At 72.1% G+C, this 57,671-nt stretch carries 38 protein-coding genes and 2 pseudogenes (1 of these 40 running past the window's edge); 24 read left to right on the top strand and 16 right to left on the bottom strand.

What is annotated here, in order from left to right:
- Positions 1–297 precede the first annotated feature (297 nt).
- Positions 298–3,462 carry a Tn3 family transposase gene (locus SM418_RS27860; RefSeq protein WP_371944115.1) on the top strand — a complete coding sequence of 1,055 codons (3,165 nt, stop codon included), beginning with the start codon at positions 298–300 and terminating at the stop codon, positions 3,460–3,462.
- 222 nt (positions 3,463–3,684) lie between these two features.
- Here the strand turns inward: SM418_RS27860 and SM418_RS27865 are convergent, their stop codons facing one another.
- Complete coding sequence (locus tag SM418_RS27865) at positions 3,685–4,377, bottom strand: TetR/AcrR family transcriptional regulator (RefSeq protein ID WP_371944114.1); 693 nt, start codon at positions 4,375–4,377, stop codon at positions 3,685–3,687.
- 78 nt (positions 4,378–4,455) lie between these two features.
- Between SM418_RS27865 and SM418_RS27870 the strand changes: the two genes are divergently transcribed.
- From SM418_RS27870 to SM418_RS27880, 3 genes are read left to right on the top strand one after another with little or no spacing between them, the layout of a single operon-like run.
- A complete protein-coding gene (locus tag SM418_RS27870) occupies positions 4,456–5,892 on the top strand; it encodes a DHA2 family efflux MFS transporter permease subunit (protein ID WP_371944113.1) in 1,437 nt (478 codons plus the stop codon).
- On the top strand, positions 5,889–6,698 hold the full coding sequence (locus SM418_RS27875) for an SDR family NAD(P)-dependent oxidoreductase (RefSeq protein ID WP_371944112.1): 810 nt from the start codon (positions 5,889–5,891) through the stop codon (positions 6,696–6,698). The genes SM418_RS27870 and SM418_RS27875 overlap by 4 nt, the downstream gene beginning before the upstream one ends.
- A gap of 4 nt (positions 6,699–6,702) precedes the next feature.
- On the top strand, positions 6,703–7,848 hold the full coding sequence (locus tag SM418_RS27880; protein ID WP_371944111.1) for a GDSL-type esterase/lipase family protein: 1,146 nt from the start codon (positions 6,703–6,705) through the stop codon (positions 7,846–7,848).
- A 427-nt stretch (positions 7,849–8,275) separates the two neighbouring features.
- On the opposite strand, the gene SM418_RS27885 is transcribed toward SM418_RS27880, so the two are convergent.
- On the bottom strand, positions 8,276–8,878 hold the full coding sequence (locus SM418_RS27885; protein WP_371944110.1) for a recombinase family protein: 603 nt from the start codon (positions 8,876–8,878) through the stop codon (positions 8,276–8,278).
- A 389-nt stretch (positions 8,879–9,267) separates the two neighbouring features.
- Between SM418_RS27885 and SM418_RS27890 the strand changes: the two genes are divergently transcribed.
- The gene (locus SM418_RS27890; RefSeq protein ID WP_371944109.1) at positions 9,268–9,894 is read left to right on the top strand and encodes an HD domain-containing protein; all 627 of its coding nucleotides are present in this window, start codon (positions 9,268–9,270) and stop codon (positions 9,892–9,894) included.
- Positions 9,895–10,331: 437 nt separating this feature from the next.
- Here SM418_RS27890 and SM418_RS27895 read toward each other — a convergent pair whose 3' ends face one another.
- The 6 genes from SM418_RS27895 to SM418_RS27920 are packed head-to-tail and all read right to left on the bottom strand — an operon-like array spanning position 10,332 to position 29,071.
- Positions 10,332–12,200, bottom strand: coding sequence for a hypothetical protein (locus SM418_RS27895; protein ID WP_371944108.1), 1,869 nt, complete (start codon positions 12,198–12,200; stop codon positions 10,332–10,334).
- A gap of 2 nt (positions 12,201–12,202) precedes the next feature.
- Positions 12,203–17,440 carry a hypothetical protein gene (locus SM418_RS27900; RefSeq protein ID WP_371944107.1) on the bottom strand — a complete coding sequence of 1,746 codons (5,238 nt, stop codon included), beginning with the start codon at positions 17,438–17,440 and terminating at the stop codon, positions 12,203–12,205.
- Entirely contained in the window at positions 17,437–20,613 is a 3,177-nt protein-coding gene (locus SM418_RS27905) for a hypothetical protein (RefSeq protein ID WP_371944106.1), read from the bottom strand. The genes SM418_RS27900 and SM418_RS27905 overlap by 4 nt, the downstream gene beginning before the upstream one ends.
- Positions 20,610–21,788, bottom strand: coding sequence for a Kelch repeat-containing protein (locus SM418_RS27910; RefSeq protein WP_371944105.1), 1,179 nt, complete (start codon positions 21,786–21,788; stop codon positions 20,610–20,612). The genes SM418_RS27905 and SM418_RS27910 overlap by 4 nt, the downstream gene beginning before the upstream one ends.
- Before the next feature lie 13 nt (positions 21,789–21,801).
- On the bottom strand, positions 21,802–26,514 hold the full coding sequence (locus SM418_RS27915) for a DUF6603 domain-containing protein (protein ID WP_371944104.1): 4,713 nt from the start codon (positions 26,512–26,514) through the stop codon (positions 21,802–21,804).
- On the bottom strand, positions 26,507–29,071 hold the full coding sequence (locus SM418_RS27920; RefSeq protein WP_371944103.1) for a hypothetical protein: 2,565 nt from the start codon (positions 29,069–29,071) through the stop codon (positions 26,507–26,509). The genes SM418_RS27915 and SM418_RS27920 overlap by 8 nt, the downstream gene beginning before the upstream one ends.
- Positions 29,072–29,524: 453 nt before the next feature.
- Here SM418_RS27920 and SM418_RS27925 point away from each other — a divergent pair, with 453 nt between their 5' ends.
- Complete coding sequence (locus tag SM418_RS27925) at positions 29,525–32,566, top strand: Tn3 family transposase (protein WP_371944102.1); 3,042 nt, start codon at positions 29,525–29,527, stop codon at positions 32,564–32,566.
- Between the two features lie 196 nt (positions 32,567–32,762).
- Entirely contained in the window at positions 32,763–33,707 is a 945-nt protein-coding gene (locus SM418_RS27930) for a tyrosine-type recombinase/integrase (protein WP_371944101.1), read from the top strand.
- 55 nt (positions 33,708–33,762) lie between these two features.
- Here SM418_RS27930 and SM418_RS27935 read toward each other — a convergent pair whose 3' ends face one another.
- Positions 33,763–34,392, bottom strand: coding sequence for a TetR/AcrR family transcriptional regulator (locus tag SM418_RS27935; RefSeq protein ID WP_371944100.1), 630 nt, complete (start codon positions 34,390–34,392; stop codon positions 33,763–33,765).
- Between the two features lie 184 nt (positions 34,393–34,576).
- Here SM418_RS27935 and SM418_RS27940 point away from each other — a divergent pair, with 184 nt between their 5' ends.
- The 3 genes from SM418_RS27940 (at position 34,577) to SM418_RS27950 (ending at position 37,756) form a co-directional block, all read left to right on the top strand.
- The gene (locus tag SM418_RS27940; RefSeq protein WP_371944099.1) at positions 34,577–35,194 is read left to right on the top strand and encodes an NADPH-dependent FMN reductase; all 618 of its coding nucleotides are present in this window, start codon (positions 34,577–34,579) and stop codon (positions 35,192–35,194) included.
- A gap of 6 nt (positions 35,195–35,200) precedes the next feature.
- The gene (locus SM418_RS27945) at positions 35,201–36,661 is read left to right on the top strand and encodes a DHA2 family efflux MFS transporter permease subunit (RefSeq protein WP_371944098.1); all 1,461 of its coding nucleotides are present in this window, start codon (positions 35,201–35,203) and stop codon (positions 36,659–36,661) included.
- Positions 36,662–36,778: 117 nt separating this feature from the next.
- Positions 36,779–37,756 (top strand): zinc-binding dehydrogenase, encoded by a 978-nt coding sequence (locus SM418_RS27950; protein WP_371944097.1) that lies wholly within the window; start codon positions 36,779–36,781, stop codon positions 37,754–37,756.
- A 407-nt stretch (positions 37,757–38,163) separates the two neighbouring features.
- On the opposite strand, the gene SM418_RS27955 is transcribed toward SM418_RS27950, so the two are convergent.
- Positions 38,164–39,366, bottom strand: a complete 1,203-nt coding sequence (locus tag SM418_RS27955) for a hypothetical protein (protein ID WP_371944096.1) — start codon at positions 39,364–39,366, stop codon at positions 38,164–38,166.
- 150 nt (positions 39,367–39,516) lie between these two features.
- On the opposite strand from SM418_RS27955, the gene SM418_RS27960 reads away from it, so the two are divergent.
- From SM418_RS27960 to SM418_RS27965, 3 genes and pseudogenes are all read left to right on the top strand, one after another.
- Positions 39,517–40,782, top strand: coding sequence for a tyrosine-type recombinase/integrase (locus SM418_RS27960; protein WP_371944095.1), 1,266 nt, complete (start codon positions 39,517–39,519; stop codon positions 40,780–40,782).
- Positions 40,783–40,787: 5 nt separating this feature from the next.
- Positions 40,788–41,036, top strand: a pseudogene (locus SM418_RS37985) (transposase); the annotation flags it as partial.
- Between the two features lie 483 nt (positions 41,037–41,519).
- On the top strand, positions 41,520–41,729 hold the full coding sequence (locus tag SM418_RS27965; protein WP_371944094.1) for a PIN domain-containing protein: 210 nt from the start codon (positions 41,520–41,522) through the stop codon (positions 41,727–41,729).
- A gap of 576 nt (positions 41,730–42,305) precedes the next feature.
- Here SM418_RS27965 and SM418_RS27970 read toward each other — a convergent pair.
- The 5 genes and pseudogenes from SM418_RS27970 to SM418_RS27990 all read right to left on the bottom strand — a co-directional run.
- A pseudogene (locus SM418_RS27970) lies at positions 42,306–42,440 on the bottom strand (VOC family protein); the annotation flags it as partial.
- 8 nt (positions 42,441–42,448) lie between these two features.
- Positions 42,449–42,907: a helix-turn-helix transcriptional regulator gene (locus tag SM418_RS27975; RefSeq protein ID WP_443098401.1), complete on the bottom strand. Its 459-nt coding sequence runs from the start codon at positions 42,905–42,907 to the stop codon at positions 42,449–42,451.
- Positions 42,908–42,997: 90 nt separating this feature from the next.
- Positions 42,998–45,388, bottom strand: a complete 2,391-nt coding sequence (locus SM418_RS27980) for an ATP-binding cassette domain-containing protein (RefSeq protein ID WP_371944092.1) — start codon at positions 45,386–45,388, stop codon at positions 42,998–43,000.
- 214 nt (positions 45,389–45,602) lie between these two features.
- Positions 45,603–47,033, bottom strand: a complete 1,431-nt coding sequence (locus SM418_RS27985) for a serine/threonine-protein kinase (protein ID WP_371944091.1) — start codon at positions 47,031–47,033, stop codon at positions 45,603–45,605.
- Between the two features lie 77 nt (positions 47,034–47,110).
- The gene (locus tag SM418_RS27990; RefSeq protein WP_371944090.1) at positions 47,111–47,590 is read right to left on the bottom strand and encodes a DUF6069 family protein; all 480 of its coding nucleotides are present in this window, start codon (positions 47,588–47,590) and stop codon (positions 47,111–47,113) included.
- A gap of 156 nt (positions 47,591–47,746) precedes the next feature.
- On the opposite strand from SM418_RS27990, the gene SM418_RS27995 reads away from it, so the two are divergent.
- From SM418_RS27995 to SM418_RS28035, 9 genes are all read left to right on the top strand, one after another.
- On the top strand, positions 47,747–48,901 hold the full coding sequence (locus SM418_RS27995) for a sensor histidine kinase (RefSeq protein WP_371944089.1): 1,155 nt from the start codon (positions 47,747–47,749) through the stop codon (positions 48,899–48,901).
- Positions 48,889–49,551: a response regulator gene (locus SM418_RS28000; RefSeq protein WP_371944088.1), complete on the top strand. Its 663-nt coding sequence runs from the start codon at positions 48,889–48,891 to the stop codon at positions 49,549–49,551. The genes SM418_RS27995 and SM418_RS28000 overlap by 13 nt, the downstream gene beginning before the upstream one ends.
- 192 nt (positions 49,552–49,743) lie before the next feature.
- Positions 49,744–50,634, top strand: a complete 891-nt coding sequence (locus SM418_RS28005) for a Vgb family protein (protein WP_371944087.1) — start codon at positions 49,744–49,746, stop codon at positions 50,632–50,634.
- A gap of 121 nt (positions 50,635–50,755) precedes the next feature.
- Positions 50,756–51,541 (top strand): RNA ligase family protein, encoded by a 786-nt coding sequence (locus tag SM418_RS28010; protein ID WP_371944086.1) that lies wholly within the window; start codon positions 50,756–50,758, stop codon positions 51,539–51,541.
- Positions 51,528–52,652, top strand: coding sequence for an AAA family ATPase (locus SM418_RS28015; protein WP_371944085.1), 1,125 nt, complete (start codon positions 51,528–51,530; stop codon positions 52,650–52,652). Before SM418_RS28010 ends, SM418_RS28015 begins: the two co-directional genes overlap by 14 nt.
- A gap of 123 nt (positions 52,653–52,775) precedes the next feature.
- Positions 52,776–53,267, top strand: a complete 492-nt coding sequence (locus tag SM418_RS28020; RefSeq protein ID WP_371944084.1) for a phage holin family protein — start codon at positions 52,776–52,778, stop codon at positions 53,265–53,267.
- Entirely contained in the window at positions 53,264–53,647 is a 384-nt protein-coding gene (locus tag SM418_RS28025) for a DUF3618 domain-containing protein (protein ID WP_371944083.1), read from the top strand. Before SM418_RS28020 ends, SM418_RS28025 begins: the two co-directional genes overlap by 4 nt.
- A 9-nt stretch (positions 53,648–53,656) precedes the next feature.
- The gene (locus SM418_RS28030) at positions 53,657–54,682 is read left to right on the top strand and encodes a YihY/virulence factor BrkB family protein (protein WP_371944082.1); all 1,026 of its coding nucleotides are present in this window, start codon (positions 53,657–53,659) and stop codon (positions 54,680–54,682) included.
- Between the two features lie 75 nt (positions 54,683–54,757).
- Positions 54,758–55,324, top strand: a complete 567-nt coding sequence (locus SM418_RS28035) for a GNAT family N-acetyltransferase (protein ID WP_371944081.1) — start codon at positions 54,758–54,760, stop codon at positions 55,322–55,324.
- 61 nt (positions 55,325–55,385) lie between these two features.
- On the opposite strand, the gene SM418_RS28040 is transcribed toward SM418_RS28035, so the two are convergent.
- The gene (locus SM418_RS28040; RefSeq protein WP_371944080.1) at positions 55,386–56,369 is read right to left on the bottom strand and encodes a helix-turn-helix transcriptional regulator; all 984 of its coding nucleotides are present in this window, start codon (positions 56,367–56,369) and stop codon (positions 55,386–55,388) included.
- Positions 56,370–56,452: 83 nt separating this feature from the next.
- Here SM418_RS28040 and SM418_RS28045 point away from each other — a divergent pair, with 83 nt between their 5' ends.
- Complete coding sequence (locus SM418_RS28045) at positions 56,453–57,229, top strand: alpha/beta fold hydrolase (protein ID WP_371944079.1); 777 nt, start codon at positions 56,453–56,455, stop codon at positions 57,227–57,229.
- A gap of 146 nt (positions 57,230–57,375) precedes the next feature.
- Positions 57,376–57,671: the 5' end (the start) of an alpha/beta hydrolase gene (locus tag SM418_RS28050; protein ID WP_371944078.1), read on the top strand. It continues 739 nt past the right edge of the window; the window shows 296 of its 1,035 coding nt (coding positions 1–296); its start codon is at positions 57,376–57,378; its stop codon lies off the right edge, out of view.

Below are 57,671 nucleotides of genomic sequence, written 5' to 3' on the forward strand. Positions count from 1 at the left end.
AACGCTGGATCGCCCGCTGGAAGGCCGCCCTCAACGCCTTCGACATCGCCTTCGAAGGCCGCCTCACCGCCGCCCGCAACTGACCTCAGCAAGATCGAGTTACACCGTTAACTGGACACACCCCAATCGGAACCAGACGCCCTGCCCGTAGACGCAGTGTCACCGGGGTTGAGGAACCTGCGGACAGCCATTAGCGCTGAGAGCGATCTTGAAGCCGTGACCGGTTGGAACGTTCACTTTGTAACGCATTGATTACCGTGAGTTAGTTGCTGGTGTGTTAGCCGTACTTTGCGGGCTATGCCTGCGGAGTTTCTGTCGGATGAGCAGAGGACGGCGTATGCGTCGTTCGTGGAGATGCCGACCCAGTCGGAGCTGGAGAAGTTCTTGATCTTGGACGCGTTCGACCGGGATGTGATCGCGCGGTCGCGGGCTGATTCGCATCGCCTCGGCGCTGCCGTCCAGATCGGGACGGTTCGCTTCAAGGGGCTGTTCCTAGCCGATCCTCTGGACGTGCCGTGGCCTGTGGTGGACTACTTGGCCGAGCAGTTGGAGATCGGTGATCCGTCGCAGGTCAAGAGGTACACGGTGCGGGCGCAGACGGCGTACGAGCACGCGTGGATGATTCGGGACGCCTACGGCTTCCATGTCTTCGATGACCGGGAAGGCTGGGAGGGGCGGCAGCTGTCGAAGCGGTTTCTGGCGTTCCTGCATGGGCGTGCGTGGACGCACGCGGAGGGGCCGACGGCGTTGTTCGATCAGTCGGTGGGGTGGCTGCGTCGGCATCGTGTGTTGTTGCCGGGGGTGACGGTGCTGGAGCGGCTGGTGGGCAGTGTCCGGGACCGTGCGGATGAGCGAGTGTATGCGGCGCTGGCCCGCCAGACCGGCCGGGCCGACGCGGGTTTGCCGCGGGCGTTGGCGGAGTTGCTTGAGGTTCGCGACGGGGCGCGGGTGTCGGAGCTGGAGCGGTTACGTAAGGCGCCCAAGCGCCAGTCGGGGACGGAGATGGTGCGGGCGCTTCGGCGGGTCGATGACCTGGCCAGGTTCGAGCTGGGCCGGGTTCAGGTGGGCAAGGTGCCCGTCCGGCGGATGAAGACCCTCGCGCGGTACGGGGCGGGCAGCAAGGCGCCGGCGCTGGCCCGGCTGGGCGAGCCGCGCAAGACCGCGACCCTGCTGGCGGTGACCCGGAGCCTGGAGGCCGAGGCGATCGATGATGCCCTGGATCTGTTCACGCTGCTGATGGCCACCCGGCTGATCTCCCCGGCGCGCCGCAAGTCCTCGGGCGAGCGGCTGGCGATGCTGCCGAAGCTGGAGCGGGCATCGCGGCTGCTGACCAGGGCCGGTCGGGTGCTGGTGGAGCAACTCGACCTGGTCGCCGAGGTCGGCGCGGACCTGGACGTGGCGGCGTTGTGGGCGGCGGTCACCGACCAGGCCGGCGCCACCCGCCAGCAGGTGGTAGCGGCGTTGGAGTCGGTGGAGGAGCTCGTCCCCGACGATGAGGGCGCCGCGGAGGCGGCGATGCGCGCGGCGCTGGTGGACAAGTACAACACGGTGCGGCCGTTCTTGAAGCTGCTCGGCGAGTCGCAGGCCCTGTCGGCGGCGGCGGGTGGCCGCAAGGTGCTGGCGGCGGTGCGGCGGCTGCCGGAGCTGGCACGCCGGCAGGTGTCGCGCAAGCCGCTGCTGCCCAAGGAGATCGACGCCTCGCTGGTGACGGCGGCGTGGAGACGGCCGGTGTACGCAGGCCCGGAGTTGCCGGCCGGGGCGGTGGACCGCGACGCCTATGTGGTGTGCGTGCTGGAGGCGCTGTTTCGCGCGCTGCAGGTCCGGGACGTGTTCGCGGCACCGTCCAACCGGTGGGCCGACCCGCGCGCGCATCTGCTGGACGGGCGCCAGTGGGATGCGATCAGCGAGGACGTGCTGGCATCCCTGTCCCTCACCGACCCGGTCCAGACGCATCTGGACGGCCGGGTGCTGGCGCTGGACGCGGCCTGGCGGCAGATGGCGACCCGCCTGGAAGAGGCCGGCGATGACGCCCTGGTCCGCGTGGTCGCCCCGCCGGACGGCGCCGGCGGGCACGCCCGGCTGTCGGTGGAGAAGCTCGGCGCGCTCGGCGAGAGCCCGTCGCTGAAGTGGCTGCGCGGCGCCTGCCAGGCGATGCTGCCGCGGGTCGATCTGCCCGAGCTGCTGCTGGAGGTGCACGCCTGGACCGGGTTCCTGGACGCCTACGTCCACCTGGCCGACATCTCCAGCGGCATGAAAGACCTGCCTAGATCGCTGGTGGCGCTGCTGATCGCCGAGGCGTGCAACGTCGGCCTGACCCCGGTGATCAAGGAAGGGGACCAGGCGCTGACCCGCGGCCGGCTCTCCCACGTGGACCAGAACTACGTGCGCGCCGAGACCCACGCGGCCGCCAACGCGATCCTCATCCAAGCGCAGCGGGAGGTCCCGATCGTGGCGCTGTGGGGCGGCGGGCTGCTGGCCTCGGTCGACGGGCTGCGGTTCGTCGTCCCCGTGCAGACCATCAACGCCGGGCCCTCACCCAAGTACTTCGGCTACAAGCGCGGGATCACCCTGCTGAACGCCGTCAACGGCCAGGTGATGGGCATCGGGCAGATGGTCGTGCCCGGCACCCCGCGCGACTCGCTGTTCATCCTGGACACCCTCATCAACATCGACGCCGGCCCCAAACCCGAAGTCGTCACCACCGACCAGGCGTCCGATTCGGACATGGTGTTCGGGATCTTCTCCATGCTCGGCTACCGGTTCGCTCCGCGCTTCGCCGACCTGGGCGACCAGCGGTTCTGGCGCGCCGACCTGCCTGATGGCACCACCCCCGGGTACGGCCCGCTGGAGGCGATCGCCCGTAACAAGATCAACCGGAACAGGATCAACACCCAGTGGGCGGACATGACCCGGGTCGCCGGCTCGCTGGTCACCAACCAGGTTCGCGGCTATGACCTGCTGCGGATGTTCTCCCGAGGCGGCCGCCCTACTCCGCTCGGGCAGGCGTTCGCCGAGTACGGGCGCATCGACAAGACGCTGCACCTGCTGGACATCCTGGACCCGATCGACGATGGTTACCGCCGCACGCTGAACAAGCAGCTCACCGTCCAGGAATCCCGGCACCGCCTGGCCCGCAAGATCTGCCACGCCGGAGGCGGCCAGATCCGTCAGGCATACCGGGAAGGGCAAGAAGATCAACTAGCGGCGCTCGGGCTCGTCGTGAACGCCGTCGCATTGTGGAACTCTCGCTACCTGTCGGCGGCGGTCGACCGGCTGCGGGCCCAAGGAATCCCGGTCAAAGATGAGAACGCCGCCCGGCTCAGCCCTCTCGGCCACGCCCACCTCAACTGCCTGGGCCGCTACTCCATCGCGCCCTCGGCGCCCACCGAAGGGCTGCGCGAGCTCGGAGACATCCCCGCCGTCCCCGACCTCGGTGACCGGGCGGACGAGAAGAAGATGTAGGGCAGCTCAAACGACCGGGCGCTCAGGGTGCGCCTCACAGACACGCACATGCCGGCCCGCGAGGAGGATCGGACCGGATTAGGCCTGTAGTCTCCACGGCAGCTTGATGGGGACGGCTGGCCGTCATCTCGACCACTTGTTCACCGGGATCCGTTGATCGCGTTCGACCGGCCCGAGTCCGACGGGTCCACGCACAGGCCGGGACGGCGTACCCGGCATGCCCTACTCCTCGACGGTGAGGGGGTGGCCGTCCGGATTGGCCACTTTGCGCATGTCGGTTCCCGCTTCGGTGGTTACCTGCGGACCGAAGATCTGCAGGAAGGCGTTGACGGCGGTGCGGGCCAGGTCGCTGAGTGTGGTGTCGTCGATCGGGCGGGTGCCCATCCGGGTGCGCGCTTCGAGCGGGCCGGTGAGCAGGGAGAGGAACTGCTCGGCGGCTAGGTCGGGGTCGGTGATGCGGAGCCGGCCGGCGAGTGCGAGGCGGGCGAGCCGGTCGGCCAGCGCCTGGGTGAGGCGGTGCGGCCCGCTCTCGGTGACGATCTCCAGGATGTCGGGGAAGTGGGTGATCTCCGAGTAGAGCAGGCGCCGCAGCGCGCAGGCGCGCTCGTCGGTGTGCAGCCGCAACAGCCGGTGCCCGACGTCGTGCAGGGTGGCGGGCAGGTCGCCGTCCGCGTCTTTGAGCGGGTCGAGGGCGGCGAGCCGCTCGTCCAGGACGTTCTGCGCCGCTGCCTGCATCGCGTGCCGGAAGAGGGTCGCCTTGTCGTTGAGGTGGTTGTAGACGGTGGGCTTGGCCACGCCCGCCTCGGCGGCCACCTCCTTGACGCAGGCCTGCGCGTAGCCGCGGCGGGCGAACACGGTGAACGCACCCTCGAGGATCGCCTGCCGCCGGTCGCCGCCTCCGCGTGTGGTCGCCATGCCTTGATTGTACCCATGGGTTCAGTTCCATGGACTCGCGGGTTGTGAATGGACTTGTTGGACCATTAACTTGAACCCATGAGTCCAATCAATGCGGATGACCGGCTGGACGCCCGGCTGCTGGCCACGATCGGCGTGGTCCTGCTCGGCGGGCTGCTGGGCATCCTGAACAGCTCCATGGCCGCTGTGGCGACCGGCACCCTGGCCGCCGAGCTCGACGCCTCGCTCAGCACGGTCGGCTGGGCCTCGACCGGATTCCTGCTCGCGGTCACCGCCACGATCCCGTTCACCACCTGGGCGGTCGACCGGTTCGGCGGCCGGCGGCTGTGGCTGCTGGGCCTGACGGTGTTCGCGGCCGGTGCCCTGGCCGCGGGGCTGGCCTGGAATGTCGGCAGTCTGATCGCCTTCCGCACGCTGCAGGGCGTCGGCGCCGGCCTCCTGGATCCGCTGGTGCTGATCCTGCTCGCCCGCGCCGCCGGTCCCGCGCGGGCCGGACGCGTGATGGGGCTGATGGGCGTGGTGCTCTCGCTCGGCCCGGTGCTCGGCCCGATCGCCGGCGGCGCCATCCTGGACGGCCTGTCCTGGCGCTGGATGTTCCTGCTCAGCGTGCCCGTCGGCCTCGCCGCCCTCGTGCTCGCGGTGCGCGTCCTGCCCGCCGAACCCGCGGCCGATGGGCCGCGGGTCCGGCTGGACGTGCTCGGCCTGGCCCTGCTCGCCCCCGGATTCGCCGCCGTCGTCCTGGCGCTGTCGCAGTCGGCCGAGCAGTCGGCCTTCACCGCCTGGCAGGCGCTGCTCCCGCTGGTCGCCGGCGCCGTGCTGCTGGCCTGCTACACCGCGCACGCGCGGCGGGCCGGAACCGTCCCACCTCTGATCGACCTGCGGTTGTTCACCAGCCGCAGCTTCACCGCCAGCGTGGCGATCATGGGGCTCGGCGGGCTGGCCAACTTCGCCGCGCTGTTCGTCCTGCCGCTGTACTACCAGCGGGCGCACGGGCACGGCGTGCTCGCCGCCGCGCTGCTGATGGCGCCGGTGGGGCTGGGCGGCGCGATCTCGATGCCGCTGGCCGGACGGCTGTCGGACCGGATCGGCCCCCGCGGCCTTGCCGTCGGCGGTGCGGCGCTGGCCCTGGCCGCCGCGTTGGCCTTCACCCGCGTCGGCGCCGGTACGGCAGAAGGGTGGCCGGTGGCGATCGCGCTCGCGCTCGGCCTGGGGATGGGGCTGTTCAGCGCCCCCACGATGGGGTCGCTGTACCGCAGCCTGCCCGGTCCGATGGTCGCCCAGGGCAGCTCGGTCCTCTACATGCTCAACCAGCTCGGCGCGGCGCTCGGCGTCGCCGTGGTCACCCTCATCCTGCAGACCTCCGCCGACCCGGTCACCGGGGTGCACGGCGTCTTCTGGCTCACCGCCGGCGTGCTCGCGGTCATCCTGGCCGCCGTTGCGCTGCTGCCCGGGCGCCCGGCCGTGACCGCCGTCGCCCACCACCGGCCCGCCATGTCCGAAAGGACGACCCGATGAACCACTCCACGAACACCTCACCCAAGACGATCGTGATCACCGGCGGCACCGACGGGATGGGCCGCGCACTCGCCCGCACCCACCTGGACCGAGGCGACACCGTCATCGTCGTCGGACGCGACGCCGCCAAGGCCGCCGCCCTCCCCGGCGCCGAGTTCATCGCGGCGGACCTGAGCCTGGTCAGCGAGAACCTCCGGGTCCTGGAGCAGATCAACACCCGGCACCCGGCCGTGGACGCCCTGGTGCTGTGCGCCCGCTACTTCCGCTCGGAGCGCTTCGTCACCACCGAAGGGTTCGAGGGGACCTTCGCGCTGGAGTACCTGAGCCGGTTCCTGCTCAGCCACGGACTCAGCGAGCCCGGCGTCATCGTCAACGTGTCCGGCCCCGGCGTGCCGGTGGGCCGCGTCCACTGGGACGACCTCATGCTCGAACACCACTACGACGGGGTCAACGCGCAGATGCAGGCCGGCCGGGCCAACGACCTGCTCGGCGTCGCCTACGCCGCCCGCCACGCCACCACGCGCACCCGGTACGTGCTCATCAACCCCGGCCCGGTCGCGACCGGCTTCGCCGGCCAGTACGACGCGGCCACCGCAGCCCACGTCGCCGCCCTCAAACGTAACGGCCGACCCGTCCAGGACGGCATCAAGCCGATCGCCGCCCGCATCGACACCCCGCCCGCGGCACCGCTCAGCGCCTTCGTGCGCTTCGACCCGATCAGCCTCGACCACCCCTCCTTCGACCCCGACGCCGCCCACCGCCTCCACGACCTCACCCGCCACCTGCTGCGCCGACTGGAGAACTGACCCCATGACCTCCCACTGGACGGCAGCGTTCCGCTCCGCCCCCGTCAGCCCCCACGAACCGATGCCCCTCATCCACCCACCGCGCGGCTTCCACGACCAGACCCTCCGCCAGGTCGTCCGCCTCAGCGGCACAGGGACCCGGCTGCGGGTCCGGCTCGGCAACCTCTACGGCAAGGACCCGCTCACCATCGCCCGCATCCGGGTGGCGGCACACCGCAGCGCAGCGACGATCGTGCCCGGCACCGACACCGCGGTCACCTTCGGCGGCGCGCACCAGGTAACGATCCCGCCCGGCCAAGAAGCGATCAGCGACCCGGTCGACCTCACCACGACACCCGACACCGACCTGGTCCTCAGCAGCTACCACGCCGCCGCCACCGGACCGGCCGACTACCACCCGTTCGCCCTGCAGACCGGCTACCTCAGCCCCGGCGACGCCGTCTCCCACACCGACCTGCCCCAGCCCGAGCCGGTGGAGTCACGGTTCTTCCTCACCGGCATCGACGTCCTCGGCCCGGCCGACCGGCCGGTGGTGGCCGCCTTCGGCGACTCCATCACCGACGGGGTGGGCACCACGCCCGGGACCCACCGCCGCTATCCCGACCTGCTCGCCCGCCGCCTCCACCCGGCCGGAGCCGCCGTGCTCAACCTCGGCATCGCCGGCAACCGGCTGCTCAGCGACGTCTTCGGCGAACGCGGCACCACCCGGTTCGACCGCGACGTGCTCACCGCCCCCGGGGTGACCCACGTCGTCGTCCAACTCGGCCTCAACGACATCGGCCTGCCCGGCATGCTGGACCAGCCCCCGCTCCGGGCCGCCGACCTCATCGCCGGACTGTCCGCACTCGCCACCCGCGCCCGCCGACACGAGATCAGGCCCATCATCGCGACCGTCACCCCGTTCGCCGGCGCCGCCGCGGCCGGCCCCGGGTTCGACACCCCCCAAGCCCAGCACACACGCCGGCAACTCAACCAGTGGATCCGCGCCAACGACGCCTACGACGCGGTCGCCGACCTCGACCAGGCACTCCGCGATCCCACCGCACCCGCCGCCCTGCACCCCGACTACGACAGCGGCGACCACATCCACCCCAACGACGCCGGAGCACAGGCCATCGCCGACACCGTCGCCGACGCGCTCCCGGCCTGATCACCGCCCCCGAACCGGCGCCGCCGTCCACTCGGCCGGCGGCGCCCCGGCCGGCAGCGTGCCGGTGGTGTGGATCGGCTCTTCCACGGCGACCTGCAGGATCGCCTTCCGCTGAGCCTCGATGCGGATCCACGGAAGCCTGGTCAGCCGCGGGACCAGGCCGCGCTGGTGGCCATCAAAGAGACAGCCCGGCGTGCAACGGCCCCGCCCGACCGGATCGGACTCGCGCAGACCATCCTCGATGCACCAGCCGCTGCCGGATCGTGGCGTTCGACAGGCCTGACCCCGAGTCGATCGACACGACACTGGCGCCGCGGCGGCTCGGCCTTGTGGGAGGGCTGCCGCACGTGACCGGCGATGTGCTCTCGTGTCGCTCCCACCGGGTCGACGCCCTCCCGCTCGCAACGGTCGAGCCGCGCGTCGAGCCTCAACTCTGCCCGGTGGGCGGCCCATGGACGATGCGGTGGATGGTGGAACGGCCGACGCTGTACTCGGTCGCCAGGTCCGCCAGCGACACCTCACCCTCGGCGTAGCGGCGGCGGATGGAGCGGCGCGCGGACTCGGGGAGTTTGGGCTGCTTGCCTTTGAGCTTGCCGTTCCTGTGGGCCAGCGCCATGCCCTCGCGGGTGCGCAGGTGGCCCAGGTTCGCTTCGAATTCGGCGACCATCGCCAGGGTCTGCAGGAACAGCCGGCCGAACGGGTCGTTCCAGTCGTAGACCGATCCGCCCAGCCCGAACAGCAGGCCCCGGTCGGACAGGTCGGTGAGGATGTGGTTGGTCTCGGCCATGTTGCGGGCGAACCGGTCGAACTTGGTCACGGTGAACACGCTGGCCGGCCACACCGCAGCCAGGGCCTGGTCCAGGCCGCCGCGGTTGCGGCGGGTGGTTCCGGAGAAGCCCCGGTCGATGTAGATCCGACCGGCCGGGACGCCGAGCGCGAGCAACTGCTCGGTCTGGACTACGACGTCCTGCTCATAGGTGGAACAGCGGGCGTACCCGACCCGGACGGCACCGGGAGCCGTAGCGTTCACGCCCTCAAGTGTTCCGGATAGGGCCCCTTCACCGGGACAGTTCGCGGAACACCTTTACGGAACACCCCGACCTGGGGCGCCGTCCCGGCCGGTGGGTGTTCCGGTGGGGGATCCCCAAACGGAACACCACCCCAAGATCATTCTCGGCGCTAACGGCTGTCCGCAGGTTCCTCAACCCCGGTCACGGCCAGCGAAGCTAAGTCAACCTCCACGCCGTCCGCACAACGATCTCGCCCGCCGCCCGCGGCCCAAGGCTTGCCCTGCCGCCTCGGCTCGTCGCCACGCAGAGCCATCCATCATCTGGTCGCACGGTCTCGCGGAGGGGCCTCATGGGGTGGTCGAAAGGGGCCCCGGAGTGGGGCGGCACACTCAGCGGCATACTCAGTGGCATGACCGTTCACAGCGCCCGGGGAACCCCGGCCGTACCTGGCGTTCCCAACACGGCCGCCTGCGCCGCCGCCCTCGAAGTCGCCACTGCTTACTGCTCCCCCGCGCTGTTGAACCACTCGGCGCGGTCCTTCGTGTGGGCATCGGCGTATGCCGGGCAGCGCGGCATCGAGTACGACGCCGAACTGCTGTACGTCGCCGCGCTGCTCCACGACATCGGCCTGGTGGCGGAGTTCGACAGCCATACGGTCGCCTTTGACGTGGCGGGCGGCCACGTTGCCTGGGTGTTCGCTGCGGGTGCCGGGTGGCCGACGCAGCGCCGGCAGCGGCTGTCTGAGGTCATCGTCCGGCACGTGTGGGACACGGTGGATGTGCGTGAGGACCCGGAGGGCCATCTGCTGGAGCGAGCCACCGGCGTTGATATCACAGGGCGGAATCTGGACGATTTCACTCCCGAGTTCCAGGCCGAGGTGCTGGCCCGGTATCCGCGCGCGGGACTCTCGGAGGAGTTCCTGGCCTGCTTCCACGACCAGGCCGCCCGCAAGCCGGACAGTTCGCCGGCCGTGTCGGTTCGCGGTGGCCTTGCCGAACGCATCCGGGAGAACCCGCTCGACCGGCCGATCGGCTGACCTACCGGGCGAGACCGGGCGTGGTTTCGTCCGCGTCCAGCGGCAACATTCGCGACCGGCTCGTCGACGAGCTGTGATCTGCGCTTTCCCGGCGGCCTGCCGCCACCCCGCCGTCCGCACACCGCCGCTTTCGCTGCCAATCACCCGCCGCCCCACCTGTCCACGGCGTATCCGCTCCGTCAGGAGCCGGTGATCGCAACCAGTGACCTCCAGCCGGGAGTCCATGTCCAGGCGGAAGCGGCCGTAGGAGGTTGACGTGCGCCCAGAACTGAGGGCTGAGGGCGCCGGTCCCCTGGAGTGGGCTTGCGGGTCCAGGCGGGATCGCGCAGGACGGCTTGGGAGTAGCAGGGTGTTGCTGTAGACCAAGGAGCATTGCAGCAGGTGGGAGGTGACCGCGGCACCCCAGGCCACCGCCGTACTTGCCTGAAACTTCGCAATCAGGCTGGTGGGGCGGTGTCGGCGGGGAGGTCGAAGGCCAGGCCGCTGGAGCCCTCGCCTCGCCCGGCGCCGCGGCGGGCGCTCAGCCAGACGGCGACGCGGCCGTTGGACCAGCGGGTGCGGTTGTAGGCGACGGTGACCTTGGTGCCGGTCTGCGGGACCTCCTCCTCGTTGACGAAGTACGGGCCGGGTTCGGCGGCGTCCAGGCCCTCGCGGAGCAGGGTGGTGCGCGGGCGGACGGGGTTCTGGTCGATCTCGCTGGGCATGGCGGCGCGCTGGAGCTGGATCTTCCGGGTGTCGCCGGGGACGTGGACCGGGATGAACGGGATCCAGTGGCCGGGGACGGAGGTCATGGCCACGTACGCGATGGGGGCCAGGGGCGCGGTCGGGGGGTCCTGCGGGAAGAGGCGCCTGCGGTGGGCGAGGATCTCCGCGGCGACCTCGCTGCCCTTGCGGGGATCGCCGGTGGGGAGGCGTACGGTCTGCTCGATGCCCCAGACCATGTTGGCGTTCTCGTCGCGGATGAGGTCGACCTCCTCCAGCAGGGGCCCGTCGGCGACCTTGGGGACGGTGGGGGCGAGGAACAGGCCGGTGTCGGCGGGCACGCTGTCGGAGCCGATGGTGTCGAGGGTGAACATCGACCAGCGCTGCCAGTCGTCGTCGGCGCCCGCCCCGGCGGGGGTGATCCAGAGGCGCTGGCCGAAGACGTCGGTGACGGCCAGGCCGCGCAGGGTGGCGAGGGTGCCGGTCGGCAGGTCGCACGGCAGCTGGAACCAGTCGTTGCTGTAGACGAGCGCGAACTCCAGCACGACCAGGCGGGCCAGGTCGGTGCGGTCCGGGCGGACGGCGGCGAAGTTGGTCCGGCCGTCCTCGACGGCCCACCAGCGCGGCAGCGGCATGCCGGAGTAGCGGACGGGCGCGGGGAAGACGGTGCGGTTGATGGGGGCGGGCGCGGCCGTGCCGCCGCCGATCTGGGTGCCGGGGTCGATGGAGAAGGCGTGCCAGTCGAGTTCGCCGCCGGGGTACTCCTGCGCGGTCAGGACCTTCTCGGTGCCGTCGGCCTGGCGGGCGGCGACGGAGAAGCGGTGCTCCAGGCGGCGGGGGTCCCAGGTGCTGTCGGTGGCCGGCTGGTCGATCAGGCCGTCGAACCAGCTGACCAGGCGGGTGCCGAGCTGGTTGATGAGGGTGCGGTGGGGCGGGGCGACGTGGTCGAGGCCGTCGGTGGCGTCGTGGCCCTGCTTGATGTGCCGGTACAGCTCGTACCCGTCCATGCGGCGTCCGGCGACGGCCTGGAGCGTGGCCCAGACCTCCGGGTGGGCGACGCGCGGGCTGTCGGCGTCGGCCGTCGGGGACGGCTCGGCGATGGGATACAACTCGACGTACTCGTCGCGATGGTGGCGGATGGGCGGGTGGTTGCTCATCAGCTTGAGCCAGCGGCGGCCGATCGCCAGGCGGAGGTCGTAGGAGATGCGGTCGGGGCCGAGGGTGAAGGGGAGAGCGCGCCGTTCGGCCATGTTCTCCAACGGGCGGTCGGCGGGGAGGTCCTGCGGTTGGCCGCCTGTGGCCGGGCGGAATCGGCTGGGTGTCGCGCTTCCCACGGAGTAGGTGGCGGTCACCGGTGAGCCGGCGTCGGAGCCGCGGAATTCGCCGAGCTGCCATTGGCGGGTGAGCAGCCAGAGGGCGTCTCGAACCTCGACGCGGAGCGCCCTCTCGAAGTCCGCCGTGCGGGGGCGTCCCTCCAGACGGTTCCAGAGTCCGACCGTGGGGTGCTCGCGATCGGCCAGCGCCTTCGGCAGGTCCTCGATGCGAAATGGCGTGCTCAGTGCGGAGGGAGCACCCTCCACACCCCCTGCGGTCGCTTCGCTCATGGTCATTGGGCCTTCCAGCGCAAGTTGTTGGTCGCGAAGTCGGTGCTGATGGTGATGGGCTTGCTGTGGGCCGACACCAACGTGGCGGGCAGCAGGTGCGCGTAGGCGGTGTTGTCGAGGTGTGCGGGCTCGACGGCGCGGGACTGCATCAGCTCGTACGTCTCGTGCAGCGCGGCCACCAGGTCGTCGGGGTTCCAGGCCCCGGTCTGCGTAGGTGGAGTCACCAGGAGCATGGCCTGCGGCGGCTCGGAGTCGGGCCGGTCGTAATGCAGCGCGATCCCGGTCGTCTCCTTCTCGGCCGGTATGACCTCCGTCCATTCATCGAGCAGCAGGCCGCAGAAGCCGTCCGTCGACGGAGTCGGTTTGTCCGCGTAGTGCGCGGTGAACAGCAGCCGGTCCTCGTCCAGCGTCGTGCCCGGCGCGAACTCCATGGCCAGCCAGTGGTCGTCCTTGCGGTAGGGCAGCTGGATCGGTTCGAGCTGAGGCTCCTCGAAACCCGGCAGCTGCCCGAGCAGCCCGCCGTCACCGCGCAGCGCGTCGCTCAGGATGCTGACCTGCTCCCACAGCCGCGGCTTGTCCCTGACCCGTGCGATGCCGTGCAGCCAGTCGTCCACCGGGAAGTCGCGTCCGGCGTCCTCCAGGTGCTCGATCAGCTCGTCGCTGTCGTTGCGGGCCTTCTTCCAGTCCGAGGCGAGCTGCGCGGACGCCGTGTACTCCGGTACGGCGAGGACGTCCTCGCCGAGCATCGCCTTGAGCGTGTCGCGCGCCGCCTCCACCTGATCGGGCCCGGTCACCGCCGCGTCGTACTCCGCGAGCGCGGCATCGGCGGCGGTCAGCCGCTCGGCGATGTCGGCCTGCAGCGCCGTGGCCCGGTCGAGCAGTTCCCGCCCGTACAGGACGATCTTGTCCTCGATCGGGGTGAGCGACAGCCCGCCGGGGTCGAGGCCGGTGAGCGGGAGCAGGTCGCCCACCTCGTCCAGGAGACCGCTCAGGGTCTTCTCGCTGGTGTCGGCGATCTCGCGCAGGTCCCCCAGTTTGTTCTGGAACGTCTGGCGGCGGTTGTTGATGATCGACCGCAGCTGCTGCGGGGTATTCGGGCGCGGGACGGTCGGCTTGGTGGTGAGCAGCCGCTCGATCCGTTCCAGCAGCCGGAACCGTTCGGCCGCCGGAGTCGCGCCGGGCAGCGCGTCGTAGGCGGTGATGAGCGCCGTCGCGTCGGCCAGGGCGCGGGCCATCCGGTCGGCGGTCTCCTCGACGGCGGCCAGCACCTCGAGGTACCGGTCCCGCCGCCAGGCGGCGGCCTCGCCCCAGCCGCTGCGCACCATGCCGAAGCCGCCCGCCGTGGCGATCAGGTCTCCGTACCGGCGCAGGAACGTGTCGATGCCGTCGATCAGGTCGGCCCGCCGGACCGGCGCGGGGGGCGCCGGGAACAGCGGCCCCAGATCGTTCAGGTAACCGGTCACCGAGGTCCGCAGCGCCACCAGCGCGTCCCGCACCGCCGCCAGCCGGTCCCGCGGCACCGTCACGGCGGCGTCGGCGGCCCGGTCGATCGGGGCGTCCCCGGCGGCCGGGGCCAGGTCGGTCGGCCGTACCGGACGGGACGTGGTCAGCAGCGAGCGCAGCGCGGCGATCAGCGGGGACAGCTCGAAGAACGTCACCTTGCCGTCGACGCGCCTGGTGTGCTCGATCACCAGCCGGGCGTCCGGGCGGGGCTGCTCCCGGGTGGCCACGACGCCGATGATCCGGTCGTCGAGGTCGGTCATCGCCGCCTCGCTCGCCGGCCGGACCGCCCACAGCAGGTCGATCGGCCGCAGCTCCAGGTCCCGCTGGGTGACCTCGCTGCTGCGGGCCACCCCGTTGACGGGGTCGGTCCAGGTGACCAGGGCGGCCACGTCGCGCTGGTCGGGCAGCAGTGTGGGCAGCCAGTCGTCCACGGCGGGCTCGGCCAGGGCGCGCGGCCCGTCCCCCTGCGCGGACGGCGCGCTGTGGCCGGGCCGGATGCCGGGCTTCAGCTGCAGGGCCAGCCGGTGCGTCAGCGTGGTGCCGCTGCGCGGGGTGGCGACCACGGCGGGGTCGGGCGCGAGGCCTTCCTTCGCGTACGCGTCGAGCGTCGCCGATGCCCGTTCGGGGTTGCCCGCCAGCGTCTGGTGGGTGCTCTCGGCGACCGCGAGGTCGGCCAGCGCGTCGTGAGTGTCGAGCAGCCGCCGCACCTCCTCGTTGATGGCGTCGCGCTGGGCCTGGGTGGGGTCGGGCAGGCCCGAGGCGCCGAACGGGTAGACGTCGGCTCCCGCCACCCTGGTGACGCGGCGCACGAGTTCGAGGCCGTCGATGACGTTGCGGGCCTCGACCAGTTCCACGGCGGTGCCCGGCGCGGGCTTGGTGTCTTCGATCCGCCCGGCCCGCAGCGGGAACGCACCGCGCAGCGCCGTGATGAACGAGTCCAGTTCGGCGTCCGGGTATCGGTCGTGCAGGGCCCGTTCCAGCCGGTACCCCAGCAGCGCGCCCAGTGACTGGCCCTGGCGCAGGCCGTCCAGGAGGCTCAGCGCCACCCGGACCCGTTCGGAGCTCAGATTGACCGCGAACGTCTCCCGGTCGGCGGGACTGGCATTGGAGATGTATCCCGCCCGCAGCACGGCGGCGGTGGTGGCCTGGGCGGGCGACGGCGCGTGGATGTGGCCGCCGTTGGCCGGGTCGTGCATCAACGGCGCGGCGCCCGGCGGAGTGAACAGCTGCGCGAGGTCTCCGCTCAACTGGACCTGGGTGAGACCCGGCCGCGGCTTGGGCCGGACGTCCTCCAACCATCCGTACGCGCCGAGGTGGACGCCGCGCCGCGCGGGCCCCTCGCCGGTCGGGCCGTACCGCAGCTCGGCGAGCCGCTCGTTGACCAGCCCCAGCCGCCAGGCGTCGAGCCGGTACGTCGCGCAGTCCAGATGCTCGGTCAGCACGCGTTCCAGCCGGGCGGTGGGCAGCCCCGCCAGATGCGTCAGCGCGTCGATCTGCTCGGCGAGTCGCACGGCGGCCGGGTGCTGCCGGATCACGTCCGGGACGAAGTCGACCACCAGCCGGTCCGGGCTGCCGGTGATGCCCTGGTCCGGCGCGTACAGCCGGCGGAACCGGCTCTCGCTCGGCACCGGCGGCGCGCCGGGCCGGTTCGGCCGGACGTGCACGAACAGCGGGTCGCGTGCGGGCGGTACCGGGCTGTCCGCGGCGGCGGCGAGGCGGCGTGCGGTGTCCTCCCAGCCGAGCAGCACCGCGTGCCGGGCGAGCAGGTACAGCAGCGCGGCGGGCGGGCGGTCGCCGGTGAAGCCCAGCTCCAGCCGTATCGTCTCCAGGTCGTGCTCGCCGTGCTGGGCCAGCCAGTGCAGGTAGTTGCCGCCGTCGTCGGTGTACCCGCGGATACGGTCGGTCTCCGACAGCGGCCGGTCGTCCACCAGCGGGCCGAGCAGCGGGAACTGGCCGCCGGCCAGCAGCCGCCGGATCAGGTCGGGGTCGGCGCCGGGCGGGGCGGCGTACCCCAGCCGGGTGAGCAGCGCGCGGATCGGCTGCGGCATGTTGAGCTGGTCGAGGGCGGGCAGCACGCGAGGCCCGCCGCTGTTGAGGTTCTCCCGGTTGAAGATGTCCTCGACGCTGTGCGCGTACCGCTGGTAGAACTCCGCCGACGTGGGATGCAGCGCCAGGATGTCCAGCAGGAGCTGGTGCGGGTCGCCGTCCTTGCCCAGATGGCTGACCTTGGCGGCGGCGGCCCGCCAGTCCTGCGCGGCGGCGCCGAGCAGCTTGTGCAGCGCGCGGCGGTGCGTCGCCGCCTCGGGGAAGGCCAGCTTCGTGAACGCGGTCGTCGGCAGGATCCCGTACGGCTGCCGCCCGATCTTGACCGCCGGGACCGGCCCGCGCCCGGACACGTGCCGCACGAAGAACTCGCGGGTGGCGTCCACCGCCTGCTCGGACAGGATCGGGTGCAGCGTGCCGCGCAGGTACTCGCCCCAGGTGGCGGGCCACAGCGCGATGTTGGCGGCGCGGGCGTCGCGCTGGTCGGTGCCGTCGGCGTTGGGCATGCCGGTCAGCACGGCCGGGTCGATGCCGAGCAGGTCGGCCAGCCACTCCCCGTCGGTCCGGGTCCGCCAGTCCCCCGCCGCATCGGCCGCCGCGGCGAAGCCGAACGCCGTGCGCAGCCCCGCCTCGGCCTCGGCCTGGCGGTCCTGCCCGGCGGGTGTGGTCTGGGTGTTGTTGGTCGGGGTGCCCTGCGGCAGCAGCCCGTACCCCGACGGGCTGCGCAGCTGCCGGGTGATGAGGTCGGCCAGCTCGGTGGCGGCCAGGTCGGGGCCGGACCGCTCGCGCAGCCCGAACACCACCAGCCGGTCGAGCCCGTTCTGGGTCTGCGGGCCGAGCGGGATGCGCAGCCCCATGCCGACCGCCACCGCCTGGTCGAAGTCGGTCAGCCAGCGCAGTTCCTCGGGCACCCGCAGCGCCCCGGTCTGCTCGTCCACCTTGAGCTGCTTGTCGGAGTCCGCGCCCGGATCGGGGCTGACCGCGAGTGTGTCCGGCACCGGCGCGCCGATCGCCGTGAGCACCTTCTCCCCGCCCACGTAGCCGAGCACGGTGAAGCGGTCCGGAAGGAGCTGGGCCGTGGCCGCCTGGGTCCACGACTGGTCGGCGAGCCCCGACGCGGGCGGCGGCGGCAGCACCAGGAACGCCACCAGCACCCCGTCGCCCGGGACGCTCGGCGCGGCCTCGACGCCCGCCGGGCGGCGCGACCGGATCGTGGCCGCGCGGTTCACCCCCACGGCCGCGCGCAGCGCGATGTCGGCGGCGCGCAGCTCGGCCCGGTCGCCGTGCGCCCGCCACACCGAGGTCCAGTACGTGACGGTGGGCTCCCTGTCGGCCGCCGGCACGGGCTGGCCGGTCACCACGACCAGCACGGTGGTCTCGGCGGGCACCGCCGCGGGCCGCTCGCCCGGGTTGGCCGGGGTACGGGTCTGCAGCAGCCAGCTCGCCCGGCCGCCGGGCACCCGCGCGGTCAGCTCCTGCCAGGCCGCCTGCTCGGACGACGGGTCGCCGCCGGTCCGCCACAGCGCCGTCCAGTACGCGTCCACCGCGCTGATCTCGGCGCTGGTCGGCTTGGGCTCGAACTTGTCGACGCACCACTCGTCCGGGAAGATCCGCACCAGCAGCTCGGACGGGGTGAAGCGGGTCTCGACCCGGACCGGGCCGAGCAGCACCGGGAAGTCGTCGCTGAGGCTCACAGCAGCATCTCCTGAGCGTGGACGGCCATCAGCACCGGCGCCTGGAAGAGCATGTAGGCCACGTCGGCCGAGCTCAGCCCGCCGTGCCAGACGGGCAGGAACGCGTCTTCCAGGTGCTGGTCGTTCTTCTCCTGATCGGCGGCCGGGTCGTCGAAGTCCTTGAGCGGGACCTGCACGGTGCCGCCGTCCAGCCGGATGAAGCCGGTCCCGGCAGGGTCCACGTCGGCCCACGACAGGTCGTTCCACACCTCGACCCGGGTGGGCGGCCCCTCGTCCGCGCCGAACCTGGGGTCGCCGGGGCGCTCCTGGATGACGAAGAACCATCCCGCCGCGCCGGTCGCGAAGTTGCCCTTCGCCTCGGCCGCGGTCAGGTCGAACCCGAGCAGGTACAGGTCGGGCTCGACCTTGGCCTCGTACAGCGGGAGCCGGATCTCCTCCAGCGTCGGGTGGGCCGGGTCGGCGAGCGTGACCGGCACCCGTTCCTGCTGCGGATCCGGCGGCCCGGTCTCGGGCTGCCAGCGGGCCCGGTGCGCGTAGATGGCGGCGTTCGGATACTTCTTCAGCAGGTCGCCCCGGATCACGAGCACCAGGTCGTCGGCCTGCTCGCCGGTCTCCCGGTTGTCGTTGTGCCCGAGCAGGGCGGTCTTGGGCCAGGTGTGCAGCGGCCGGATGTCGTACAGCCGCTCGCGGCGCTGCTCGGCGGTCTCCCCGGGCGGCGACGGCGCGGTGCGCACGTCCCAGAACTGGCGGAAGGGCGAGCCGCGCTGGTCGGTCGGGTACTCCCGCCACAGCAGCTCGCGGGCCATCTCGTGGTTCAGCCCGACGAGGAAGGACTCGATGAACTCCTGGTTGGTCTCCAGCAGCGTCACCGTGTTCTGCGGCACGAGCCCGAGGTTGGGGGCGAAGTAGTCCACCGACAAGTCGAGCAGCGCCGCGTACATCGGCAGGTCGATGACGGGATAGGCCATCGCCTCGATGAACCTCTCGGCGAACGGCTGCAGCCGTTCGGGCAGTGAGACGGTGGTCAGCAGGCTCTTGGGCACCGCCTGGTCGGCGCGCAGCCCGGTCAGCATGGCGTCGGTGGAGGCGGGGACGTTGAGCGCTTCGCGGCCCTCGGTCTGGCCGCCCACGGTCGCGGCGTGCCTGCCCCGGTAGATGTCGCGCAGGCCGTCCTTGAAGCGCTGGGCCTCCTCGCTGTCCTCGCCCCCTTCGGACGGTACGAACGTGTCGCCGGGCAGGGTCAGCACGAAGTCGGCGCTGTGCGGCAGCTGGTCCACGGGTGCGGCGGGGTCGTCGTCGCCGGCGGCGAGCCCGATGGGCGGGGGCGCCGGGTGCAGCACGTCGTCCAACTGCTCGGGCGTGACTACGGCGTCCGGCGTCTTCTTGTCCGCCGCCGCGGTCACCTCGTCGTCGGGATCGTCCATGCGCGGGATCAGCGCGTCGGGCGGCTTGGTCTCGGTGAACGGCAGTTCCCGGACGAGCCGTGCCCCCGGCCTGGTCATCCGCCGCATCGGCGGGGACAGCGGTGCCGCCGTCACCCGGCTGCGGGCCACGTGGAAGCCGACCGCGACCCGCTCCGCGCCGGTCGCCGCCGCCAGACCGCGCAGGGTGCGCTCCCCCGTGGTCACCCGGGAGTTGGCCGGGGCGGTGAGGGCCAGGGCCTTGCCGGACGGTACCGGCGCGTCGGCCAGCGTCACCGCGGCGGACGCGGGATCCACGTGCTTGCCCTGCAGGACGAACCCGACCTCGCGGGCGACCTGGGCCGCGCGGATCTTGGCGTTGGCCCGGAGCACGTCGCCGACCTGCGCCCAGGCGGCGACCATGAACTCCTCCTGCCGGTCCTGGACGACCCGGGTGCCGAGGTGGGCCGCGACGCGGAAGCGCGGGTCCAGGTTGAGCCGGTGCACCCAGTTGCGGTCGGGCGTGATCGGGGAGCCGTCGCGCTCGGTGAGCAGCCGGCTCGCCGGTGCGTGCCAGCGCCCGTACAGCGGCGGCGTGATGATCGGGTCGGGCTCGCCCGCCACCTCCTTGACCTCGAGGGCGGCGTTGGCGGCGGCCGGGGTCTGGTCGAGGTAGCCGTCGGCGAGGTTGATCAGCCCGGCGAGCGCCTTCTGGAACGGGTGCGGGTACGGATCGTCCCACTTGTCGTACACATCGCCCTTCGGCCGGTTGGGCGACTGGAGCGCGCCGCCCAGCTTGAGGACGCCGTGCAGCCCCTCCGGGGAGGTGATGCCGGGCAGCCCCGGGCCGGCCGGGTTGTGCACGTCGAGGTCGCGGCGGCCGATGGCGGGGTCGGCGGGCCGCGGCTCCAGCAGCCGGACCAGGTACTCGAAGTCGCCCGCGCTGCCGGTGCCGAAGTACCAGCGGTGGTAGTACGGCAGCGTCCCCGGCTCGGGACGTCCCGGATAGTCGGGTCCCCAGCTCGAATGCAGCGCGCCGGGCGCGGCGGCGGGGTCCAGGCCGAGCCCGGCCAGCCGTCCCGTCTCGAACGCGGGCACCAGGAACGCGTGGTAGCCGCGGTCCGGGTGGAGCCGCCGCGGGCACACCAGCCGCGAGCACGCCAGGTCGGCGTTGGTCCGCAGCACCTCGCTCAGGCCGGCCAGGGCGGCGGCCGGGTCGTCGTTGGCGACCAGCCCGTCCAGCTCGCCGTTGACGTGGACGTGCGCCCACGCGCCGAGCTGATCCGGCGGCGGCAGCGTCCCAGCCGGGTCCTTCACGAGGATCGAGGGCAGCGGCCGCCCCGCGACCACGCCCTCGGTGAACTCCGCCGCCGGATCGCCGCCGGGATCGGCCGTCCCGGCCAGCACAACGAGGGCCAGCCACGGCAGCAGCCGCCTGTTGGCCGCGTCCGGCGGCGCCGGGCTGTAGCGCCAGGGCAGGTCCTCGTCGTAGAACTCGACATGCGCCAGGTAGTTGGGCTCCACGTTGGTGATCCAGGGCCGCGGCTCCACCCGCGAGACCACCCGCGGGTCCAGCCCGACCACGTCGCCCGGCCCGTACAGCTGGACGGTCTTGTCGACGTCGCGGGTGATCGTGCCGCCGGACACGCCGTCCCCGGTGATCCGCAGCTTGACCGGGATCGCGGCGCGTTCGGCGGTGCCCGGGTCGGCGGCGATCCGGGTGGTCAGCCCGGTACGCAGCCAGGGCAGGAACGAGTACGCCGGGCCGGTCACGGCGTCACCGGGCCGGTGCTGAAAATCTCGCTGCTCGCGGTGGCCTCGGCGGCGCCGGGATCGGCGGCGGCGGACCCGGTCCGGGTGAGCCCGCCGGTGACCAGCACGGCTCCGCCGGTCAGCGGCACCGCGGCGAATCCCCACCGGCCGGTCGCCAACCCGCCCGCCGGCGACCAGGCGCGCGGGCCCGCGTCGAAGATCAGCGCGCTGGCGTAGCCGACCCCGTTGTCGGGGCCGTCGGTGCCGCCCACCACCAGCACCTTGCCGCCGCCGAGCGGCACCGCGCGGTGCAGGCCGCGCCCGGCGGGCATGTCCGGTGTCGCGGTCCAGGCGCCGGCGGCCGGGCTGTAGGTCTCGGCGGTGGCCCGGCTGAACGGGTCGAAGGTGCCGTCGCCCGGCGCGCCGGGCGGGCTGCCGCCGCTGGCCAGCACCGACCCGTCCGGCAGCAGGGCGGCCTGGTGCCCGCTGCGCGGCACGCGCATGCTGCCTGTCGGCGTCCACGTGCCCCCGGTGCCCGCCGCCGGGTCGTACAGCTCGCAGAAGGCCAGCGCGGCGTCGGCGTCGCGGGAGACCGGGGCGCTGCCGCCGGCCACCAGCACCTTGCCGCCGGCCAGCACCAGCGCGGGATGGCCGCACCGCGCGTCGGTCATCGCGGTGACCTCGGTCCACTCGCCGGTGGCCGGGTCGTACATCTCGGCCGAGCGCAGCGCCTTGACCGACTGCCCGGACCGGGTGGTGCAGCCGCCGGCGACGAGCACCTTGTCGCCGAGCAGCACCGCGCTGTGGCCCCACCGCCCGGTGTGCAGGCTGCCGGTGGCGGTCCAGGTGCCGGTCGCCGGGTCGAACACCTCGGCCGAGGTCAGCCCGGCGGCCGGGAAGGCGGGCGCCCCGGTGGCGCCGCCGGTGACCAGTACCTTGCCGTCCCCCAGCCGGGTCACCGTATGCAGCCGGCGGGCGGTGTGCAGCGCGGCGGCGGCCGTCCACGTCTTGGCGGCCGGATCGTACAGCGACGTCTGCGCCAGCGCGGTGCCCGTGGCGTCGGCCCCGCCGGCCACCAGCACCTTGCCGCCGGTCAGCACGACCGGGCCGTCGTGCTGACCGGACCAGACGCGCGCGGACGGCAGTGCCCCGGTGCTCGTCCACTGTCCGGTCGCCGCCACGGTGGAACTGGTCATCTGGGTGCCTCCGTCAGGGCGTGAAGATCTCTGCGGTCGGGGTGAGGATGTCGGTGCCGGGATGCGGGGCGGCGGCCGCCGAGCGGGTCTGGCCGCCCGCCACCAGAATCCTGCCGTCGGGCAGGTCGGTCGCCGCGACCGCCCACCGGCCGGTGGCCAGGCCGGGCACGGCGGTCCAGGTGCCCGCGGCCGGGTCGTACAGGACCGCCCCGCGGAACCCGCCGTCGAAGGCGGGCGCGCGGGTGCCGCCCACGACCAGCACCCTGCCGGAGCGCAGCGGCACCGCGCGGTGCCGGGTGCGGCCGCCGGGCATGTCGTGCACCGCCGTCCACACTCCGGCAGCGGTGCCGAATCGTTCGGCGCTGGCGAGGGCGCCGGCGTTGTAGGGGCCGCGCACCGGGCCGGTCACCGGGTCGCCGCCGGTCACCAGCACCGTCCCGTCGGAGAGCAGGCTCGCCTGGTGGCCGGCGCGCGCGGTGGCGAGCGAACCGGTGGGCGTCCACTGCGCCGTCGCGGGATCGTAGATCTCGCAGTAAGCGAGTGCGACGCCGCCGCGGCCGGTCTTGAGGACCCCGCCGGCGACCAGCACCCGCCCGTCGGAGAACCCGACGGCCTGGTGGTCGGAGCGCGGGTCGTTCATCGGTGCGGTGTCGGTCCACTGCCGCTTCACCGGGTCGAACAGCTCGGCGGAGGTCAGCGAGCCGCCGCGGGTGCCGGTGCCGCCGGTGACCAGGACCTTGCCGCCGGGCAGCAGTGTGGCGCTGTGGCCGAGCCTGGCGGTGCGCATCGGCGGGACGTCGGTGGTCCAGGTGCCGGTGAGCGGGTCATAGACGGCGGCGGACGCCAGGGCCGCGTCCTGGGTGACGCCACCGGCGGCTAGGACGCGGCCGTCACCGAGCAGGGTGAGGCTGTGCGCGTCGCGTGCGGCGGGCAGCGGCGCGGTGGCGGCCCAGGTGCCGGCGACCGGATCGAAGAGCGCGGCGGCGGCCAGCGGCGCGCCGGCGGCGTCCCGGCCGCCCGCGACCAGGATCTTCCCGCTGCTCAGCCGTACCGCCACCGGGGCGATCGCGGCGGTCGGCAGGGAACCGGTGGCGGTCCACGTCTGCGGCGGCACGGGCGGCGCCGCAGCCTCGGACTCGGGGATGACGTGCAGCTGGCCGATCAGCGCGGCGTCCTCGGTGACCCATTCGGCGAGGGCGTCCTCGGCCGCGGCCAGGCTGCGGAAGCTCGCCGCCGTGGACCCGTGCGAACTCGGCGGGAAGGCCTGGACGTTGTTGCGGGCGTAGGCGACCACGTACCGCTGGGTCGTGAGCTGCACGGTGTCGGCGGGGGCGAACGGCTGGCGCTGGCCGGCGTCCCGCTGGGACAGGGCCGAACGGCTGGTGCTGCTGCCCTCCAGGAGTTGGGTGAAGACGGCCGGGCTGACGCTGGTCAGCTTCCTGGCCGGCGCGGCCGTGGGAGCGACCTGGCGGACGACACCGTCGGCCCGCATGACGGAACGGGTCGCGGGCCGTACGGTGCCGGGCGGGCGGCGCAGCCTGCTGTCGATGACGATCTGCTCGTAGCGGGCGCTGCGCTTGACGACGCGGGCGGAGGCCAGCGCGCCTTGGGCGGCGACCAGTTCGAGGCCCGCGTCCTGCGCCTCGTACGCCGGCCGCGAGAGCTTGGCCGCGTCGTCCATGTCCTGGAACTGCGCCATGGCGAACTTGTCGTCGGTGATGGAGGCGCGGACAAGGCCGGTCTCTGGAAGCGGCTCGACGTTGAAGCGCTTGCCGTCGCGCGGGCGCTGCGCCCCGACGCGGTCCAGCCGGACGGCCAGCGGGATCGCGCGCTGCCGGATGAACAGCGAGCCGAGCGGGTGCAGGACGAGGTCGTCGGTCGGCGGCAGGGTGCGCAGTGTCACCAGCGGGTTGCCGCCGCCGCTGGGCAGCCGGGTCTGCCATCCCTCCTGCTTGGCCAGCTCCCCCGCCAGGAGCGGGAGCACGTCGACCGGGGGCAGCGTCGTGTCGCGTTCCTCGCCCCAGGTGATGTCGAAGTCGGCGGAGATCTCGAAGAACAGCAGCGAGATCGAGCCGCGGCCGTGCGCCCGCCACGGCGCCGGGCCCTCCAGCTGGAAGTCGAGGTCGATGCCGAACAGGCCGACGCCGAAGGCCTTCAGCGAGACGCCGGCGGAGACGGCGATGACGAAGCGGAACGGGGAGAACTGGAACAGCGCGTCGAAGCTGAGGTGCCCGGAGATGCCGAAGTCGTCGAAGCCCAGCACGAGCTCGGCCCGCGCCCCGAACTGCACGGTGTTGCTGGTGACGGCGAAGTAGCCGGAGACGGTGATCCGGGCGCCCGGACGGTTGAGGACGTCCACCCGGACCCGGGCCGGCACCGGGAACGGCAGCGGCGGCGGCTTGAAGGAGGGGTGGAAGCCGCCGACCGAGATGACCAGGTCGGCGTCGTCGCCCCAGCCGACCAGCAGCCCCATGCCGCCCTCGATGGTCATGAACAGCACGCGCGACTCGAAGAGCTGGGCGAAGAACCACACCCGCTGCTTGTCGAACTCGATGGCGCCGACGAACTGCACCTGCAGCACCAGCAGCGGCAGGTCGGTGCTGGGCAGCACGCAGCGCAGCACGCCCAGGATGGCGATGTTGCCGGGGATCTCGATGATCACCCCGAGCGAGACGCTGATCAGCGTCGGCGTGCCCCAGCCGATCTTGGCCATCGGGCCGATCAGGAAGGTGCCCTGCTCGGGCGGGAAGAAGGCGCGCAGGTCCGACAGGATGCGCGGGGCGTTGGCCACGACGTCGCGGGGGAACATCACCGACTCGATCGAGCCGGTCCGCACCCCCTCCGCCAGGGCCTGCAGGTTCATCCGCCGGTTGAGCCCGATGAGGCCGCCCACCGCGAGCAGGGTGAAGCCGAAGCCGAGCTGGATGCCGGTGCCGAACTCGGCGGTGATGATCAGCAGCAGCGAGAAGCCCGGCGAGCCGTCCGGCATCCGGGTGGTGATGAGCCCGATCGCCTTGACGTCGAACAGCCCGGCGAACTCCAGCTCAAGCGCCCCGGCGTACTCGCCCCTGTCCGGGTCGAAGAACAGGTAGCCGCCGCCGCTCACCACCCCGGCGTCCACCGACAGGCCCGCGCCCTTGGGCGGCTTGAACCCGAGCGAGACGTCCAGCGGGCCGAGGTTGCCGTCGTTGCCGGACCTGACCGCGAACGTCGCCGACAGGCCCAGCTCCTCGACCACCGCCTTGATCGGCCCCAGCTCGGCCTTGAACGTCGCGCCGAGCTTGATGGGCAGGCCGTCGGCCCCGGGGGCCGCCGAGACGGTCAGCGACTGGATGTCGATGGGGCCGAGGTTGAGGTGGACAGGGAGCTGGATCTCCAGGTTGGAGGTGCCGCGGAAGTAGAAGCCGGTGCGGTGCGCGATGCCGAGCGTCAGGTCGGCCCCGAAGCTGAAGCCACCGGCCGGCACGATCTTCGCGATGAACCCGTCGGCCTCGCCGGGGTCGAAGACGAACTCCAGGCCGGCCAGCTCGAACTCGGCGAACAGGTCCACCTTCCCGTCCGCCAGCCGGATGCCGCCGGTCCCGCCGAGCTTGCGGAACTGCAGCCGGGTGGCGCCCGGCGATCCCAGCAGCACGGTCGGGGTCGAATCCGCGTTCCCGCGCTCGGCCTTGACCGACAGCGAGCCGCTGGCGTGGCCGGGCGAGCCGCCGCCCTCGAATCCGACGACGAGCTCGATCCCGCTGCCGGGCCGGATCTGCAGCGCCACCCCGCCCTGCAGGTCAAGGTCGGTGCGGATGGTGACGGAGATGTCGTCGCCGAGGTCCAGCTTGAAGTCCAGCACGCCGTTGTAGGCGGGGAGCAGGACCAGCCCCGGCAAGCCCGTCCCGTCGCCGGGCAGCGGCAGCAGCCGCATCTCGGCGGCCATCCGCTTGCTGGGCTGGAACCGTTCGAAGAAGATCAGGCTGAGGCCCCTGGGCGCGGACTCCGCCAGGTTCGGCGGCGTCCCCTGCACGGCGGTGGCCGTCGCCGTGGGCAGGGTCATGAAGGTGACGTCCACGCCGATGGCCATCAGCAGGTCGTCCACCTGCGAGGCGAACGCGTCGAAGTCGAAGTCGGCCTGGCCCCACCCGAACGCGTTCTTGAGCACCAGCGAAGGGTCGCCCAGCGCCTTGGGCAGGTCGGACAGGTCCAGCGCCAGGTGCACGTAGGGCGGGCGGTTGCCCTCCGGCGGGGCGTAGCGCGACTTGACGACGCCCAGCGATCGCAGCCCGAACGCAACGGACGGGTGGAAGCGCTGCAGGTAGGTGATGACCAGGTGCTCGACGAGCTGGCCGGGGAACTTGGTCTTGAAGCCGTCGGCGCGCAGCGGCGCCGGGATCGCCGAGTCGGGTGCGTTGGCGATCCCCCTGATGCCGTTGACGACGTCCTGCACCGCCCGCAGCGTCCGGGCGACGTCGTCGGGCGAGATGTCGACGCTCGCGCCGCCGTCGCCGATCGATCCGCCCACGTTGACGCCGCCGTCGCCGAGCAGCCTGCGCAGGGTGTCGTACAGGGTCTCCACCCCGGTGCCGAGGTCGCGCAGCGGCTGCGGGATGTCGTCGGCCCGCCACCCCAGCTCCTGCAGGAACGCCACGAACGCCTCGGTCGAGCCCAGGGCCTGGCGCAGCGGCAGCAGCGCCTGCCCGATCTCCGCCACCAGTCTGTCGAACGTCCCCGGCTCAGCCATGCCGCTTCGCCTCCGGATAGAACTTCTCGCTGATGAGGGTGTGCTGGCCGGGATCCACCCGGTTCACGATCAGCCACTTGCAGACGAAGCAGAACTCGCCGTCGTTGTACTTCTCGCCGCTGCTGCGCATCTTGCAGGCGCCCGTCGACCGGTAGTTGGCCCCGGCGAACCGCTCCCCGCCCTCGTAGATGCCGATGAGCTTGGAGCCTTTGCAGGGGCCCTTGAATCCGGAGATCGAGACCGGCCCGTCGGCTTCGTCGTTCGTCTTCACGTGGTTGGTGTCAGAGTTGAGGGGGTCGTGCGTGCCCCCTGTACCGCCGACTCCCTCGATGTGCTCGCGCACCTTGCGTTCGACCAGGGCGTGCGGCTGCCCGTCGTCGCGGAGCAGGGGCACGAACACGCAGGACCCGGCCACGAAGACCGGCGGCGGAAGTCCGAGCGCGGAGCCGCCGAGCACCATCGTGCCCTGCGCCTCGTTGATCGACACGATGTCCAGCGGGTGCGCGTACTCGCCGGCGATGGTGTCGGGCTTGAGCGGGAGCTGCTGGCCGGTCGGGCCGATCCGGAACCGGCGCAGGTGCACCTGCGCGTTCTCCTGCTTGGCCTTGACCCACTTGGCGATCTGCCCGCGGTCGATGCTGACCTGGATGCCTCCCGGCACCGCCGTCGAGTCGACGAGCAGGCGGTCCGACAGCCGCATCCGCAGCAGCTCGAACCACTTGACCTTGGCCGGGTCGACCTTCCTGTTGGCCGCGGGCCCGAAGCTGATGGCGCCGAGCCTGGCGACGTTGTCGTGCGTCAGGTCGTCGGTGAGCGTGGCGTTGCCGTCGTCGCCGTTGAACTCCTCGTACTCGTCCCCGAGGTTGAAGCTGTGCCCAAGCTCGTGGGTGACGGTGTTGACGATTTTGCTCTGGTTGACGGTGATCGATGCGGGCGGATCGCGGCGCATCTCGCGCTTGTCCGCGGGGTTGGCGTACTTGAACGGCAGCGTCAGGGCCTCGTTGCAGGCGAGAGCGGTGAGCGTGTTGTTGTTGACGTTGGCTCCGCCGGAAACGTTGTCGTTGACGACGAGCACGACCAGTCCCCTGCTGCGCTTGAAGTTCTGGTCGTCGGGCTCCCACTGCGGCCCGATCAGCGGGAACGGCGCGAGGGTGAACTCCAGGTTGCGCAGGTAGCTCACGATCGAGCAGTCCGGATCCGTGAACCCCGCGAACAGCTCGGGCGGGTGGCGGCGCGGGTCGAGCGACACCACCCGGGTCGCCTCGGTGTCGTAGAACTCGTACAGCCGCTTCACGAACGCGCTCAATGCCGGTCCGGCCGTGTCCGCGCCGGGTGGGGTGACGGCGGCCGGCCGGGAGAAGCCCGAGTCGCGATCGGCGAGGCGGCTGCCGAAGTGCATGCCGAAGAACGTGTCGCGCGTGTGCAGGATCCCGGTGGAGCGGTGGACCTTCCACGCCTCCAGCAGTTTCGGGTCCACCTTGGTGCGCTCGAAGTTGTCCAGGCTCTGCCCGTTCCAGAGGTCGGGCAGGTTGGGGCGGCTCTCGTTGCGCATCGGCAGCCCGACCTTCAGGACGAGCTCCTCCAGCGTGTAGCTGTCCTTCTTTTCGGGATCGACGTGATACGGCCACGGAATGGGCGAGCCGGCCGTCACGCCTGCCACGTCGGTGTCGGTGACCTGGAACCCGCAGGTGATCCCATGCTCCTGCGATGCCGCGAACGCCTTGAAGACGTTGAACGACCCCTTGAGCGAGGGGTACGGCTCGTGCCGCGCCTTGGTGAACATCAGCTGCTCGGTCTGCGTGACGATCGAGTTGAACTTCGCCTGCTCGGAGGCCCGGAATCCCTCGGCGACGAAGACGATGTTGTGCAGTTCGGCCGCCCGGCCGGGCGCGGGCGTGCGGATCGGCTCCAGTTCGCGGCGGTTCGGCTTGGCGTAGTTCACCACCCGGACGTCCAGGTCGTGGGACTGCCCGAGGAAGGTGCCGGACACCTTCACCGGGGCCGCCGACTCCGCCGCACCTCTCAGCCGCCCGTCCGGCGTCGGCTGGACGGTGCCCGGCGCGGCCGAGGTGAGCGGGAAGTACTGGTGGCCGGTGATGTCGCCGATCAGATCGGTCCCGGTGCCGGCGTCGTCGCTGAACTTGGCGTAGATCGACGGCTGCGCGTGCGCGAACGCCGGGTCGAGCGCGGTGGTGATCGAGTCGTTGCCGAACCACCACGCCAGGATCTGGTTGTGCACCTGCAGCCGTCCTACCTGGTAGAACTGGCCGCGCCGGACCTGGAACAGGTACACCCCTGGCTTCGCCGCGGTGACCCTCCTCGTGGCCCGGTCGAACACCGGCAGGTCGTCGAACCGGTGCCCGGCCACGTTGTGCGGCGCGAAGAAGTCCACCTCGTACGGCACCGTCGGGGCCGGCAGCAGCTCGGTCAGCTTGTAGCGGCGCGCGTTGGCCGGATCGCGGATTCGGTCGAACACCCGCAGGAGCAGTGGCGGAGTACCGGCCAGCGCCATGTGCAGATCACAGTGCGGGAACAGCACAATGCCCGGAATCGTCACAGTGCCCCCAATCCACAATGGATTTCGGACAGCACGAAAAGGCCGCGACCATCGCCGTCCGTGATGCGTACGACACTCAGCGTGCCAGCACGGGTACGCGGAGTCTCGTCAATGGCCGGAATTGGCCTCGCCGGGCCTCGGGTGGTCAAGGGGTCGATGCGAAACCTGAGGTGGAAGGCCCTGCCACCGCTGTCTTGGGCAGCAGCTCAGTCGGTGTGGATGCTGTGGTCGGCGAGCCAGGTGAAGACTCCGCAGTCGCCGGGGCTCTCGCGTCAGCAGGTCGGTGGCCGCTCGTGCAGGCCATGAGGGGGTCCCGGTAGCAATGAAGAAATTTCCAACGGATATAACTCTGACCTGCGGTGATGTGTGAGCTTGCGGTGTTGTGGAGGGTTGGTAATCACTGCCGCTACGTTCTGATCCGGTTTTTCCGGTACGGGACGTTGGGGTGGTGCGTTGTCCGAGAAGATGTTCTCCGAGGAGCAGCTGGAGCAGCTGCGGTCGTTTCCGGAGATCAGCAGGGATGAGTTGATCCGGTTCTTCACGCCGACGTCTGCGGACGTGGCGTTCGTTGATCCGGGTCGTGGGCGGGGCGCGGCGGACCGGCTGGGGATGCTGATCCAGCTGTGTACTTTGCCGTGGCTGGGGTTCGTGCCAGATGAGGTGACGTCGGCACCGCAGGCGGCGGTGGCTCGGCTGGCGGATCGGCTGGGGCTGGATCCGGGGGCATTGTCGTTGTACGGGCAGCGGCCGCAGACGCGCTCGGACCATCTGGTGAAGATCGCCGAGTATCTGGAGTGGAAGACCGCTCCGGCCGGCGGCGAGGCGATGAAGGAGCTCGAGCAGTTCCTCCTCGATCGGGCGATGGAACACGACTCCCCGACGTTGTTGTTCAACCTGGCACGCGAGTACCTCATGTCGGCGAAGGTGATCCGGCCGGGCGCGCTCATCCTGGCGAAGATGATCGGCACGGCCCGCAAGGGCGCCGGCGACCTGACGTCGGAGAAGGTCGCGCATCTGCTGACCGATCAGGTCCGCGCCGATCTGGACCGGATGCTGCTGGTCGATGCCGGGCTGGGGATCACCCGGCTAGAGTGGCTGGTCAACCCGGCCAAGGACGCCTCGGCGTCGTCTGTGAAGACCGGTATCGAGAAGCTGACCTGGCTGCGGAATATGGACGCGGACCGGCTAGACCTGTCGGTCCTGCCGAACGAACGGCGCAGGTTCTTGGCGCAGGTGGCGCGCAGGTCGACCAACCAGGGGCTGGAGCGGCGCGCCGAACGCAAGTACCCGATCCTGCTGGCGTTCGTGGCCCAGGCCGCGGTCGACCAACTGGACGAGGTCGTGGCGTTGTTCGACCAGGCGGTGTCGGCCCGGGAGTCGCGGGCCAAGTCCAAGACCGATGAGGCGCTGGTCGAGCGGGCCAAGAGAGGCGAGGTCCGTCAGCTGCTGATGGACATGATCCTGCCGGTGCTGGCCGACCCCGGCGTCCCAGACGATCAGGTCGGCGGCCTGCTGCGGGAGCGAATCGGAATGCAGCGGCTGCGGGAGATCACCTCCGATACATGGAAGCCGCTGCCCAAGGACCACGGCCGGTTGTCGGAGCTGGACTCCTCCTACTCCTACCTGCGGCAGTTCACCCCGAACGTGCTCGCCACGATCGACTTCCAGGGCGGCCCGGGCACCACGGAGCTGATGAGCGCCGTGGCCATCTTGAAGGAGATGAACCGGCTCGGCGGCCGGAAGGTCCCCGACGGCGCGCCGACCGCGTTCGTGCCGGCCCGGTATGCCGACTACCTGGACAAGGCCCGCAAGTCCGGGGAGGACACCGCGTTCCGGCACTATTGGGAACTTTGTGTGATCTTGTGCCTGCGGGACGGGCTGCGCAGCGGGGACGTGTTCGTGCCCGGATCACGCAGGTACGCCGACCCGTCCACCTACCTCTACACCGAACAGGAATGGGCGCCCAAGCGCGAGGAGTACTGCCGGCTGGTCCGCAAGCCGGTGAACGCCACGAACGCACTCGAGCAGGGCAAGGAGGAACTGCACGCCGCGCTGGCGGAGCTGGAGCAGGCGCTAGCGAACTCCGCACCGGATGAGGCGGGCACGGTCCGCCTGGATGAGGAGGCGCACCTGGTGGTGCCGCCGCTGTCGGCGGAGGACATCCCGGCCGAGGCCAAGACGCTGAAGGACGAGCTGGCCGGGATGCTGCCGTTCGCCCCGATCGCCTCGCTGCTGATCGAACTGGATGCCCGGACGAGCTTCCTGGACTGCTTCACCCACGCCGGCGGCCGCAAGCTCGTCAAGTCCGCCGAGACCAAGCGGAACATCTTGGCGGTGCTGATCGCGATGGCCACCAACCTGGGGCTCGGCCGCATGTCCGAGGCGTGCGGGGTGTCCTATGACGTGCTGGCCTGGACGATGGAGTGGTACGTGCGGGAGGAGACGCTGCGGGAGGCCAACACGGCCATCGTCAACCACCACTACAACCTGGAGCTGGCTGGAGTGTTCGGCGGCGGCACCATGTCCTCCTCCGACGGGCAGCGGTTCCCGGTCCGCGGCAAGACCCTCACCGGCCGGAACATGGTCATCCACGGCGGGCAGGTCCTGTCGACCTACACCCACGTCTCCGACCAGTGGTCGACCTACGGCACGAAGATCATCGTGCCGACGGCGCGGGAAGCGCACTACGTCCTGGACGACTTCCTCGGCAACGCCACCGACCTGCCGATCACCGAGCACGCCACCGACACCCACGGCGCCACCCTGATCAACTTCGCCCTGTTCGACCTGGTCGGCAAGGCCCTAACCCCAAGGATGCGAGACCTGACCCGCGTCACCCTGGTACGCGACGACACCCCCACCGAGATCAGCAAGCTCTACCCGAACGCCGGACCGCTGCTCGGCGCACGCTGGAACGAGGCCCTGATCGGCGACTGCTGGCCCGACCTGGTGCGGATGGCCGGGTCACTGAAGTACGGGCAGGCGACCGCCTCCCTGATCGTCGGGAAGTGGTCGGCGGCCTCCCGCCAGAACACCCTGGCGGCCGCGCTGAAGGAATGGGGAATGCTGCGAAGGACGATCCACCTGGCGAAATACCTTTCGGACCCGGTGTTCCGCAGGAAGATCTCCCGGCAGCTGAACAAGGGCGAGTCCTTGCACGCGCTACGCCGGGACCTGCATTACGCCCAGCAGGGCACCATCACCCGCCCGCACCTGCTTGAGCAGGCCGAACAAGCCTGGTGCCTGACGGTGCTGACCAATGCCGTGGTGGCCTGGACGACCGAGTACTACTCCCGGGCCGTCCTGGAGCTGCGGTCCCAGGGCCGCGACGTGCCGGATGAGATCCTCTCCCACATCTCGCCCGGCCACAGCGACAACATCAACTTCTTCGGGGTCATCAACGTCGACGTCGAAGCCGAGCTCGCCAAACTCGACACCGCCGGGTGGCGGCCGCTGCGCCCCGCCCAGCTCCGCGAACTCGGCCTGACCCCCTGAGGCCAAATGCCGTCCCGTGGGCCGCGCCCCTCTCCTAGCCCGCCGGCACACGGGACGGCCCGCAAGATGTGACAGGGAATTCAAATTACCTGTCACATAGACTGCCCTCTGCGCGCGTCCGCCCAGCTCGGCCTCCGCCGAACCGGGGCCGACTCGGCAACGTTATGTGTCACATCACCTTCGCGAAGGGCTCGCCGTGTCCGTTGTCGCGTTCCCCGGCTCGGCCTCCGGCCCCTCGGCCGTGGCGGCCGCCGTCGACTGCTACCTCGAATCCGTCCAGGCCGCGACGACCCGCGCCAGCTATGCCGAGACGCTCGCGCACCTGGTCGCCATCGCCGGGGCCAACCGACCCGCCGACGCTCTGACGCCGGAGGACTACGCCACAGTGATGCGGCGGTGGGACGGCGCGGCGGCTGCCACCTGGAACCGGCACCTGTCCGCGCTGGCCTCCTTCACCACCTGGGCCCAGCGCCAAGAACTCCTGGCGACCAATCCGGCCTGGCGGCTGGAACGCCGCAAGCCCGCCCGCCGCGGCGACCGCTCCATCCCCCGCGCCCGCTTGGAGGCGCTGTTCACCGACAACCGGCATGCCCTGCGGGAACGGGTGCTGTGGAGGCTCCTGTACGAGACCGCTGGGCGCGCCGAGGAGATCCTGTCCCTCAACGTCGAGGACCTGGACACCGAGTTCCGCCGCGCCCGGGTGGTCTCCAAAGGCGGCGCGATCGAGTACGTGCACTGGCAGACTGGCACCGCCCGCCTGCTGCCGCGCCTGTTGGCCGGCCGCACCAGCGGGCCGGTGTTCCGCGCCGATCGGCGCGCCCCCACCTCCGGACCCCGCGCGCCCGCGGCCGCCGACATCGACCTGGGTACCGGACGGGGCCGGCTGTCCTACCCACGCGCCGAATACCTGTTCAAGACCGCCACCGCCCGCATCGACCCGCACGGCCGCGGGTGGACACTGCACCAGCTGCGTCACTCGGCGCTACAGCATCTGGCCCAGGCCGGGCGCACCGCACCGGAGCTGCAGGCCAAAAGCCGCCATCAGCATCTGGCCAGCCTCGGGCACTACGTACGCCTCGGCGAGGAGACCTCCGCCCGCATCACCGCCGAGCACGACCCCGCCGCCCGCCGCCGACGCTGAGGAGGACCGCGGGCCGGGGACCGAGTCTCAACCGAGGTTCGCGTGCGGCTCCAACTCAGCCCGCAGAGCCGTATGCCCGCAGGAACGCCCTTACCCCGGCTGCGGTCAGCCGGTCGGCTTCCTCCTGCGGGAGCGGGCTGACACCCCAGTAGGACCGTTGGTTGATCTCGGTTGAGATCAACGCCATGAAGTGGACGGCGGCCTGGGCAGGGCTGCCGTGGACGTCGATCAGGCCACGGTCGTCCAACGCGGCCATGGCGGAGGTCACCTCGCGGCCGACCGCACGCGGTCCGGCCTCTTGCCAGGCATCCAAGACCTCGGCCGGGATGTGCCCGGCTTCGGCGTAGATGTGCCGCACAAGTGAGAAGTGGTCGCGGAAGTCCGTCATCAGGCCGATCCAGGCGCGGGCCAGGGCGAGCAGGTCACGTTCGAGGTCGTCAGGATGCGGCGGAAGCTCCGGATCCAGGTACCTCCGCAGCTGTGCGAGCTGCTCGTCCCTGACCCGCTGTGAGCTCCACTGCATGACGGAGCGGAACAACTCCTCCTTCCCGCCTGGGAAGTGGTTGTAGATGGTGCGAGTCGAGGCGCCGGCCTCGGCGGCGATCGTGTCGATGCTGGCCCGGGAGTAGCCGTCCCGTCCGAAGACCTCGCACGCGGCCTGCACGATCGCTGTCGCCTTGTCCACCCGGCCCCGCCGCGGCCGGGTAGTTCTTGTCTCACCCATGGACCCCGTGCCGGTCATCGCTTCATCTCCCACATGTCGATCAACGCCGATTACAACGATCGTTTTAACTTTTGCAATGCTCGTTGTATGTTAACTGACGTGCCGCGGATCGTGGCAATGAAACGAGAGAACCAGGGAGGCCGCGATGCCTGACTTCGCACCTTCGGACGACTCCGCGCTCCGGGTCGCCGTCATCATCGGAAGTGCTCGTAGCGGCCGCGCTGGCCTGTCGGTCGCCGAGTGGTTCACCGGCCATGTGGGCCGCCGTACCGACATCGATCTGGACGTTGTCGATGTCGCCGGCCTGGATCTTCCCGTGTCCATGCCCGGGTGGGACGGCCTTCCCGCCCCCGCCCCGCAGACCCAGGCCGCTCTCGCCGACGTCAGCCCACGGCTGGCCGCCGCCGAGGCGTTCGTCGTCGTCACGCCCGAGTACAACCACAGCTTTCCGGCCTCGTTGAAGAACCTCATCGACTGGCACTACACCCAGTGGCAGGCCAAGCCGATCGGCTTCGTCTCCTACGGCGGGCTGGGCGGCGGGCTTCGCGCCGTCGAGCAGCTTCGTCAGGTCTTCGCCGAGCTGCACGCCATGACTGTGCGCGACTCCGTCAGCCTGCACGGGCCCTGGTCCGGGCTGGGCGAGGGCGGCCGACCGCTGGATGCGGCGGTCTGCGAGAGCGCCGCCAAGAACATGGTCGACCAGCTGTTGTGGTGGGGCCGCGCGCTGCGCACCGCTCGCGCCGAGCACCCGTACGGTAATTGACGGGCGATGAGCACCGTCACCGGACCTACACGAACCGCCGAATCCGCCGCCACTCTCGCCCGTACCCTCGTGGTCGTCATCATCGGCTCGATCATGGCCGTGCTCGACGTGACCATCGTCAACGTCGCCATGCATCCGCTGGCGGCGGCGTTCGACGCCCCACTCGCCACCGTGCAGTGGGTCGCCACCGGCTACACGCTCGCTCTTTGCGCCGTGATCCCGCTGGCCGCCTGGGCCATGGGCCGCTTCGGCGCCAAGCGCACCTACCTCACCGCCCTAGCCCTGTTCACCGGCGGCTCCGCAGTGGCCTCGCTGTCATGGAACATCGAGACACTAGTGCTGTTGCGGGTGGTGCAAGGGCTCGGCGGCGGCCTGCTGGTGCCGGTCGGCATGGCGATGGTCATCCGTGCCGCAAACCGAGAGCACATGGGCAGGGCAATGGCCATGCTCGGCATCCCGGTCCTGATCGGTCCGGTGAGCGGGCCAATCCTGGGCGGCTGGCTGATCGACACCGCTTCCTGGCACTGGATCTTCCTGGTCAACCTGCCTGTCGGCGCGGTGGCGCTCCTACTCGCGGCACGGCTACTGCGAAGCGACGAAACGCGGTCGGTGCGTCGGCTGGATGTGCCGGGTCTGCTGATGCTGTCGCCGGGCCTGGCCCTGCTGATCTACGGCCTGTCCACCGGCGGCGCGCGCGGTGACTTCACGATGCCGGGCGCGCTGCTGCCCGCCGTCGCGGGACTGCTGTTGGTCGCCGGCTTCGTCGCCCGCGGCCTGACCGCCCGTCACCCGCTCCTGCAGCTGCGCCTGTTCCACGACCGTACCTTCGCCGCCGGCATTGCCACGATGGTGCTGTTCCCTGCTGGCTACTTCGGCTCCATGCTGCTGACGCCGATGTACTACCAGACGACACGAGGGCTCACCGCGACCGAGTCGGGCCTGCTGGGCGCTCCGCTGGCCGTCGCCGTCGGTACCTCGATGCAGATCGCCACGCGGCGGATCGACAAGGCGTCCCCGCGGCTGATGGTCATCTCCGGCATCTTTGTCGCCGCACTCGGGCTGTCCCTGTTCGGCCTTCAGCTCGGACCCGACACACCGTACTGGCGGTTGTGCGCGGCGATGCTGGTCATGGGCGCCGGCGTCGGCATGGTGATGATGCCGGTCAACACGACGGCGACCCGCACGCTGGCCCCCGATGACATTCCCTCCGGAAGCACCACAATCAACATCGTCTCCCAGATCGGCACATCGATCGGAACCGCGCTGATGTCGGTGGTCCTGGCCTCGAACATGACCGGTACTACGAGTCAGAGGCAGCAGGCCGCCGCGTTCCAGCACACCTACTGGTGGGCCGTGACGCTGCTGATCCTGGCAGGCGTACCCGCGCTGCTGCTGCCGCGTCGGCGGCGTTCCCCTGACTCATCGACCTCGGCGCCGGTGACCCCAACCTCGATCCGCACCCGTTGATCCCGAGTAAACACAGCGCCGGCTGAAGGCCAGTGACCAGCCAGCACACTCCGGGACCGGCATTCGTACGGCGAATCCAGATTCGCCGTCCACAGTTTCCAGAAAGGCGCATCATCCATGTACGCAGTCAGGCTTCACGAGTTCGGGGCTGCGGAAAACCTTCAGTACGAGCAGATCGCTTCACCGGTACCACGCGAGGGACAGGTTCGAATCGACGTGCAAGCCAGCGGCGTCCACTTCATCGAGACGACGTTGCGGTCCGGACGCGGAGTGGGACCTCATGCTGCTCCCGAACTACCCGTCGTTCTGGGAGGTGAGGTCGCGGGTGTCGTGAGCGCGCTGGGCCCGGACGTCGACAAGAGCTGGCTGGGCCGCCGAGTGGTCAGCGCGCTTGAATCTTACGGCGGTTACGCCGAACAGGCGGTGACGGCGATCGACACCCTTCACGACATTCCCGACCATCTGACCGCGGACACTGCGGTAGCGATGATTACCACGGGCTCGACCGCGCTCGGGATCCTCGACAGTTCAAACGCCAAGCCCGGAGACGTGGCGCTGGTCACCTCGGCAGCCGGTGGCATCGGCGCCCTGCTCGTGCAGGCTCTACACCACCGGGGCGTCATCGTCATCGGCGTGGCCAGCGGGCCGGAAAAGGTTCAGCGAGCCACGTCCCTGGGCGCCGACATCGCCGTTGACTACCGCGACCACCACTGGCCGGACACGGTGCGCGGCGCCCTTGGCCGCAGAGAAGTCGGCATCGTGTTCGACGGCGTCGGAGGAACCGCGGGCGGCCAAGCATTCGACCTGCTCGCCCCTGGCGGGAGATTCCTCCTACACGGCTGGTCATCGGGGACCGCCACCCGCATCACCACCGACGACATCATCAAGCACGCCAGCACCGTTATATGGGCGATCGGCCCACAGATGCTGGAACATGCCGGCACCATCCATGAACTACAAGACCGCGCGATCCGAGCAGCCGCCGATGGCGTACTCGAACCACTGATCACCCGCTATCCCCTCAGCCGCGCCAGCGACGCACACGCCGACCTGGAAAACCGCCGCACGGCGGGCAAGATCGTCCTTATCCCTTAAACCCGGTCGAAAATCCCGCCCGCAGCCAACTGAGGCCCCCAGACCGTCCATGGGGAGAACAGAGCGCCGGGCTTAAGGTGACTCGACCGCGCGCCCTGCCGCGGCCGGATCGCCGAGACGGTGCGGTCGCTGAACTCCCGCCGCCCCGCCTTGCGCAGCGCGCCGCGGATCGCCTTGGCAGCCCTTGCCGTACCCGAATTCCAGCTCCTCCTCGCTCATGGCCGACACCGTAAGCGATCTCACACCCCAATCGCCGGGCTCTGCATCACCACAGGTCAGTGGTATATCCGTTGGAAATTTCTTCATTGCTACCGGGACCCCATGAGGCACCGTGGTGCGGATGCGGCGGCCGCACCGGGCGCCCTGCATGCCTAGCGGCGCGTTCACCAGACTTCCTGCGCGCACGGTCACATCGGGTGAGGCCCGCTGGCAGGCTCATTCGGCACCCGGATGGCCTGTTCGGCCCGCACGGCCCGTTCGCGCTGCTCGGTCTCTGCGGCCCGGGCGGCGTCCCGTTCGCGCTGCACCGCCTCCAGTTCGGCACGGTGGGCGGCCTGCACGGCGATCAGGTCGGTGCGCGCCTGGTCACGTTCACCACGCATGTGCTCGGCGGCCTCGACGGCGCTCTGCCGTTGCGCGTCGGCGCGCCCGACGTCCTGCTCAGCGGCGGCGCGGACCGCGCGCACGTCCTCGGCCGCGCGGGAGCGGACCGCCTCGGTCTCCTGCTCAGCGCGCTCCACCCGCGCGGTGAGTTCGCCGATCGCCGCGTCCTTCTCGGTGAGGGTGTGGCGGGCGTCGGCCAGCTCGCGGGTGGCGATGTCCAGCCGCCCGGCCAGGGTGTCGGCCTGGACGCGTAGTGCGGCCAGTCCCTGCTCCAGTTCGATGAGCCGCCCGCGGGCTGCGTCGCGTTCGGTGCGCGCCTCCTTACCCGCCTGGATGGCCACCTCGGTCTCCTGCTCGGCCTTGTTCCGGGCGATCCGGTGGGCGTCGGCGGCGTTCTCGGCCTGGCGGGCCAGCTCGGCGGCGCCGGTAGCACGCTCGGTGGCCCGCTCGGCGGCGGCGCGGGCGGCGGCGGCCTCGGCCAGGGCGGTCTGCTCGCGCCGTTCGGCGGCCTCGCGGGCGGCGGCGGCCTCGGTCGCGGCGGTCTTGGCCTGCGCGGCCTGGGCCTCCAGTTCGGTGTTGCGCTCCAGCACGGCAGTGCGCAGGTCGGCCAGCTCGGCGGCGAGCCGGTCGTCGCGGGCGGCGGCCGCGCGCAGCAGTTCGGCGTGGGAGCGGCGGCCGGTCTCCTCTCTGTCGGCCCAAGTGACGAGGGCCTGCAGCGGCTGCTCGACCGCGGCGCCGACGGCGGATTCGCGGGCTCGCCGGGCCGCCTCCCGGCAGTCCTGGCCGTCCGGGCCCTCTCCGCTGTGGTGGTACTCGCGGCGGCGGCCGGTGGCCGCGCGCGGGGGCAGCGGCTCCCGGCAGTGCTTGCACCGGCCGTGCGGCGCCGCGTCCGCCGTCTCCTTCCTCGGGCTTTCGGGCGCGGAGGAAGGGGGCGCGGCCTCGGCGGGGTCCGGAGCGGGCTGCGCATCGCGGTCGGCGCGGGGCGCCGAGGCTTCAAGATCGGCCATGTCTTCATCATGGCAGGTTTCGCGGGCAGATTTCGCGAAACCGCGATTACGTTTCAAGGTTCCTAGAAACAATCTGAGATCAAGAATATGGCTGGGGTTAAGGGATACTTAACCCTGACAAGGCGAGCCAGAGCCGCCTATGATCACCTGGTGACCACCGAGCAGCCCGCCGCCCACGGTGCGGACACCGGCGCCGCCCCCTCTCCGCTCCGGCGCCCATCAGTGGACGGGTCCGACCGCGGAGACAACAGCACCGCGGCGCTGGTTCTCCCCCGCGCCGACCAGCCTGCCGCCCCGGCACTCAGGCCAGAGACCGTTCAGCCCGCGCTCACCGGGCCGCCGGCCCCGTCGGGCGAAGCCGCAGCTGCAGCAGACCGGGCCCTGTCCCCCGAGGCCGCTGCGATGGTGACCGCCGGGCTCGCCGACAACACCACCCGCGCCTACACCCGGCACTGGGCCACCTTCACCCGCTGGTGCGAGCTGACCGGCCGGACCCCACTGCCGGCCACTCGGGAGACACTCGCCGAGTACGTCCACCACCTGACCGGCACCACCACCCAGTACGGCAAGCCCCCTGCACCGGGCAGCATCGACGCGATGCTCAGCTGCGTGCAGTCCGCGCACAAACTCGCCGGGCTCGGCTGCGACCCCCGCCTGGCCCGGATGGCGCTGCGCGCCTACCGCAAACAACGCGCCACCCACCCCGACCCCGCGCTGCGCCATCGGGTCAGGCGCGCCCCCGAGATCGACGTCACCGCGCTCCGCGCCATGATCACCGCGATCGGGGACGCCGCAGACGCCGGGCGGATCCACCCGCTGCGCGCCGAACGCGACCAGCTCGTCCTGGTGCTCGGCTTCGCCATGATGGGCCGCCGCTCCGAGGTCGCCGCGCTCGACATCGAGGACCTGACCTTCACCACCCGCGGGCTGGTCATCAAAGTGCGCAAGTCCAAGACCGATCAGGACGCGGTCGGAAACGAGGTCATCATCAAGCACGGCAGGCGCCCGCAGACCGACCCGGTCGCGCTGGTGCGCGACTGGGTGTCGCGCCTGGCCGAGCCGACACAGACCAAACCGGCCATCACCAGCGGACCACTGCTGCGCGGCATCGACAAGCACGGCCGCCTGGGCGGCACCCCCGGATACGCCGCCCCCGGCCCGAACACCGGCCGCATCGACGACGAGACCCTCAACGACATCGTGCGCGACGCCGCCATCCGCGCCGACCTCGACAACGCCGCCGCGTACACCTTCCACGGCCTACGTGCCGGAGCCGCCACCTCCGCAGCCGAGGCTGGCGCCGCCCCCTCCACCATTCAGGAACACGGACGATGGACAAGCCTGGCCATGGTGTTCCGCTACTGGCGCCGCGGCTCGGCCTGGGCCAACAACGCCCTGGACGACGTAGGCCTCTAAATTGCCTGCACCTGGTCCGCTCGTCACTGCGGTATGCCCCCGAGAGCCACTGGAGCCGGCTCACCCGCGATCTGCGGCAGATCTACACTGCCCGACCGAGGCCGCCGCCCAACAGCGGTTCACCGAGTTCGAGGCCGAGTGGAGCGACCGCTACCCGGCGATCGTCTTGTTGCGGCGGGACGCCTGGCCGACGTCTGAACGCCCGGTTCCGCCAGGCCACCCGCCGACGCGGGCACTTCCCCACCGAGCAGGCCGAAGACCTGGCGTGCGCGGGCCCTGCGGCTGGCGCGGACCGCGTTCCGCGTGATGGCGCAGGCGCTCTATCTCCTCACGGCCCTCGCAGTGCTCGTAGTGCTCTTCGACTGGCAGCAACGCCTCACTAGCGGGCGCGGAGCTACACCGCGAGGCTGCGCAAGGAGCACACCACCACCTGGACGCTCACCGCGAACACGCCGGGCGGGCGGGGCGGATTCGCGCGCGGCGGTACGGCCAAGGAACTGCCATGGAACCGGCCGGAGCTCGTCGGGCAGTTCCAGCGGTTCCTGAAGGACGTCGCGGAGGCCGAGGCGGCGCGAGGGCGGCGGGTTCTGGTTGCGATCGACGAGGTGGACCGGATCGGGTCGATCGCGCAGGCCGAACGGTTCGTCAGCGAGGTCAAGGCGGTGTTCGGGATCCCGCACTGCTTCTGACTTGTTCAATCGAGCTCAGGCGCGCGGTCTGCAGCCGTAGCGTCCAGGGTGCCGGTCGCCACGGGCCCGCAGTGCTTCTTGCCGCCCCAGCAGGGCAACCGGCGGGGCTGGCTCGCTGATAGCGTGCCGCCGCCGACCGGCACCCGCGCCTCGTACACGGAGTTGTCGGCAGCGCGCCGGGAACTGAGCATCTCCCCGCAGAGCGCCCGCGCGGCCCTCACCCGCTTCCGCCGCGCCATCACCGAGGCCACGCCCTGACCTTGAACTCCTGACGGACTTTCGCTCCAACCGGTAGAGATCGTCAGCACGTCTACACCTGGGACGTTGCCCCCGAGATAGCCTCCGACGCCTACGGCGCCTGCCCCGGCCTCGCACGCGTGCGTTTATGGGTGCCGTTAACGCACGCGTCACCCCATGTCCAGACCTGCCCGAGGGTCGTCGGCGACCAACTCGGGGCGGACCCGCGGCGGGTGGGTGGCCTGGCGGCGCGGTCCCCGGTCTGTCCGGCTGCGGCCAGCAGCCGATACATAGTGCTGATGCTGCAGGTAGACACCCTCGTCCAGCAGCGTCGCCCACACCTGCGCCGGTGTCTTCTCCAAGAACCGCTGCGAGTTGAGCACCTCCAGTTGTCACCCCCCGCTGCTGGGCGGGGTGACCACTGCGCTGGATGCGCTATCGGTCCGCGAGGGCCGAGCACCTGTTCAAGACCGCCACCGCGGCTTGGGCCCGCACGCCCGCGGCTGGATGCTCCACCAGCTCCGCCACTGCGCCGGCAACACCTGGCGGCCGCACCGCCGCCGAACTTCTCTTCGGGGGCGACCACTGGGTTTCCAGGTTGCCTTCGGGGGCGGCCAGACAGTGCCAGGGCTCCTCGCCGGTCTGGCCGACGTCGGCCGGGCGCGCCCCGAGTTTCAGGAGGCGTTGGAGTTCGGCGCCCTGATCCCGGTCGGTGGCGTTGACGTCGATGCCCATGCCGGTCACGCCGGCTGCGGCTCACCGGCCGGCGCTTCCCGGTTCCTGATCGGTCTGGTCACCTGCTTGGCCACGCACGACGGCATCCCCGCCGTCGCGTCCGCCGCCCGGTGCCGGTAGACGCTGGGCGGCTCGCCGACGAGTTCGGTGAAGCGGGTGCTGAAGGTGCCGAGGGACGAGCAGCCGACCGCGAAGCACACCTCGGTGACGCTGAGGTCGCCGCGGCGCAGCAGCGCCATCGCGCGCTCGATGCGCCGCGTCATCAGGTAGCCGTACGGCGATTCGCCGTAGGCGAGCCGGAACTGGCGGCTGAGGTGACCCGCCGACATGTGGGCGCCGCGGGCCAGGGCCTCGACGTCCAGCGGCTGCGCGTACTCCCGGTCGATCCGGTCGCGGACGCGGCGCAGCCGCGCGAGATCGCGCAGGCGCTGCACCGCGTCGGGACTACTGCTCACCTGTGAAATCCTGCCACACGACTCTGACCGGCGGCGCGGGCCGGGCCCCGCCGGACGCGCCGCCGGACGCGCCGCCGCCGGCGAGCCGGGAGGCCCTGTTCAGGCGCCGACGTAGGACGCGAGGTGCTCGCCGGTGAGGGTGGAGCGGCCGGCGACGAGGTCGGCGGGAGTGCCCTGGAAGACGATCCGGCCGCCGTCGTGGCCGGCGCCGGGGCCAAGGTCGATGATCCAGTCGGCGTGCGCCATGACCGCCTGGTGGTGCTCGATGACGATCACCGACTTGCCGGACTCGACGAGCCGGTCCAGGAGGCCGAGCAGCTGCTCGACGTCGGCGAGGTGCAGGCCGGTGGTCGGCTCGTCGAGGACGTAGACGCCGCCCTTCTCCCCCATGTGGGTGGCCAGCTTGAGCCGCTGCCGCTCGCCGCCGGACAGGGTGGTGAGCGGCTGGCCGAGCGTCAGGTAGCCGAGCCCGACGTCGGCCATCCGCTGCAGGATCTTGTGCGCGGCCGGGATCCGCGCCTCGCCCGCGCCGAAGAACTCCTCCGCCTCGGTGACGGGCATCGCGAGCACCTGGCTGATGTCGCGGCCGCCGAGGCGGTGCTCCAGCACCGCCGCCTGGAACCGCTTGCCCTCGCACTCCTCGCAGGTGGTGGCGACGCCGGCCATCATCGCGAGGTCGGTGTAGATGACGCCGGCGCCCTTGCAGACGGGGCAGGCGCCCTCGGAGTTGGCGCTGAACAGCGCCGGCTTCACGCCGTTGGCCTTCGCGAAGGCCTTGCGTATCGGGTCGAGCAGCCCGGTGTAGGTCGCGGGGTTGCTGCGGCGCGAGCCCCTGATCGCGGTCTGGTCGACCGCCACCACCCCGTCCCTGCCCGACACCGAGCCGTGGATCAGCGAGCTCTTCCCCGATCCCGCCACGCCGGTGACGACGACCAGCACGCCGAGCGGGACGTCGACGTCGACGTCCTGCAGGTTGTGGGTGCCGGCTCCGCGCACCTCCAGCGTCCCGGACGGCTCGCGGACCGACGGCTTCAGGCAGGCGCGGTCGTCCAGGTGCTTGCCGGTGAGGGTGGCGGAGGCGCGCAGCTCCTCGACGGTCCCCTCGAAGACGACCTCGCCGCCGGCGGTGCCTGCGCGCGGGCCGAGGTCGACGACGTGGTCGGCGATCGCGATGGCCTCCGGCTTGTGCTCGACGACCAGGACGGTGTTGCCCTTGTCCCGCAGTTGCAGCAGCAGGTTGTTCATCCGCTGGATGTCGTGGGGGTGCAGCCCGATCGTGGGCTCGTCGAAGACGTAGGTGACGTCGGTGAGGGAGGACCCGAGGTGGCGGATCATCTTGGTGCGCTGTGCCTCGCCGCCCGACAGGGTGCCGGACGGGCGGTCGAGGCTGAGGTAGCCGAGCCCGATCTCGGTGAACGAGTCGAGGGTGTGCCGCAGCGTCGCCAGCAGCGGAGCGACGGACGGCTCGTCCAGGCCGCCCACCCACTCGGCGAGGTCGCTGATCTGCATCGCACAGGCGTCGGCGATGCTGATCCCGGCGATCTTGGAGGACCGGGCCGCTTCGCTGAGCCGGGTGCCGCCGCAGTCGGGGCAGGTGGTGAACGTCACGGCGCGGTCGACGAACGCGCGGATGTGCGGCTGCATCGACGCGCGGTCCTTGGCCAGGAACGACTTCTGGATCTTGGGGATGAGCCCCTCGTAGGTCAGGTTGATGCCCTCGACCTTGATCTTGGTTGGCTCCTTGTGGAGCAGGTCGTGCAGCTCGGTGTCGGTGAACTCGCGGATCGGCTTGTCGGCGTCGAAGAGGCCGCAGCCGCGGAAGATGCGGCCGTACCAGCCGTCCATGCTGTAGCCGGGGATCGTGAGCGCGCCCTCGTTGAGCGACAGGCCGTCGTCGTACAGCGCGGTCAGGTCGAAGTCGGTGACCGAGCCGGTGCCCTCGCAGCGCGGGCACATGCCGCCGGTGATGTTGAAGCTGCGCCGCTCCTTCACGGTCTTGCCGCCGCGCTCGAACGAGACCGCGCCCGCGCCGCTGAGGGAGGCGACGTTGAAGGAGAACGCCTGGGCCGAGCCGATGTGCGGCTGCCCGAGCCGGCTGAACAGGATGCGCAGCATCGCGTTGGCGTCGGTGGCGGTGCCGACCGTGGAGCGGGGGTCGGCGCCCATCCGCTGCTGGTCGACGATGATCGCGGTCGTCAGCCCTTCGAGGACGTCGACGTCGGGCCGCGCCAGCGTGGGCATGAAGCCCTGCACGAACGTGCTGTAGGTCTCGTTGATCATCCGCTGGGACTCGGCGGCGATCGTGTTGAACACCAGCGAGCTCTTGCCCGAGCCGGAGACGCCGGTGAACACCGTCAGGCGGCGTTTGGGGATCTCGACGCTGACGTCCTTGAGGTTGTTCTCGCGCGCGCCGTGGACGCGGATCAGATCGTGGCTGTCGGCGGCGTGCCGCGCAGGAGCCTGCGCGTCCGTACTCGTGGCCTTGCTCATCGTTCTCCTTCACCCCGCGCGGTCACGGCAGGGGTCACTGTCTACCTGATCGGCGGTTCCGGGCGGACCCGCGCGCCCCGGTGGGGGCGTCCCACCGGCCGATGGCCGTCGCGCGTCGGCCCGCCACGCTGATCACGCTAGCCGCTGCCCGCCGGCCGGCGCTTCTCGATTCCTGACCGGTCACCTGGCCGGGGGCGGCCGCGGCCCGCCCTCTCTAGCTCCGGCGGCGGCCCGGGCGGCCGGTGGACGGGAGCACGGCCACGAGCGCGGCGGCGGCCGCCGCCGCGGCGGTGAGGGTGAGCAGGCCCGCCGCGCTCTGCGAGATCACCGTGCGGAACGACACGAGGGCGTACACCGCCTGGAGGGTCACTGCGGCGCTGCCCGCCGCGATGAGGCGGCGTCCGGCCGCCTTCCGCAGGAACAGCAGCAGGAACGCGCCGGTGGCGAGCACGAGCGCCTGGACCACGCACAGCGCCACGTGCACCCGCGCGGATCCGGCCGACAGGGCGCCGGCGTCGAAGGCCTGGACGGCCGCGAAGGGGATGACCAGCTCCGTCAGCAGGCACAGCATCGCCATCGCGGCGCTCGCGGTCCGGGCGGCGGGCCGCTCGGACACCTCCGCCGGGCCGGTGGGCCGCTGGAGTTGGGGAACGGGCCGCGTGCCTGGAGGACCGTCCAGCGGCTCCGCCTCGTAGGCGGTCCGTCGCGGGCGCGACCCGCCGGTCCGGGCACCGGCGGGTTCGGGCGCTTCGGGGACGCCGGGGCGGGGCGGGGCGCCGACCGCCGTGCCGCGTTCGGTGATCATGGTGGTGATGTCCGGTGGGAGCCAGGCGGCGGCGGTGCCGTCGTGCTCGGGCGGTGCCAGCCGGTCGAGGACGTCGTTCAGCGCCGGCCGGTCGGCCGGGTGCTTGGCCAGGCAGGAGCGCAGCAGGGGCGCGATGTCGGCGGGGACGCCGTCCAGCCGGGGTTCCTCGTGGACGATGCGGTAGATGATCAGGTCGGCCCGGCCGGTGCCGAAGGGCCCGGTGCCGGCGGCGGCGTAGGTCAGCACGCAGCCGAGGGAGAACACGTCGCTCTCGGGGCCGACAGGGTCGGCCCTGGCCTGTTCGGGGGACATGAATCCGGGGGTGCCGATGACGCGCGTGGAGGAGTGCACGGTGTCGAGGGCCTTGGCGATGCCGAAGTCGATGACGCGCGGCCCGTCGTCGGCGAGGATCACGTTGCGGTGGGTGAGGTCGCGATGGATCAGGCCGCTCGCGTGGATCGCGGCCAGGCCCTCGGCCAGGCCCGCCCCCAGCACGCGGACCGCCGTGGCCGGCAGCGGCCCGTGCGCGGTGACGGCCTCGGCCAGGGACGGGCCGGGGATGTAGGCGGTGGCGAGCCAGGGCGGGTCGCCGCCCGTGTCGGCGTCGACCACCTGGGCGGTGTAGAAACCGCCGACGCGGCGGGCGGCCGCGACCTCGTCGGCGAACCGGCGCCGGAACTCGGCGTCGCCGGCGAGGTCGGCGTGCACCAGCTTGACCGCGACCGCGCGTCCGCCGCGGGATCGGCCGAGGAAGACCCGGCCCATGCCGCCGGTGCCGAGATGCCCGATCAGCCGGTACGGGCCGATCTGCCGGGGGTCGCCGTCTCGAACAGGTTCCATTGCCCCTACTCCTGCGGGAGAACGTCCGCGTCCCACTGATCTTCGCAGCCGCCGCGCGAACCCGCTCCCCCAACGGGCTACCGGGGGCGCGCTGACGCTGACGCGGACCGGCCGAGGCCGGGGATCAGCACGGCGGCCACCAGGAGGTGCATCGCGGTCAGGACTGCCGTGGAGGCGGCGTCGCCGGCGCTGCCGAGCGGCCCTGCCAGCGACAGGACGAGGACCGCGAGCGCGGTGATCGTCCAGGTTCGGCGGGGGCGTTCGGCGGTGCGTTCCAGCAGCGCGAGGAGGGCCCAGGCCGCCAGCCCCGTGATGAGGCCCGCGACCGCGACCGCGCCCGCCCCGACCGGCCGGTCCTGGCCGCCCGTCTGGGCGGACGGGTCGAGCCCCGCGACCGGGACGGTCAGCGTCCACAGCGCCAGGGCCGCGGCGGTGGCGGCGGCCACCGTCAGCGCCCGCCGCACCGGCCTCCACTGCATCGGGTTCCGCTGCATCCGCTTAGGCGGGGTCGGGTTCTGCGGGGTCGGGTTCTGCCGGGTGGGGGCGGCGCCGGTCATGCGGGTCTCCTTCGTTCGGTTCACGTCCGGTCAGGGTCGCCGCCGCCGGCGGCACGGCGCATCGGGCGCGGGTCGGGGACGGGCCCGTCCGGGGAAGGGGCGGGCATCGACTTTGGTCGGTGTCGGCCCCGCGAGCCCGCGGCTAGCCTTTGGCCGATGAACGAGATCACGTTGGGCCGGGTGGACATCTGTCCGCGCCGCCCGCGCACCGGCGCGGCACTGGTGTTCGCCGTGTCGGGCGTCTTGATCGCGCTGACGGTGTGGGGCCGGGCGGAGTCCGGGGGCAGCCTGGTCCTGGACGTCGCGGTGGGGGCGGCGGGCTGGCTGCTGTCGCCGCTGCTGCTGTGGCGTCCGGTCGCCGCCGCGGTGGTGCTGAGCGCGCTGGCGGCGCTGTCCCCGGCCGCGACGCCGGTGGCCGGCATGGGCGCGCTGCAGGTCGCGCAGCGGCGGCCGTTCCCGACCGCCGCTGCGGTCGGCGCGGCGGGGGTCGCGGCGCACGCCGTCCAGGGGCTGCGGCAGCCGAGCGGCGGGATCTCGTTCGGCTGGTGGCTGCTGCTGGTCACTCTCGGGTACGTCGCGCTGGTCGGCTGGGGCGCGCTCGCCCGGGCGCGGCGGGCGCTGCTGATGTCGCTGCGCGAGCGCGCCCGCCGCGCCGAGGCCGAGCAGGGCCGCCGGGTCGCCGAGGCGCGCATGGCCGAGCGGACCCGGATCGCGCGGGAGATGCACGACGTGCTGGCGCACCGGCTGTCGCTGCTGGCCACCTACGCGGGCGCGCTGGAGTACCGCCCGGACGCCCCGCCGGAGAAGCTGTCGCAGGCGGCCGGGGTCGTCCGCGCCGGGGTGCACCAGGCCCTGGACGAGCTCCGCGAGGTGATCCTGCTGCTGCGCGCCGACGACGACGGGGACGGGGACCGGCCGCAGCCCGTCCTGGCGGACCTGCCGCGGCTGGTGGGCGAGTCCCGCGACGCGGGCGGGCGGGTGGAACTGCGCGACGAGGTGGCCGATGCGGCGGCGCTCCCGGCTGCGGCCGGGCGGACCGCGTACCGGGTGGTGCAGGAGGCGCTGACCAACGCCCGCAAGCACGCCGCGGGCCGTCCCGTCCGGGTGGCGCTGGAGGGACGTCCCGGCGCCGGGCTGGTCATCGACGTCCGCAACGCGCTGCCGGCGGAGGGTGGGGACGCCGCGCCGCCGGGCAGCGGGACGGGCCTGGTCGGGCTGACCGAGCGGGTCCGGCTGGCCGGGGGGCGGCTGGACCACGAGGTCGCCGCGGGCGAGTTCCGGTTGAGGGCGTGGCTGCCATGGCCGACGTGACCCCTCCGTTGCGGGTGCTGATCGTGGACGACGACGCGCTCGTCCGCGCGGGGCTGTCGATGATGCTGGACGGGACGGGCGGCATCACGGTGGCGGGCGAGGCGGCCGACGGCGACGAGGTGCCCGCGGCCGCCGACGCGCACGCGCCCGACGTCGTCCTGATGGACCTGCGGATGCCCCGGGTGGACGGCATCACCGCGACCCGCAGGCTGCGGGCCAGGCCGAACCCGCCGGAGGTCATCGTGCTGACGACGTTCGACTCCGACGAGAACATCCTGCACGCGCTGCGGGCGGGCGCCAGCGGGTTCCTGCTGAAGGACACCCCGCCGGACCGGATCGTCCACGCCGTCCGGCAGGTCGCCGCCGGGGAGCCCATGCTGTCACCGGGCATCACCCGCCGGCTCATGGACCGGGCGGCGACCGAGGCCGGCGCCCACCAGCGGGCCCGGGCGGCGCTCGCGCGGCTGAGCCCGCGCGAGAACGAGGTGGTCCTCGCGATCGGCCGTGGCCGCTCCAACGCCGGCATCGCGGCGGAGCTGTTCATGAGCGTGGCCACGGTCAAGGCGCACGTGTCCAGCGTCCTGACCAAGCTCGACCTGGACAACCGCACCCAGATCGCCCTCCTGGTCCACGACGCCGGCCTCGCCTGACGCCGGTCAGGCCGTCGGCGTCGCCCGCTCTCGCAGTGCGTCCGCCGGGGGGCGGTGCCGGGCATCGCGCCGTTCACCTGCGGGCGCGCCGGCGTCGGGCGGACCCACGGCCCGATCGTTAGGCGACGCCGGTTGCGTTAGCCTCGCCGCCGGACGGAAACAGCACCTGTGGGATGAGGGGGGGGACGATCCATGCCGCAGGGTTCGCATGCCACGATCAGGGAGTACACGGTCTCCGGCCCGGACGCGGGCCCGTACGGCATCACCGCCGGGCCGGACGGGGCGCTGTGGTTCACCCTCGTCCACGACGGCCGGATCGGCCGCATGACACCGGACGGGGACCTCACCGTCCACGGCCCCGTCCCCGCCGGCCCGACGATCATCACGGCGGGCCCGGACGGCGCGCTGTGGTTCACCGCGTTCCAGGACAACGCGATCGGCCGGATCACCACCGGCGGCGAGGTCACCCGGTTCCCGGCGCCCGAGGGCTGCGGCCCGTGCGGGATCGCGGCCGGGCCCGACGGCGCGCTGTGGTTCACCCAGATGTACACGGGCCGCGTCGGCCGCATCGCCACCGGCGGGCAGATCACCGAGTTCCCGGTGCCCGGCGAGGGCACGATGCCGTCGATGATCACGGCCGGGCCGGACGACGCCCTGTGGTTCACCCTCAACCAGGCGAACGCCATCGGCAGGCTCGCGCCGGACGGGGACGTCGCCGTCCACCCGCTGCCCACCGAGGGCTCGGCGCCGGTCGGCATCACCGGCGGACCGGACGGCGCGCTGTGGTTCACCGGGATCGGCGCCGGCCACATCGGGCAGATCACCACCGACGGGAAGGTCACCGAGTTCCCGCTGCCCGACCCTGCCGCGCGCCCGCACGCCATCGTCGCCGGCCCCGGCGAGGACCTGTGGTTCACCGAGTGGGGAACCGCCCACATCGGCCGCGTCACCCTCGACGGCCGCGTCCACGAGCATCCGCTGCCGACGCCCGGCTGCGAGCCGCACGGCATCGCGCTCGGCCCGGACGGCGCGCTGTGGGCGGCACTGGAGTCGGGCGCGCTCGCCCGCATCGCCGTCAGCTGACCCCGCCGCGCACGTCCCGGCCCCGCCGCGCCTGTTTCGGCCCCGGCGGACCGGGCCCGGCGCCCGGCCACCGAGGGAAAACCCGTTGGCATGATCGGCGGTGTTCGCCTACAACGGTCGGATGCTGAGCAAGTACCCCCGAACCCGGCACATCGCGGGATCCCGGCTCCAACCGGGCGACCACGACCTCGCCTCGGTGCCGTTCGGGGCGATCGCCGGGCGCTCCCTGGTGGTGGAGGAGAAGCTCGACGGCGCGAACGCCGGGATCAGTTTCGGCCCCGGCGGGGAACTGCGGCTGCAGAGCCGGGGCCACTACCTGACCGGCGGGCCGCGCGAGCGCCAGTTCGGGCCGTTCAAGGCCTGGGCGGCATCGGTCCAGCACGTCCTGCGCGAGCGGCTGGGCGAAAGGTACGTCCTGTACGGGGAGTGGCTGTACGCCAAGCACACCGTCTTCTATGACGCGCTCCCCCATTACTTCTGCGAGTTCGACGTCCTCGACCGGTCCGACGGGACGTTCCTGTCCACGGCCCGGCGCCGGGAGCTGCTGGACGGCACGCCGGTGGTGCCGGTGCCCGTCCTGCACGAGGGGCCGCTGGCGGACGCGGCGGCGCTGACGGCGCTCGTCGGCCCGTCCACGTGCCGGACCCCCGGGTGGCGGGACGCGCTGCGCGCGGCGGCGCTGGCGGGCGGCGCCGACCCGGACCGCGTCACCGCGGAGACCGACGCCGCCGAGGAGATGGAGGGCCTCTACATCAAGGTGGAGGAGGGCGGGCGGACCGTGGGCCGCTACAAGTGGGTCCGGCCCAGTTTCCTCACCGCGATCCTGGACGCTGGCCCCCACTGGCAGGGACGGCCGATCGTCGCCAACGGCCTCGCCGACCCGGAGGTCCTGTATGCGGGTGTTTGAGGACCTGTGCCCCGCGCCGCCGCACTGGGACGTCCCGTGGCGGGAGATCCGGGACGCGTTCGGCTGGGTCCGCGACCTGGCCGGGGTCCCGCAGGACCCCGGCTACCACGGGGAGGGCGACGTCGAGGTCCACACCCGGATGGCGTGCGAGGCGCTGGCGTCGCTGCCGCAGTGGCGGGCCCGCCCGCCCGCCGAGCGGGTGCGGCTGTTCACGGCCGTGCTGATGCACGACATCGCCAAGCCGCACTGCACCGCCACCGGCGACGACGGCCGCATCACCGCGCGCGGCCATTCGCGCCGCGGCGACCTGATGGCGCGGCGCGTCCTGTGGGAGCTCGGCGCGCCGGTCGCGTGGCGCGAGCACGTGGCGGCGCTGATCCGCCACCACCAGGTGCCGTTCTGGGCGCTGGAACGTCCCGACCTGCAGCAGATCGCGTTCCGCGTCAGCCTGCTGGCCCGCAACGACGACCTGGTGGTGCTGGCGTCGGCCGACATCCTCGGCCGGATCTGCCGCGACTCGGGCGAGCTGCTCGACAACGTCGCCCTGTACGGGGAGTACTGCGCCGAGCAGGACTGCCTGGACGCGGCGCGCGCCTTCCCGTCCGACCACGCCCGGTTCTGGTATTTCCGCACACCCGGCCGCGACCCCGGTTACGCCGCCCACGACGACACCCGCTGCACCGTCACCGTCCTGTCGGGCCTGCCGGGCGCCGGCAAGGACCACTGGATCGCCGCGCACCGCCCGGACCAGCCGGTGGTCAGCCTTGACCGGCTCCGCGCCGAGATGGGCGTGTCGCCCGCCGGCGACCAGCGCGCCGTGGCCGCCGCCGCGCACGAGCAGGCCCGCGGGCACCTGCGCGCCGGCCGGTCGTTCGTGTGGAACGCCACCAACGTGTCCCGGCGGCAGCGCGACGCGTGCGCCGGCCTGGCCGCCCGCTACCGGGGGCGCGTCGAGGTCGTCGCGCTGGAGGCGCCGCCCCGGGTCATCCGCGCCCGCAACCGGGCCCGGCCGGCGCCCGTCCCGGACGCGGTCATCGACCGGCTGGTGCGCCGCTGGGAGACCCCCGACCCGACCGAGGCCCACCGCGTCGACTGGCTCACCACCGCGTAGCCGCCGGGGTCCGCGCCGGTCCGCCCGCTCACCCTTGCCCGGGGCCGGGCACGTTTAGCCTCCGGCAAGGGGGAACGCCCTCCTTCAGGCTTCGAGACGACACGCGGAGGGGGCCTGAAGGCTATGAGCATCGTGCGGCCGACGCATGACGGCGAGACCCCGGCCGAGAGCCTGGGCGTGCACAGGCAGGACCAGGCCGGTGCCCCGGAGTTCCACCGCCGCGGACGCGAGGAGGCGGGGACGGGCGAGCTGGTGCGGCAGGCCGCGCAGCAGGTCTCGGAGCTGATGCGCGCCGAGCTGCGGCTGGCCGTCGCCGAGCTGAAGGCCAAGGGCCGGCACGCCGGCACCGGCGCGGGGATGTTCGGCGGCGCCGCGCTCGTGGCGCTGTACGGGCTGGGTGCGCTGCTCGCCGCGGCGATCGCCGCGATCGCGGTGGCGCTTCCGGTGTGGGCGGCCGCGCTCATCATCGGCGGGTTCCTGATGTTGGTCGCCGCGGTGCTGGCGCTGATGGGCCGGTCGCAGGCCAAGCGCGCGACACCGGCCAAGCCGGAGATGGCCATGGACGGGGCCAAGCGGACCGTGGCCGAACTGAAGGAGAGGGCGACCCACCGATGACCATGCAGGGCAAGCACGGCGCCGCGGTCGGCACCGAGGAACTGCGCGAGGAGGTCGACCGCGCTCGCCACGAACTCGGCGAGACGGTCGAGCAGCTGGCCGCCAAGGCCGACATCAAGGCGATGGCCAGGGAGCGCGCGGAGTACGCCAAGGGCCGCGCACGGGACGCCGCGGCGTCGGTGCGGGAGGCCGCGGGCTCGCGGGAGGCCAGGACGAGGGCGCTGCAGGGCGGCGCGGTGATCGGCTCCGCGGGCGCCGTGGCGGTCGCGGCGCTGTGGATGCGCCGCCGCCGGGCGTCCACCAAGCGGTTCGGGCCCGTCCGGGTCCGGGTCCGGCACGGCCAGAAGCGCGCCGTCAAGGTACGCCGCGGGAGGGGTTGACCCGACGCCATGCCCTCCCCCCGCGCCATCACCGACCCCCCGGCCACCTCGTTGAGAGGGGCACTGAAGCGGACCGCCGGCGAGGTCAAGAAGGACAACCTCACCGCGTGGGCGGCCGCGCTCACCTACTACTCCATCCTGTCGATCTTCCCGGCGATCCTGGTGGTGGTGTCGCTGGTGGGACTGGCGGGCAGGTCCGCGACCGACAGCCTCATCAGCGACCTCGGCGGCCTCGCGCCGGGCGCCGTGCGCGACCTGCTGGTCAGTTCGGTGCGGCAGTTGCAGGGCGGCAGCGGCGGCGCCGGCGTCGTCGCCCTGCTGGGCCTCCTCGCCGCGCTGTGGTCGGCGTCGGGGTACGTCGGGGCGTTCATGACGGCCTCCAACGTCGTCTACGACGTCCCCGAGGGCCGTCCCATCTGGAAGACCCTCCCGCTCCGGCTCGCCGTCACGGTCGTCACGCTCGTGCTGCTGTCGGTGTCGGTGGTCGCGGTCGTGGTGACCGGGCCGCTGGCCCGCAAGGCCGGCGACGTGATCGGGGCGGGCTCGCAGGCGGTGACCGTCTGGAACTTCGCCAAGTGGCCGGTCCTGCTGGCGGTGGTGGCGCTGCTGTTCATGCTGCTGTACTGGGCGTCGCCCAACGCCAAGCACGGGTTCAAGGGCCTCGCCCCCGGCGGCGTCCTGGCGATCGTCGTGTGGCTGGTCGCGTCCGCGCTGTTCGCCGTGTACGTGGCGAACTTCTCCTCCTACAACAAGACCTACGGCAGCCTCGCGGCGGTCATCATCTTCCTGGTCTGGGTGTGGCTCACGAACCTGGCGATCCTGCTGGGGGCCGAGCTGAACGCCGAGCTGGAACGCGGCCGCGCCATCGCCGCCGGGTCCGCGCCGGAGGAGGAGCCCTACGTGCGGTTCCGCGACACCCGCGCCTTCGACGAGCAGGAGCGCCGCGAGACGGGCCTGGCCGGCGAGGAGGACGCCGGGCAGGACGCCGGGCAGGCGTCCGGGCGGGGCGCGAGCCGCGCGCGTCCGCCGGGCTGAGCCGGGGCCCGTCCCGGCGAGTTACCGGGGAATCACGGGTCGCACAGGGCAGAGCGCCGTGAATAGGATCATCGCATGCTCCGTCCCTCTTATCCGATCGAGACCGAGCGGCTCACCCTGCGGCCGTTCCAGGAAGGCGACCTTGAGAGCCTGTACGCCTACCAGTCCCTGCCGGAGGTGGCGCGTTTCCTGTACTGGGAGCCGCGGTCGCTCGATGAGTCGCGGTCGTTCCTGAAGCAGAAGATGGGCGCCTCCGGCATCGAGAAGGAGGGCGACTGGCTGGTCCTCGCGGTGGTGTGGCGCGAGACCGGCGACCTGATCGGCGAGGTCAACCTGCAGTGGCGCAGCCGCGAGCACCGGCAGGGCGAGATCGGCTACATCTTCAACCCCGGCTACCACGGCCGGGGGTTCGCGACCGAGGCCGCCGAGGTCGTGCTGCGGCTCGGGTTCGAGGGCCTGGACCTGCACCGCGTGTGCGGGCGGCTGGACGGCCGCAACGCCGCGTCCGCGCGGGTGCTGGAACGGCTCGGGATGCGCCGTGAGGCGCACCTGGTGCAGAACGAGATCGTCAAGGGCGAGTGGAGCGACGAGGTCGTCTACGCGATGCTGCGCCAGGAGTGGGACGCCCGCCCGGCCTCCTGAGCCCCCGCACCGTCCCGTCCCCCTCCTGTCCCCGCTTTCTCCCCGCTCTGTCCGCGGCGTGTCACCGCGCGGCCTGCTCCTCCAGCCTGCGGGCCAGGTCGCGGACGTGGCCGCGCAGTTCGGCGGGGCGGCGGACGGTGAAGGGGAACCCGAGCCCGGCCAGCATCCGCGCCATCCCGTCCAGCCGTTCGGCGCGCGTGGTCATCACCACTCCCCCGCCGTCCTCCTCGCCGTTCTCGGTGAGCGCGGCGACGGAGGCGGGGATGCGGCGGCGGGCCTCGGCGAGGGTGGTGTCCAGGACCACCTCGACCTCGTGGGCGTAGGGGACGCGCGCCAGCGACCGGACGACGTCCCGGACGGGGTCGACGCCGCCGGGCACCTCGAAGGTCGCCGGGCCCGCCTCGGCGGCGCGGATCCGGTCGACGCGGAACGTGCGGGTCTCGCCGCTGCGGTGGTCGTGGCCGGTGACGTACCAGCGCCCGGAGTGGAACACCAGCCCGTGGGGGTCCAGGTCCCGTTCGGTCTCCTCGTCCCGCCAGGACCGGTACCGCAGCCGGACGCGGCGCCGCTCCCGCGCGGCGGCGGCCAGGGTGAGGACGGCGCCGGTGTCGGGCGCGGCGTCCGCGGCGGCGTCGCGGTCGGGCGCGGTGAACCCGAGGGTGTCCCGCAGCGCCTGGACCCGGTCGCGCAGCGCGGCGGGCAGGACGCGCTGCACCTTGGCGAGCGCGCTCTCGGTGGCCTGCCCGGGCAGGCCGAGGCCCATCCGCCGCCCGGCCAGCAGCCCCAGCACGACGGCGGTGGCCTCGTCGTCGGTGAGCATCAGCGGCGGCAGCTTGTAGCCGGGCATGAGCCGGTAGCCGCCGTGCCGGCCGCGTTCGGCGACGACGGGGACGCCGAGGTCGTCCAGCCGGGCGGCGTAGCGGCGGACGGTGCGCTGGTCGACGCCAAGGCGCCGGGCCAGCTCGGCGCCGCCCATGCGGTGGTTGGCCTGCAGCAGCTCCAGCATCGCCAGGACGCGGGTCGTCGGATGGGACGGCTGTGTCATGGGTCACCCACTTAATCCGGGCGGATCCTGTCCGGTATTGACCGTAGCGTGCGTGTGAACCCCGACGAGAGAGGACGGCTGGCATGAAGGCTGGCAAGGCGACGTTCGTGCTGGTGCCCGGATACTGGCTCGGTGCCTGGGCGTGGGACGAGGTGGCGGCGACACTGCGGGCCGCGGGCCATGACGTCCACGCGGTGACCCCGGCCGGGCAGGCCGAGCGGGCCGGGGAGGCCGCAGGCGGCGGGAGTGCCGGCGGGGACGGCGGTATCGACGTCGACACCCACATCGCCGACATCGTGCGGGTCATCGAGGACGGCGGCCTGGACGGGGTCGTCCTCGTCGGGCACAGCGGCGCGAACATGGCCGTCACGGGCGCGGCCGACCGGATGGCGGACCGAATCGCCCGCGTCGTGTACGTCGACACCGGGCCGATGCCGTCCGGGCTGGCCGCGATCGACTTCTACGGCCCGGACGAGCGCGCCGCGCTGGAGAAGTCGGTCGCCGAGGACGGCGGCGGCCGGCTGATCCCGGTGCCGCCGTTCGACCCGGACGCCGACCCGGTGAACCTCGTGGGCCTCACCGCCGCGCACCTGGCCGCCATGCGCGAGCGCGGGACGCCGCAGCCGTTCGGGACGGCGACGCAGCCCGCGGCGCGCCCTGACCCGCTCCCGGCGACGCCGCGCACGCTGATCGCCACCACGATCCCGCTCGCCGCGGTGCGGCAGATGGGCGAGGCCGGCAATCCCGTCTTCGCGGCGATGACCGGCCCCGGGTGGACCTACCACGAGCTGCCGACCGGGCACTGGCCGATGTTCTCCCGGCCCCGCGAACTGGCGGCGCTGCTGGCCGCCGCCCCGTGACTCGCTCCGCCCCCCGATGACTCACTTCTCCACAGCGGTGTGCGCATTTCTTGTTACCCGCACAGGTAGATCATTTACGCGGGGGCGAGGACAATCTCCCGGAGTCGCACGGCCACGGGGGTCGGGCCTGATCGCGAGGTGAGCAGATGACACCCGCCCTCCGCCGGCGTTCACACTGGATCCACCGCCGCCGCTCGCTGGCCTCCGCCGCCGTCGGCGTCGTCCTGGTCGCCGGGATCGGCGCGGCGGGCACGGGGCCCGCGCAGGCGCTGGCGGGGCCGGTCCGCGCCGACTCCGGCGCGCGGATCACCGCCGAGAAGAAGATCGGCGCCCGCGAGGTCGACATCACCATCGCCTCGCCCTCGCTCGGCAAGTCGGTGAAGACCCGCATCCTGCTGCCGGCGAACTGGACGCGGAACTCCTCGGCGACGTGGCCGGTCCT

It is taken from the genome of Actinomadura chokoriensis (assembly GCF_041463665.1).
In the GTDB taxonomy this organism is placed as follows: Bacteria; Actinomycetota; Actinomycetes; order Streptosporangiales; family Streptosporangiaceae; genus Spirillospora; species Spirillospora chokoriensis_A.

Bases quoted from the DNA above. Each gene is read 5' to 3' on its own strand.
- SM418_RS27860 (WP_371944115.1), top strand. From the start codon at position 298: ATGCCTGCGGAGTTTCTGTCGGATGAGCAGAGGACGGCGTATGCGTCG.
- SM418_RS27865 (WP_371944114.1), bottom strand. From the start codon at position 4,377: ATGGCGACCACACGCGGAGGCGGCGACCGGCGGCAGGCGATCCTCGAG.
- SM418_RS27870 (WP_371944113.1), top strand. From the start codon at position 4,456: ATGAGTCCAATCAATGCGGATGACCGGCTGGACGCCCGGCTGCTGGCC.
- SM418_RS27875 (WP_371944112.1), top strand. From the start codon at position 5,889: ATGAACCACTCCACGAACACCTCACCCAAGACGATCGTGATCACCGGC.
- SM418_RS27880 (WP_371944111.1), top strand. From the start codon at position 6,703: ATGACCTCCCACTGGACGGCAGCGTTCCGCTCCGCCCCCGTCAGCCCC.
- SM418_RS27890 (WP_371944109.1), top strand. From the start codon at position 9,268: ATGACCGTTCACAGCGCCCGGGGAACCCCGGCCGTACCTGGCGTTCCC.
- SM418_RS27895 (WP_371944108.1), bottom strand. From the start codon at position 12,200: ATGAGCGAAGCGACCGCAGGGGGTGTGGAGGGTGCTCCCTCCGCACTG.
- SM418_RS27910 (WP_371944105.1), bottom strand. From the start codon at position 21,788: ATGACCAGTTCCACCGTGGCGGCGACCGGACAGTGGACGAGCACCGGG.
- SM418_RS27915 (WP_371944104.1), bottom strand. From the start codon at position 26,514: ATGGCTGAGCCGGGGACGTTCGACAGACTGGTGGCGGAGATCGGGCAG.
- SM418_RS27940 (WP_371944099.1), top strand. From the start codon at position 34,577: ATGCCTGACTTCGCACCTTCGGACGACTCCGCGCTCCGGGTCGCCGTC.
- SM418_RS27945 (WP_371944098.1), top strand. From the start codon at position 35,201: ATGAGCACCGTCACCGGACCTACACGAACCGCCGAATCCGCCGCCACT.
- SM418_RS27950 (WP_371944097.1), top strand. From the start codon at position 36,779: ATGTACGCAGTCAGGCTTCACGAGTTCGGGGCTGCGGAAAACCTTCAG.
- SM418_RS27955 (WP_371944096.1), bottom strand. From the start codon at position 39,366: ATGGCCGATCTTGAAGCCTCGGCGCCCCGCGCCGACCGCGATGCGCAG.
- SM418_RS27980 (WP_371944092.1), bottom strand. From the start codon at position 45,388: ATGAGCAAGGCCACGAGTACGGACGCGCAGGCTCCTGCGCGGCACGCC.
- SM418_RS27985 (WP_371944091.1), bottom strand. From the start codon at position 47,033: ATGGAACCTGTTCGAGACGGCGACCCCCGGCAGATCGGCCCGTACCGG.
- SM418_RS27990 (WP_371944090.1), bottom strand. From the start codon at position 47,590: ATGACCGGCGCCGCCCCCACCCGGCAGAACCCGACCCCGCAGAACCCG.
- SM418_RS27995 (WP_371944089.1), top strand. From the start codon at position 47,747: ATGAACGAGATCACGTTGGGCCGGGTGGACATCTGTCCGCGCCGCCCG.
- SM418_RS28000 (WP_371944088.1), top strand. From the start codon at position 48,889: ATGGCCGACGTGACCCCTCCGTTGCGGGTGCTGATCGTGGACGACGAC.
- SM418_RS28005 (WP_371944087.1), top strand. From the start codon at position 49,744: ATGCCGCAGGGTTCGCATGCCACGATCAGGGAGTACACGGTCTCCGGC.
- SM418_RS28010 (WP_371944086.1), top strand. From the start codon at position 50,756: ATGCTGAGCAAGTACCCCCGAACCCGGCACATCGCGGGATCCCGGCTC.
- SM418_RS28015 (WP_371944085.1), top strand. From the start codon at position 51,528: ATGCGGGTGTTTGAGGACCTGTGCCCCGCGCCGCCGCACTGGGACGTC.
- SM418_RS28020 (WP_371944084.1), top strand. From the start codon at position 52,776: ATGAGCATCGTGCGGCCGACGCATGACGGCGAGACCCCGGCCGAGAGC.
- SM418_RS28025 (WP_371944083.1), top strand. From the start codon at position 53,264: ATGACCATGCAGGGCAAGCACGGCGCCGCGGTCGGCACCGAGGAACTG.
- SM418_RS28030 (WP_371944082.1), top strand. From the start codon at position 53,657: ATGCCCTCCCCCCGCGCCATCACCGACCCCCCGGCCACCTCGTTGAGA.
- SM418_RS28035 (WP_371944081.1), top strand. From the start codon at position 54,758: ATGCTCCGTCCCTCTTATCCGATCGAGACCGAGCGGCTCACCCTGCGG.
- SM418_RS28040 (WP_371944080.1), bottom strand. From the start codon at position 56,369: ATGACACAGCCGTCCCATCCGACGACCCGCGTCCTGGCGATGCTGGAG.
- SM418_RS28045 (WP_371944079.1), top strand. From the start codon at position 56,453: ATGAAGGCTGGCAAGGCGACGTTCGTGCTGGTGCCCGGATACTGGCTC.